This window comes from Qaidamihabitans albus (genome assembly GCF_016464705.1).
GTDB classification, from domain to species: Bacteria; Actinomycetota; Actinomycetes; order Mycobacteriales; family Pseudonocardiaceae; genus Qaidamihabitans; species Qaidamihabitans albus.
In genome coordinates, this window is record NZ_JAEHOB010000003.1 from 447,007 (window position 1) to 504,677 (window position 57,671).

The following is a 57,671-nucleotide window of genomic DNA, read 5'->3' on the forward strand; positions in this document are numbered from 1 at the left end:
AGTTCTGCAAGGTGATGGACGAGCGGCTTCCGCTCTACGACAAGATGTTCACCGGCCAGCCGATCTGGCGTAACCGGCTCAAGGGCGTCGGCTACCTGCCCGTCGACGCCTGCCTCGCGCTCGGCGTGACCGGCCCGGTGCTGCGCTCGGCCGGGATTCCGTGGGACCTGCGCAAGGTCGAGCCCTACTCCTGCTACGACGAGTTCGAGTTCGACGTACCCACCTCCAACGAGGCCGACTGCTGGGCGCGCTACCTGCTCCGCGTCGAGGAGATGCACCAATCGCTGCGGATCATCCGGCAGGTGCTGAAGAAGCTCGAGCCGGGCCCGGTGATGGTGGAGGACAAGAAGATCGCGTGGCCCGCGCAGCTCTCCATCTCCAGCGACGGCATGGGCAACTCGCTCGAACACGTCCGCAAGATCATGGGCCAGTCCATGGAGTCGCTGATCCACCACTTCAAGCTGGTCACCGAGGGTTTCTCGGTGCCGCCCGGCCAGGTCTACGTGCCGGTCGAGTCGCCCCGCGGCGAGCTCGGCTACCACCTCGTCTCCGACGGCGGTACCCGGCCGATGCGCGTGCACGTGCGGGAACCGAGCTTCGTGAACCTGCAGGCGATGCCCGCGATGTCGGAGGGCGGCCTGGTGGCCGACGTCATCGCGGCCATCGCCTCGATCGACCCGGTTATGGGGGGAGTGGACCGATGACGGAGTCTTCGGAGACGCCGCGTCCTGGACCGGACCAGGCGGAGCGGACCTTCGCCCCGGCCGGTGGCGACGTCGACGTCATGGCGATCTCGCCCGTGCGGGAAGAGGGCATGCTCGAGGAGTCCCCGCCCGACACCTCGTTTGGCCCGGACATCGCGGCGAAGGCGCGCGAGCTGGCCGGCCGGTACCCGCAGTCGCGTTCGGCGCTGCTGCCGATGCTGCACCTCGTCCAGTCGGTGCAGGGCTACGTCAGCCAGGAGGGCATCGCGTTCTGCGCCGAGCAGCTCGACCTCAGTGAGGCCGAGGTCAGCGCCGTGGTGACGTTCTACACGATGTACAAGCGCAGGCCCTGCGGTGAGCACCTGGTGAGTGTCTGCACCAACACGCTGTGCGCGGCGCTCGGCGGGGACGCGATCTACAGGACCCTGGGGGAGCACCTCGGGGCGGACGGGAAGCCGCTCGGTCACGAGGAGACCGCGGGCACGCCGGGGGAATCCGGCTCGGTCACGCTGGAGCACGCCGAATGCCTGGCCGCGTGCGACTTCGCGCCGGTGCTGCAGGTCAACTACGAGTACTACGACAACCAGACGCCGGAGCGGGCGGTGGAACTCGTGGACGCGCTGCGGCGCGGCGAGACGCCCGCGCCCAGCCGGGGTGCGCCGCTGTCCGACTTCAAGTCGGTCGAGCTCCAGCTCGCCGGGTTCTTCCCGGAGGACGAGGAGACCTTCCGCGCCGACGTCGACGGGCCGTCACAGGCTACCGAGACCCTGCGCGGAGCCCAGCTGGCCGCGGACCGCGGCTGGACGGCGCCGGCGATGGCGGACGATGTTCCACTGCCGGAGGTAGAAAGCAAATGACCGCGGATCCCATCACTCCGGTACTCACCAAGCGGTGGCTCTTGCCGCAGTCGTGGCGGCTGGCCACCTACGAGAAGCTCGAGGGCTACACCGCGTTCCGCAAGGCCCTCGCGGGCACGCCCGAGCAGCTCGTCCAGCTGGTCAAGGACGCGGGCCTGCGCGGCCGCGGTGGCGCGGGCTTCCCGGCAGGCGTCAAGTGGTCGTTCATGCCGCCCAACGAGGACAAGCCGCACTACCTGGTGATCAACGCCGACGAGGGCGAGCCGGGCACCTGCAAGGACATCCCGCTGATGATGGCGGACCCGCACTCGCTCATCGAGGGCTGCATCATCGCCGCGTACGCGATGCGCTCGCACCACTGCTTCATCTACGTGCGCGGCGAGGTGCCGCACTGCATCCGCAGGCTCAACTCCGCGGTCCGCGAGGCGTACGCCGCGGGCTACCTCGGCAAGGACATCATCGGCTCGGGCTTCGATCTGGACATCACCGTGCACGCCGGGGCGGGCGCCTACATCTGCGGTGAGGAGACGGCGCTGCTCGACTCGCTTGAGGGCAGGCGCGGGCAGCCGCGGCTCAAGCCGCCGTTCCCCGCGGCCTCGGGCCTGTACGCGGCGCCGACCACGGTGAACAACGTCGAGACCATCGCCAGCGTGCCGTTCATCGTCAACGGCGGCGCCGACTGGTTCCGCGAGATGGGCAGCGAGAAGTCGCCAGGGCCGAAGATCTTCTCCATCTCCGGTCACGTCGAACGGCCCGGCCAGTACGAGGCCCCGCTCGGCACCACCCTGCGTGAGCTGCTCGAACTCTGCGGTGGCATGAAGGACGGCATCCCGCTGAAGTTCTGGACGCCGGGCGGCTCGTCGACACCCCTGTTCACGGCCGAGCACCTCGACGTGCCGCTGGACTTCGAGGGCGCGGCCGAGGCGGGCTCGATGCTCGGCACCACGGCCGTGCAGGTCTTCAACGAGACCGTCTCGGTGCCCTGGGCCGTGATGAAGTGGACGCAGTTCTACGAGCACGAGTCGTGTGGCAAGTGCACGCCGTGCCGCGAGGGCACCTACTGGATGGCGCAGATTCTGGAGCGCATGGTCGAGGGCCGGGGCACCGAGGAGGACATCGACACCCTGCTCGACGTCTGTGACAACGTGCTCGGCCGCTCGTTCTGTGCGCTCGGCGACGGCGCGGTCAGCCCGATCACCAGCGGCATCAAGTACTTCCGGGACGAGTTCCTGGCCCTGTGCGAGAAGAACCGGGCCGGCAAGCCCGAATTGGTGGGAGCGCAACGATGACCATCGCACCCGACAAGGCCGCCACCGGCGAGACGCCGGTCCCCGAGGGCTACGTCAAGCTGACCATCGACGGCGAAGAGGTCATCGCACCCAAGGGCGAGCTGCTGATCCGCACCGCCGAGCGGCTCGGCACGGTGATCCCGCGGTTCTGCGACCACCCGCTGCTGGACCCGGCGGGCGCGTGCCGCCAGTGCCTGGTCGAGGTGGAGATGGGCGGCAGGCCGATGCCGAAGCCCCAGGCCTCCTGCACGATGACGGTCGCCGACGGCATGGTGGTCAAGACGCAGCGCACGTCGCCGGTCGCCGACAAGGCGCAGCAGGGCGTGATGGAGCTGCTGCTCATCAACCACCCGCTCGACTGCCCGATCTGCGACAAGGGCGGCGAGTGCCCGCTGCAGAACCAGGCGATGGCGCACGGCAGGCCGGACTCCCGCTTCCGGGACACCAAGCGGACGTTCCCCAAGCCGCTGCCGATCTCCAGCCAGGTGTTGCTGGACCGGGAGCGCTGCGTGCTCTGCCAGCGCTGCACGCGGTTCTCCGACCAGATCGCCGGTGATCCCTTCATCGAGCTGCTCGAGCGCGGGGTGCACCAGCAGATCGGTACCGCGGAGACGGCCGATGTGCTGGACATGGCGTCGCGGACGAGCGGCGGCAAGCCGTTCCACTCATACTACTCGGGCAACACCATCCAGATCTGTCCGGTCGGCGCGCTGACCAGCGCGCAGTACCGGTTCCGGTCCCGGCCGTTCGACCTGGTGTCCTCGCCGAACGTGTGCGAGCACTGCGCGTCCGGCTGCGCGGGCCGTACCGACTTCCGCCGTGGCCGGGTGATGCGCAGGCTCGCCGGTGACGATCCCGAGGTCAACGAGGAATGGCTCTGCGACAAGGGGCGCTTCGCGTTCCGCTACGCGCAGGCCGCCGACCGGTTGCGCAGGCCGATGGTGCGCGACCGCGAGAGCGGCGAGCTGGTGGAGGTGCCGTGGACGGAGGCGCTGCGGGCGGCCTCCGAGGGGCTCACGAAGGCAAGGGACGGCAGGGGCGCGGCGGTGCTGCCCGGTGGCAGGCTGACCGTCGAGGACGCCTACGCCTACAGCAAGTTCGCGCGGATCGCCCTGCGCACCAACGACATCGACTTCCGGGCAAGGGCGCACTCGCCCGAGGAGCTCGACTTCCTCGCCTCCCGCGTGGTGGGCACGACACCGGAGAACGGCGTCACCTACTCCGCGCTGGAGCAGGCGCCGCTGGTGCTGTGCGTGGCCTTCGAGCCGGAGGAGGAGTCGCCGATCGTGTTCCTGCGGCTGCGCAAGGCGGCCAGGGACAAGGACACGAGGGTCGTCCACCTCGGACAGTGGACGACGGCTGCGGTGCGCAAGACCTTCGGCGAGCTGCTCGCGTGCGTGCCTGGTGGTGAGGCGGCCGCGATCGAGGGGATCGCGCAGCACGCCACCGACCTCGACGAGCAGCTCAAGGCGGACGGCGCCGTGGTGCTCGTCGGCGAGCGTGCCGCCGAGATCCCGGGCCTGTTCTCCGCGCTGCACCGGCTGTCCGAGCGCACCGGAGCGCGGCTGGCGTGGATCCCGCGGCGCGCGGGCGAGCGCGGCGCCGTCGAGGCGGGGGCGCTGCCGACGCTGCTGCCCGGCGGCCGGGCGGTCGCCGACGCGGCCGCCCGCGCCGAGGTCGAGCGGAGCTGGGGCATCGAGGCCGGTGCCCTGCCGGGCCGGGAGGGCCGGGACACCAGCGGCATCGTCGCGGCCGCGGCGGCCGGTGAGCTCGACGGACTGCTCGTCGGCGGCCTCGATCCGGACGACCTGCCCGATCCGGCGCTGGCCCGCCGGGCACTGGCGGCGGACTGCTTCGTCGTCAGCCTGGAGATGCGGCCCAGCGCGGTCACCGAGCACGCCGATGTGGTGCTCCCGATCGCGCCGGTCGATGAGAAGTCCGGCAGCTTCCTCAACTGGGAGGGGCGCCGCCGGGAGTTCTCGGTGACGCTGGAGGGCACCGGCGCGCTGCCCGACTGCCGCGTACTCGACACGCTCGGCGTCGAGATGGACGCCGACCTGTTCACCCAGACCCCGGCCGCGGCCGCGGGAGACCTGGAGCGGCTCGCCGTGCGGGCGCCCAACGCGGGCGCGCCGGACGTGCCGCACGCGCAGCCGGTGACGCCGGGCGAGGGGCAGGCCGTGCTCGCGACCTGGCGCCAGCTGCTCGACGACGGCTCCCTGCAGATCGACGAGCCGCACCTCGCAGGCACCGCCCGGCCCGTGCTGGCCAGGATGTCGAAGGCCACCGCCGCGGGGCTGGGCGGGCAGGTCACCGTCTCGACCGACCGTGGCTCGGTCACGCTGCCGGTCGAGGTGGCCGACCTGCCGGACGGCGTGGTGTGGCTGCCGGCCAACTCGGACGGATCGAAGGTCCGCGCGTCGCTCGGCGCCGGACATGGCGCCGTGGTCTCGATCGCGGCGGGAGGTGCGCGGTGACGCCGTTGCTTGCTCAGGTGCAGGAGCCGATGAACAGGGTCGAGCTGCTCGCGGACGACCCGCTGTGGCTGGTTCTGCTCAAGGTCGTGGTGATCCTGCTCATCGGGCCGATCCTGACGATCTTCCTGATCGTCTGGGAGCGCAAGGCGGTCGGCCGGATGCAGAACCGGCCCGGCCCCAACCGCGTCGGTCCCGGCGGCTACCTGCAGTCCCTCGCGGACGCGATCAAGCTGCCGTTCAAGGAACAGGTCATCCCGGACACGGCCGACCGCAAGCTCTACTTCCTGGCCCCGGTGATCGCCGTTGTGCCCGCGCTGATCGGGCTGGCGGCGATCCCGTTCGGACCCGAGGTGTCGATCTTCGGCGAGCGCACCGTGCTCCAGCTCGTCGAGCTGCCGGTCGGTGTGCTGCTGGTCCTCGCCGGTGCCTCGGTCGGGGTCTACGGCATCGTGCTGGCCGGCTGGTCCTCGGGCTCGCCGTACCCGCTGCTCGGCGGCCTGCGCTCGGCGGCGCAGGTGATCTCGTACGAGATCGCGATGGGACTCGCGATCATCGGTGTCGCGCTGTACGCGCAGTCGCTGTCCACCGGCGAGATCGTCGACGCGCAGCAGGGCGGCTGGTTCTTCTACCTGCTGCTGCCCAGCTTCGTCATCTACATGATCTCGATGGTCGGCGAGACCAACCGCGCGCCGTTCGACCTGCCCGAGGCGGAGTCCGAACTGGTCGGCGGTTTCCACACCGAGTACAGCTCGATGAAGTTCGCGATGTTCTTCCTCGCCGAGTACGTCAACATGGTGATCGTCTCGGCGTTCGCGACCACGCTGTTCCTCGGCGGCTACATGTTCCCGTTCGTGGGCGCCGACTCGGCGCTCAACCAGGGCTGGCTGCCGGTGATCTGGTTCTTCGCCAAGACGTTCCTCCTGCTGTTCGGCTTCATCTGGCTGCGGGGCACGCTGCCCCGCTTCCGTTACGACCAGTTCATGAAGCTGGGCTGGAAGGTGCTCGTTCCGGTCGGCCTGATCTGGATCGTGGTCATCTCCGCGATCCGTGCGGTCCGCAACGACGCCGAGATCTCGACCGGTCAGATCCTGGTCGTCGGCGGCATCGTCATCGCGGTCATCGTGCTGCTGACGCTGCTGCTGCCGGAGCGGGAGATCCCGGACGAGGACGCGGTTCCGACCACCGGCGGCGACTACCCGGTGCCGCCGCTGGACCTGAAGGTGCCGAAGACGACCCCGCGCCGCAAGGCGCTCAAGGCCAAGGCGAGGTCCAGCGCGAAGGAACCGGCCGCGGTCACCCCAGCTAAGGAGGGTTCCGATGGGGATGTTTGATCCCATCAAGGGCTTCGGCGTCACTTTCTCCAACATGTTCAAGAAGGTGGCCACCGAGGAGTATCCGGAGATCGGTGCGCCCGCCGCGCCCCGCTACCACGGCCGGCACCAGCTCAACCGGCATCCGGACGGGCTGGAGAAGTGCGTCGGCTGCGAGCTGTGCGCGTGGGCGTGCCCGGCCGACGCGATCTTCGTCGAGGGTGGCGACAACACCGAGGAGGAGCGTTACTCCCCTGGTGAGCGCTACGGCATGGACTACCAGATCAACTACCTCCGCTGCATCGGCTGCGGCCTGTGCGTGGAGGCGTGTCCGACCCGATCGCTGACCATGATCAACTTCTACGAGATCGCCGACGACGACCGGCAGAAGCTGATCTACACGAAGGAGGACCTGCTCGCCCCGCTGCTGCCCGGAATGGAGCAGCCACCGCACCCCATGCGGCTCGGCGACAACGAGCAGGACTACTACGTCAACGGCCCCGACCTCGCTCGCGGACGGGGAGTGCCGGCCGGGGAGACGGTCGAGACGTCGGAAGAGAGGGCGATGCAGTGATCCGGATACGCGTTCGCCGGCCGCGCGACGAGGAGACACAGCAGTGATGGTGCCCGTTCTCGCGCAGGCCACCGCCGAGGCGACGGTGTCGACGGGTGAGGCCATCGCGTTCTGGATACTCGCCCCGCTGGCCGTCGCAGGCGCGCTGGGCATGATCTTCGCGCGCAACGCGGTGCACTCGGCGCTGTGGCTGGTGGTCACCATGCTCACGCTCGGCATCCTCTACCTGGTGCAGCAGGCGCAGTTCCTCGGCTTCACGCAGATCATCGTCTACACCGGCGCGATCATGATGCTGTTCCTGTTCGTGCTGATGCTCGCCGGGCGGGACTCGTCGGACTCGGTGGTGGAGGTGCTACGTGGCCAGCGGCTCGCCGCCACCGTGCTCGGGATCGGCATGGCCGGGCTGTTCGCCGGTGCGCTGACCCGGGCGTTCGCCGACGTGACCCCGGCCGCGCCGCTGGACCCGTGGAGCCCGGAGGGCGGCGGAGCAGGCGGCCTCGGCCGGATCATCTTCAGCGACTACCTCTTCCCGTTCGAGCTCACCTCGGCACTGCTGATCACCGCGGCGATGGGCGGGATGGTGCTCTCGTTCACCAGCCGGCAGGGCCCCGGTGGCAGGCGGTCGCAGCGCGAGCTCGTGGAGGCCCGCTTCCGCGGTGAGTACGAGCGGCCGTCGCCGAAGCCGGGACCCGGCGTGTTCGCCACGGCCAACTCGGTGGCCACACCGGCGCTGCTGCCGGACGGTACGGTCGCGCCCGAGTCGCTGTCCGCGCTGATCGAGAACACCTCGGCCGCGCAGTTCGAGCGCCAGCGCAAGGAGGTGGCAGGCGAGGTGCCGAAGCCGGACGCGCACGCGCTGGTTCCTCCGGAGGACACCGCAGAGGAAGGCGATCGTTCGTGACCCCGACCTACTACCTGCTGCTGTCGGCGTTGCTGTTCTCGATCGGAGCCGTCGGCGTCCTGGTGCGGCGCAACGCGATCGTCGTGTTCATGTGCGTCGAGCTGATGCTCAACGCGGTGAACCTCTCGCTGGTCACGTTCGGGCGCATCAACGGTTCCATCGAGGGGCAGGTGATGGCGTTCTTCGTGATGGTCGTGGCCGCGGCGGAGGTCGTGGTCGGGCTGGCGATCATCATGTCGATCTTCCGCACGCGCCGCTCGGCTTCGGTCGATGACACCAACTTGCTCAAGTACTGAGAGGGCCCGGTAAGTGATCGCATCATCGTGGCTGCTGGTCGCGTTTCCCGCGCTCGGCGCCCTCATCCTGCTGGTCGGCGGCAAGCGGACCAACGGGTGGGGACACCTGCTCGGTTGCGCGACGGTCATCGCCTCCTTCGTCTACGGCGCGGCAATGTTCTTCGGCAGCTCGTTCGAGAACGCCGAGGACACCACGCTGTACTCGTGGATTCCCGTCGAGGCGCTGCAGGTGGACTTCGGGCTGCGGATCGACGCGCTCTCGATGATCTTCGTGCTGCTGATCACCGGCGTCGGCTCGCTGATCCACATCTACTCGATCGGCTACATGTCCGACGATGCCGCCGACGGAGTCGGCAATTCGGCTCGAGCGCGGCGCCGTTTCTTTGCCTTTCTCAACCTGTTCGTCGCCTCGATGCTGGTCCTGGTGCTCGGCAACAGCTTCGTCACGTTGTACCTGGGCTGGGAGGGTGTCGGCCTCGCGTCCTACCTGCTGATCGGGTGGTACCAGGACCGGCCGGCCGCGGCGAGCGCCGCGAAGAAGGCGTTCATCATGAACCGCGTCGGTGACGTGGGACTGGCGCTGGCGATCTTCCTGATGTTCAAGTACATCGGCAGCACCGGCTACAGCGAGGTGTTCGCGGGCATCGGGGACCTCTCGCCCGCCGTGGTCACCGCCATCGGGCTGCTGCTCCTGCTCGGCGCGTGCGGCAAGTCGGGCCAGTTCCCGCTGCAGGCGTGGTTGCCGGACGCGATGGAAGGCCCGACCCCGGTGTCGGCGCTGATCCACGCGGCGACGATGGTCACCGCGGGCGTGTACCTCATCGCCCGCTGCGCCCCGATCTACAACCTGACCGAGACCGGCCGCCTCGCGGTCACGATCGTCGGTGCGCTGACGCTGCTGATCGGCGCGATCATCGGCTGTGCCTACGACGACATCAAGAAGGTGCTCGCGTACTCCACGGTCAGCCAGATCGGCTACATGATGCTCGCCGTCGGGCTGGGGCCGTTCGGCTACGCGCTCGGCCTGATGCACCTGCTGACCCACGGCTTCTTCAAGGCCGGGCTGTTCCTCGGCGCCGGATCGATCATGCACGGCATGAACGACGAGGTCGACATGCGCAAGTTCGGCGGGCTCTACAAGCGGATGCCGATCACGTTCGTCACCTTCGGCCTCGGCTACCTGGCGTTGATCGGGTTCCCGTTCTTCTCCGGCTACTTCTCGAAGGACGCGATCATCGAGGCCGCGTTCGGCGGGGAGGGCTGGCAGGCCTGGGTGTTCGGCGGTGCCGCGCTGCTCGGTGCCGGGCTCACCGGCTTCTACATGACGCGCCTGGTGCTGCTGACCTTCTTCGGCAAGGAGCGCTGGCGGGAGATCAGGTCGGCGGACGGCCGGGAGTTCCATCCGCACGAGTCGCCACCGGTGATGACGGTGCCGATGATGGTGCTGGCGGTCGGCTCGGTCGGCGCCGGATTCCTGTTCACCTTCGGCGACCGGCTCGTGGAGTTCCTGGCTCCCTCCGTCGGCTCGCTCGCGGAGGCCGAGCACGGAGTCGTGCCGCACGCGCTGATCCCGTGGCTGACGGTCGGGATGTCGGCGCTCGGCGTGCTGATCGCGTGGCTGATCTTCGGCAGGCGCGACATCCCGGTCGAGCGGCCCCGCAACGTCTCCGCCGTCGTCCGCGCCGCCCGTAACGACCTGTACGGCAACGCGCTGAACGAGACGCTGGTGGCCACGCCTGGCCTGTGGGCGACCCGCTTCGCCGTCTACCTGGACAACAAGGGAGTCGACGGCGCGGTCAACGGGCTGGCGGCCGGGCTCGGCGGCGGCTCCGGCCGGTTGCGCAGGTTGCAGACCGGTTTCGTCCGCTCTTACGCGCTTTCGATGCTCGGCGGTTCGTTCCTGATCGTCGCGGCCCTGCTGTTGGTGAGGTTCGCATGACCTGGTTGCTAGTTCTGATCCTGCTGCCGCTGGCCGGTGCGCTCGCCGTCGCCGGCCTGCGCGGGAACGACCGGCTGGCGATGCTCACCGCACTCGCCGTGTCGCTCGTCGAGCTGCTGCTGATCGTTCCACTGTGGCTGACCTACGATCCGGCGGGCGACCGGATCCAGCAGGCCTCGTCGATGGACTGGATCCCGGCGTTCGGCATCCACATCTCCTTCGGTATCGACGGCATCGCGCTGGTCATGATCGCGGTGATCGCGTTGCTGGTGCCGATCGTCATCGGTGCGCTCGGCTCGGCGGACAAGCTGCCCGAGGGGCGCGGCGCCGGCGGCTTCCTCTCGCTGATCCTCGTGCAGCAGTCGCTCACGATCGGGGTGTTCGCGGCCACCGACGTGTTCCTGTTCTACGTGCTGTTCGAGCTCATGCTGATCCCGATGTACTTCCTGATCGGCTACTACGGCGGGCCGAGGCGGCAGTACGCGGCGGTCAAGTTCTTCCTGTACTCCTTCCTCGGCGGCCTGATCATGCTGGCGTCGGCGATCGGCGCGTACTCGCTGGCCTCCGACGAACTCGGCCAGGGCACGTTCGACTGGGCCACGCTGGTCACGGTGGTGCGCGACGCACCGGCGAGCACGCAGATCTGGCTGTTCCTCGGCTTCTTCCTCGCCTTCGCGATCAAGGCGCCGCTGGTGCCGTTCCACACCTGGCTGCCGGACGCGGCGGGACAGGCCCCGATCGGCGTCGCCGTGCTGCTGGTGGGCGTGCTGGACAAGGTCGGCACGTTCGGCTTCCTGCGCTACTGCCTGCCGATGTTCCCGGAGGCGAGTACCCAGCTCGCGCCGCTGGTACTCGGGCTCGCCGTGGCCGGGGTGATCTACGGCTCGGTGCTCGCCGCCGGGCAGCAGGACATGAAGCGGTTCGTCGCCTACGTCTCGATCGCCCACTTCGGCTTCATCGCGCTCGGCATCTTCGCCTTCACCATGCAGGCCGAGGTCGGCGCGGTGACGTACATGCTCAACCACAGCCTCGCCACGGGCATGCTGATCCTGGTGATCGGGCTGGTCGTGGCACGCGGTGGATCGACGCGGATCTCCGACTACGGCGGCATGGCCAAGATCACGCCGGTGCTCGGTGCGATGCTGCTGATCGCCGGTCTGTCCACACTGTCCCTGCCCGGCACGAACTCGTTCATCAGCGAGTTCCTCGTGCTGCTCGGCGCGTTCGACGCCAGGCCGGTCTACGCGATCGTCGCCACGGTGGGCATGGTGCTCGCCGCGGTGTACGTGCTCTGGCTCTACCAGCGCATCATGACCGGGCCCGTGCGCGGGGACGCACTGGTGGGCGCCGGTGGCGGGCCGGGGACGGCGATCGCCCCCGAGGCGGGAGCCAAGAAGGCCGTCCGTGATCTCTCGCCGAAGGAAATCGCACTCCTCGCGCCGCTGGTGGTCCTGATCATCGGGCTCGGCTTCTACCCGAAGCCGGTGCTCGACACGGTCACGCCCTCGGTCGAAGCGACACTCTCTGCGGTGCAGGAAGGTAACTGAGCCGTGTTGAACGTTTTTCTCGCCCAGCAGCCGACGAACCTGGACGCGCCCGGCATCGACTACGCCGCGATCCTGCCGATCCTGATCATCCTCGGCGCGGCGTGCCTGGGGGTGTTGCTGGAGGCCTTCCTGCCCAAGCACCAGCGGTGGTCCGGTCAGGTCGCGCTGAGCCTGCTGGCCCTCGCGGGCGCCGGGGTGGCACTGGGTGCCTATGTCGGAGGCTCGCCCGCCGCCGGGACGACCACGCTGAGCGGCACGGTCGCGGTGGATCGCCCGGCGCTGTTCCTGTGGGGCACGCTGCTTGCGCTGGCGCTGGGCGCGGTGCTGCTCATCGCCGACCGGTCGGTGGAGCCGGGCGGGTCGTTCGTCGCGCAGGCCGGGATCAGCCCGGGCACCGTGCAGGACCGTGCGCAGGTGGGCTCCACCGGCATGCAGACCGAGGTGTTCCCGCTGACGCTGTTCGCGCTCGGCGGGATGATGACGTTCACCGCGGCCAACGACCTGCTGACGATGTTCATCGCGCTCGAGGTGCTGAGCCTGCCGCTGTACCTGATGTGCGGGCTCGCGCGCAGGCGGCGGCTGATCTCGCAGGAGGCCGCGGTCAAGTACTTCCTGCTCGGGGCGTTCGCCAGCGCGATCTTCCTGTACGGCATCGCGCTGCTCTACGGCTACGCGGGCTCGGTGCGGCTGGCGGACATCGCCTCCGCGACCGCGGGCACCGACCGTTCGGACACGCTGCTGTTCGCCGGCTTCGGGCTCCTCATGGTCGGCCTGCTGTTCAAGGGCTCGGTCGGCCCGTTCCACACCTGGACGCCGGACGTGTACCAGGGCGCGCCGACCCCGATCACCGCGTTCATGGCGGCATGCACGAAGGTCGCCGCGTTCGGCGGCATTCTGCGGGTGCTGACGGTCGCCTTCGAGTCGACGAGCTGGGAGTGGCGCGGCGTGCTGTGGGCCGTCGCGATCATCTCGATGGCCATCGGTGCGGTGCTCGGCCTGACGCAGACCGACGTCAAGCGGATGATCGCCTACTCCTCGATCGCCCATGCCGGCTTCCTGCTGATCGGCGCGATGGCGCTGACCGAGGAGGGCCTTTCGAGCACGATGTTCTACCTGCTCGCCTACGGTTTCACCACGATCGCGGCGTTCGGCGTGGTCTCGCTGGTCCGGGACGCCTCCGGCGAGGCGACGCATCTGTCCGCCTGGGCGGGCCTGGCGAAGCGCTCGCCGCTGCTGGCGGCCGTGTTCACGTTCCTGCTGCTCGCGCTCGCCGGGATCCCGGCGACCAGTGGTTTCGTCGGCAAGTTCGCGGTGTTCTCGGCGGCGCTGTCCGACGGCATGGCGCCGCTCGTGGTGATCGCGCTCGTTTTCAGCGCGGTCGCGGCGTTCTTCTACCTGCGGGTGGTCGTGCTGATGTACTTCTCCGAGCCCGCACCCGAGGGGCCGACGGTGAGCGTCCCCGGGGCGTTCACCACGGCGGCGATCACCCTCGGTGTGGTGGTCACCCTGCTGCTCGGCCTGGCCCCGGCGTTCGCTCTCGACTGGGCGAGCGCGGGCAGCTTCGCGATGCCCTCCTGAGCCCGGCGCCCTCGTGAGTGGCTACACGAGTTAGAACGCGCGTAGCCACTCACGAGGCCGGGGGGGTGTCGCGTTCGTCACGTAAGCGCTTGACCAGCGGGTCGTCGGGGTCGACGGCCCTGGCATTAGGCTGATGGGGACCGTGACCCCAGTGCCGAGAGGGCGGAGCCGACGTGTCAGTGCGTGAAGGCACCATGGATGAGTTGCGCGCTGCAGTCGGCCTGCAGATAGCCGACGAGCAGCTACTGCGCACGCTCGCCAGTGGCCTGAACGAGGTCGAGGACATCCTGCGTGATGTCGTGCGCAGTGACGTGCAGGCGGTCAACGAGGCGGCGACCCACCTGGTCGAGGCCGGGGGCAAACGCTTTCGTCCGCTGTTCACCCTGCTGGCCTCCCAGTTCGGCGACGGCGGCCGCGCGGCGGTGGTGACGGCCGCGGCATCGGTCGAGCTGGTGCATCTCGCGACGCTCTACCACGACGACGTGATGGACGAGGCGACGATGCGCCGGGGAGCACAGAGCGTGAACGCCCGCTGGGACAACACGATCGCGATCCTCACCGGCGACTTCCTGTTCGCGCACGCCTCCAGGCTGGTGGCCGACCTCGGCACGGACGCCGCACGGATCATCGCCGAGACCTTCGGTGAGCTGGTGACCGGGCAGATGCGGGAGACCGTCGGCCCCGGCGCAGGGGAGGACCCGGTCGAGCACTACCTCTCGGTGATCGCGCAGAAGACCGGGTCGCTCATCGCCACCGCGGGCCGCTTCGGCGGCATGCTCTCCGGCGCGAAACCCGAGCACGTCGAGGCCCTGTGCCGCTTCGGCGAGATCATCGGTGCGGCCTTCCAGATCTCCGACGACGTCATCGATATCGCCTCGCCTTCCGACGAGTCGGGCAAGTCGCAGGGCACCGACCTGCGCGAGGGTGTGCGCACCCTGCCGATGCTCTACGAGCTGTCGGCCGACCGGCCCGACCCGCGGCTGGCCGAGCTGCTGGCTGGCCCGCTCACCGACGACGAGCTGGTAGCCGAGGCCCTCGGCCTGCTGCGCAAGTCGAGCGGACTCGAACGCGCGCGCGTCACCCTTTCCGACTACGCTCAGCGCGCGAGGACGGAGCTGGCGTCGCTTGCGCCATCACCGGCGCGGGACGCCTGCGAGTCGGTCGCCGACTACCTCGTCGCACGGACCTACTGAGGAGGACAGCGCGGGTATGTCCATTTTCGGGCAGGTTTGGCTGTTCAGTGCGGCCGCGTTCGTGCTCGGCGCGCTGCTCGCCTGGCTGTTCCTGGTACTGCCGGCGCGCAGCCGCATCCGGGACCTCGAACGCAGGCTGGAGACGGCCCGCGAGTCCGCGGCCGCCGCCCAGCGCCGCGAGTCGGCGGGGAACGCCCGCCCGGCCGAGGAGGATGGGGAGCCGTTCGCGCCGGTGCCGTCCACCAGGCAGTTCGTGCCCGCGGCGGAGCAGGATGACGAGTTCGCGCAGGCGGAGCCGACGGAGCGGCTCGCCCCGGCACCCGGCTGGCACGAACAGAACAGCCTTGAGGGCTACGAACACCGGCCCGCCCACGATGCCGATTCCTCGGCCGCCTCCGACGTGACGTCCGTGCTCGACGCAGCCGACCGCGAGTACGAGGACCAGGGCTACGACGGCCAGGGCTACGAGGACCAGGGCGAGGGCCTGGACCACGAGGAAACCGGGTACGACGAGCCCCGCCACGACGAGCCCCGCCACGAGGAGCCCCGGTACGGGGAGTACGAGACCTACGGGGAGGAGCCGGCCCCCGCGCCGCAGCCCGAGCCGGAGCGGAGGCCGGCGAGTCTCTTCGAGCCCGCCCAGTACGAGCCCGCGCCGGACGAGCACCCGCGATACGAGCAGGAGCCGATGGAGCCCGAGACCACCGAGCAACCTCCCGCGTACGCCTTCGGCGGGGGTCCCGGTGCGGACGGGGAGCCGGACGAGCCCGCCGTGGAGCAGACGCAGTTGCTGCCCAAACGGCAGCCACGCCAGTCACCGAGGGGCGGCTTCGACCCACCGCAGCCGATCCGGCCGTCGATGCGGGCCGTCACCCGCCGCGAACCCGAGGACGCCGACGTGCACAGCGGCTCGCTGTTCGAGCCGGCGAACGGCAGCGAGCCCGCCGAGGCCCCGCCCGCACGGGATCACGGGGCCTACGGCTCCGATCTTCCGCCGGGCCCGTTCGGCCCCGGTTCGGCGATGCCGCAGCCGGGCGGCGGCAGGCCCTCGGAGGAGTACACGGTCAAGGCCAGTGTCACGGCGCTGCGCTACTGCACCGAGGAGTCGGCCCAGTTCCCGAACATGGTCGCCGAGGTCTGGTTCCGCACACCGGCCGACGCCGAGCGTGTCGGCTTCCGCCCGCTGGCCTGAGGCCGTCCGGGAAAACGCGCGGCCGCTCCGGTCAGGTGACGGTCCAGGTATCCTTGCCGCGCAGCAGTGCGTGCAGGTCCGGTGTTTTGGCTTCCGCGGCCTGCTGGACCTGGGCACGGGCCTGGTCGTCGTAGGTGGGCCTGCTGACCTGGCGGAAGATGCCGGTGGGGGTCTGCTGGAGGTCCTGCCCGCCGAGGCGGGACAGCGCGAAGGCGTAGGCGGTGTCCTCGATGGTGGGGTCGTGCACGACGAGGTTGTCCTCGCCGATCTCGGAGACCTTGCCGGCCTCGAGCCCGCCCCACGCACTCCGGGTGACACCGTAGTCACCGTCCGGGCCGAAGCGGATCGGCTCACCGGCCTTGAGCGGGATGAGCCTGCGTTCGGCCTCGTCCTTGTCCTTGAGGACGTCGAAGGCACCGTCGTTGAAGATCGGGCAGTTCTGGTAGATCTCCACCAGGGCGGAGCCACGGTGGGCGGCGGCGGCTCCGAGCACCTCGGTCAGCCCCTTCTTGTCGCTGTCGAGGGCGCGGCCGACGAAGGAGGCCTCGGCGCCGAGCGCCAGCGAGATCGGGTTGAACGGGGTGTCCACCGAGCCCATCGGCGTCGACTTCGTGACCATGCCCTGGTCCGACGTCGGTGAGTACTGGCCCTTGGTCAACCCGTAAATCCGGTTGTTGAACAGCAGGATCTTGAGGTTGACGTTGCGGCGCAGGCTGTGGATGAGGTGGTTGCCGCCGATGGACAGCGCGTCGCCGTCGCCGGTGACGACCCACACCGACAGGTCGGGCCGGGTGGTGGCCAGGCCGGTGGCGATGGCGGGAGCGCGGCCGTGGATGGAGTGCATCCCGTAGGTGTTCATGTAGTACGGGAAGCGGCTGGAGCAGCCGATCCCGGAGACGAACACGATGTTCTCGCGGCGCAGCCCGAGGGTGGGCAGGAAGGACTGGATGGTGTTGAGCACGATGTAGTCACCGCACCCGGGGCACCAGCGCACCTCCTGGTCGGACTTGTACTCCTTGGACTTCTGGGGTTCGTCGCTGGTGGGGACCAGATCCAGCCCACCGAGGGTGGGCAGTCCCAGATCAGTCGCGGTCATGATGTCGCCTCCGCGGGGAGGAGTACGTCGGCGGGCATGTTTTCCGCCTCCGCGGGAGTGAGTACGTCGGCGGGCATGTTTTCCGCCTCCGCGGGAGTGAGTACGTCGGCGGTCACAGTGTGGCCTCCTTGCGGGCAGCCGTGATGGTGTCGGTGAAGACGCCCTCGAGCTCTTCGGCCTTGAAGGGGAGCCCGGCGACCTTGGTGTAGGACTGAACGTCGATGAGGTACTTGGCGCGCAGCAGCATGGCGAGCTGGCCCATGTTCATCTCCGGCACCACCACGGTGTCGTAGGCGCGCAGCAGGTCGCCGAGGTTGCCCGGCAGCGGGTTGAGGTGACGCAGGTGCGCCTGCGCGATCGGTAGCCCGTTCTTGCGGACCCGGCGGCACGCGGCGCCGATCGGGCCGAAGCTGGAACCCCAGCCCAGTGCTAGCACGCGGGCCTTGCCCCCGCTGGGGTCGTCCACGGTCACGTCCGGCACGTCGATGCCGTCGATCTTGGCCTGCCGGATGCGGACCATGGCCTCGTGGTTGTCCGGGTCGTAGGAGATGCTGCCCTTGCCGTCCTGTTTCTCCAGGCCGCCGATGCGGTGCTGCAGGCCGGGGGTGCCGGGCACCGCCCACTCGCGGGCCAGGGTCTCCGGGTCGCGCACGTAGGGCCAGAACTCGCCGGAGCCGTCGGTGGCGTTGGGCTCGGAGGCGAACGTGACCCGCAGGTCGGGCAGGTCCTCGACGTCCGGGATCAGCCACGGCTCCGAGCCGTTGGCCACCGCGCCGTCGGAGAGCAGCAGCACCGGGGTGCGGTAGGTGAGCGCGATGCGAGTGGCCTCGAGTGCGATGTCGAAGCAGTCCGCAGGCGTGCACGGCGCCACGATGGGCACCGGCGACTCGCCGTTGCGGCCGAACATCGCCTGCAGCAGGTCGGCCTGCTCGGTCTTGGTCGGCAGCCCGGTGGACGGGCCGCCGCGCTGCACGTCGATCACGACCAGCGGCAGCTCGGTCATCACGCCGAGCCCGATCGTCTCGCTCTTCAGCGCCACCCCCGGCCCGGAGGTCGAGGTGATGCCCAGCGCGCCGCCGTAGCTGGCGCCCAGCGCGGCTCCGATCCCGGCGATCTCGTCCTCGGCCTGGAAGGTGGTGATGCCGAAGTTCTTGTGCTTGGACAGCTCGTGCAGGACGTCGGAGGCCGGGGTGATCGGGTAGGTGCCGAGCAGGATCGGCAGCCCGGACCGTTGCCCGGCGGCCACGATCCCGTAGGCCAGCGCGGTGTTGCCGGTGATCTGCCGGTAGGTGCCGGGCGCAAGCTTGGCGGGCGCGACCTCGAAGGTCGTGGCGAAGGACTCGGTGGTCTCGCCGTAGTACCAGCCCGCGCGAAACGCCAGCAGGTTCGCCTCGGCGATGTCCGGCTTCTTCGCGAACTTCTCCTGCAGGAACCGCTCGGTGCCCTCGGTGGGCCGGTGATACATCCACGACAGCAGGCCGAGCGCGAACATGTTCTTGCACCGCTCGGCGTCCTTCTTGCCCAGGCCCGTCTCCGCCAGCGCGCCCTGTGTCAGCGTCGACATCGCCACCCGGTGCACCTCGAACGCCGACAGCGAGTCGTCCTCGAGCGGGTCGCTGTCGTAGCCGACCTTCGAGAGGTTGCGCTTGTTGAACTCGTCGATGTTGACGATGATCGTTCCGCCCCGCGGGACATCGGCCAGGTTCGCCTTCAGCGCCGCCGGGTTCATCGCCACGAGCACGTCCGGGCGGTCGCCCGGCGTGAGAATGTCGTAGTCGGCGAAATGCACCTGAAACGAGGAGACGCCCGGGATCGTGCCCTGCGGCGCGCGGATCTCCGCCGGGAAGTTCGGCAGGGTCGCCAGGTCGTTGCCGAAGGCCGCCGCCTCCGAGGTGAACCGGTCACCCGTCAGCTGCATGCCGTCGCCCGAGTCACCCGCGAAACGGATCACGACCCGATCCAGCCGGCTGATCTCCGTCGGGCGTGTCGCCGACAGCGGCTCGGTGCCAGTTCCGTTCGGACTCGTGCTCATGAGCCAGCGGATCCCTCTCTCCCGACTTGGCGCTCGCGACGCCGTAATACTTCGAGATTACTTGTTGTTTTCGACGGCCGTACGGGGGTGTGATCCGGCTTACCTGTGACCAGCGGTAACAACGCTCTGCCTTCTCAGTCTCTGGGATCATCGGCCGGCGATCCGGGAACGTAACGCTTCCAGCCGGGCCGCGAATTCCGGTGACTCGAGTGACGTGACCTGAGGGCTGAGCTCGGCTTCGACGGCGGCCGCGTGGTCGTCGAGGTCCCGCGTGTGGCGCATCGTCCGCTTGGCGGTGACCAGCAGTTCGCGCGGCGCCTCGACGGCGGGGCGGGCCAGTGCACTGGCGGCGTCGAGCAACTGCTCGTGCCCGCCCTCCACCGTGCGCAGGACGAGCCCGGCGCGGGTGGCGGCCTCCGCGTCGAGGACCTCGCCGAACAGGGTCATCGCGGTGGCCTGCTGCGTGCCGACGGCGCGCTGCGCCATCCAGGTCATCCCGCCACCCGGATGCAGGCCGAGTTGCAGGAACCGCGCGTCGAAGCGGGCCCTGGGCCCGGCCAGCCGGAGATCCGCGGCGAGCGCCAGGTTCAGCCCGGCGCCCACCGCGGCGCCACCGACCGCAGCGATGGTCGGCAGCGCGCACCTGGCGACGGCGAGGAAACCGGCGTAGATCTCGCGAAGGCCGTCCTCGGCGGCCTCGCCGAGCGCGGACAGGTCGGCGCCCGCGCAGAAGGCCGGTGGCGTGCCGGTGACGATCACGGCGTGCACGTTCTCGTCCCGCTCGGCGGCGCTGACCGCCTTGACCAGCTCGCGGGACAGGTCGAGCGTGAGCGCGTTGCGGGTGTCCGGGGCGTCCACCGTGATGACGGCCAGCCCGTCGGTGTGCTCGGCGAGAATCCGTTCGGTCATATCCGGCATGGTCCCAGTCTCGGGCGAACCGGGCTTCTGCCCGCGTGCGCTGGGCGGCCGGGATCGTCACTGCTGCGGGTTCGGCGGGCGTTCGAGCAGCCTGGACAGCACGACGGTGGACTCGGTGCGGTCCACGATCTCCAGTCCCCGGAGGCGTTCCAGCGCGCTTTCCAGGTGGTGGATGTCGGCGGCGCGCAGGTGCACGATCGCATCGGCGGCGCCGGAAACGGTGTAGGCGGCGACCACTTCGGGCAGCGGCTCGAGGCGCGCCCGGATGCGGGCAGGCGAGATGTTGCCCCTGCAGTGCACCTCGACGAAGGCCTCGGTGCCCCAGCCAAGCGCCTCCGGGTCGACGACGGCCGTGAAGCCGCGCAGCACACCCGAGTCGAGCAGCCGGTCGACGCGGCGTTTGACCGCGGGCGCGGAAAGGCCCACCACCTTTCCGATCTCCGCGAAGCTCGACCTCGCGTTGGCGACCAGGCACGAAACGATCCGCTGATCCAAGGTATTCACACGCAACGTTTAGCACACCTGTGCGCAATCTCCGTTGATTGCTTGCACTATGCCATGCCCATACATTCGAAGTATGATGGTCGCTGCTTCCCTGCCCGCGCGCGTGCCCACGCCACGCCACTATCTGATGTGCGCGCCCCGGTACTTCGCGGTCGAGTACGCGATCAACCCGTGGATGGACCCGAGCCTGCCGGTCGACACCGACCGGGCGCTGGCGCAGTGGACCGCGCTGCGCGACGCCTACCTGCGCTTCGGGCACGAGGTCGACGAGGTTCCGCCCCAGCGCGGTCTGCCGGACATGGTCTTCGCCGCGAACTCGGCGACGGTGATCGACGGGCGGGTGCTCGGCGCGCGCTTCCGGGCCCCCGAGCGGGCGGCCGAGGCGGAGCACTTCCGTCGCTGGTTCGTCGAGAACGGCTACCGCGAGGTCACCATGCCGACGAAGATCAACGAGGCGGAGGGCGACTTCGCGTGGACCGGGCGGGTGCTGCTCGCCGGCTCGGGTTTCCGCACCGATCCCGACGCGCACGCGGAGGCGCAGGAGGCGCTCGGCGTGCCGGTCGTGTCGCTCCGGCTGACGGACCCGCGCTACTACCATCTCGACACCGCGCTGTTCGTGCTCGCCGAGGCGACCGACTCGGCGCCGGCACAGGTCGTGTACTACCCGCAAGCGTTCTCGGCCGGGTCTCGCCGGGTGCTCGAGCGGATGTTCCCCGAGGCGGTCCTGGCCACCGAGGCCGACGCGGCGAGTTTCGGCTGCAACGGCGTCTCCGACGGGCACAACGTGGTCCTGCCGCTGGAGGCGACCGGGCTCGCCGACCGCCTCGCCGAGCGCGGCTACGAGCCGCTGCTGCTCGACATCTCCGAGCTCCGCAAGGCCGGTGGCGGCCCGAAGTGCTGCACCCTGGAGATCCGCAAGTAGCCCTCGTGAGTGCCTACGCGAGTTAGAACTCGTCTGCACACTCACGAGGCTGGGCGGGTTTGCGGGCCAGTAGGAAGCCCTGCGGCGAGTTCTCCGGGAACCTCGCGTCGTCGCCGTCGGGCTCGCGCACCAGGCGGGCGTGCTCGGCCAGCCCGGCTTCGCGCAACAGCTCGGCGACCTGGTCCGGCCGCCGCTGGTGGAAGTCGAGCGAGACCTCGTGACCGCCCGCTTCGGTGCGGTGCAGCGGCCCGTCGCCGATCTGGAACGCGAGCTGCACGTACCCGCCAGGGGCCAGCACCCGGTGAAATTCGCCGAAAACCCCGGGCAGCTGCTCCTCGGGTACGTGGATGATCGAGTACCAGGCCACGATGCCGCCGAGCGAACAGTCCTTCAGTTCCAGGGCCGTCATCGACCCGACGTCGAACCGCAGGTCCGGATACGTCCGGCGGGCCTGAACGACCATCTGCGGCGACAGGTCGATGCCGGACACGGACACCCCGAGGCCGTGCAGGTGGGCGGCGATGCGGCCGGGACCGCAGCCGATGTCGGCGACCGGCCCGTTGCCCGCCGTCCGGACCAGCTCGGCGAAGCCACCGAGCACCGCCCGGTCCAGCGGCTTGGCGGCGAGCTCGTCGCGGAAGTACTCGGCGTAGTCGGCGGCCAGGGTGTCGTACGAGGTACGGGTGCGGGCCAGGAAGCCGGGTTCGATCACGAGCGATCACCGTACTCGGCTGGCTTCGAGCGCCGCGGCCGTTTCCCCAATGTGGCATCCGTTGCGTTCGACGCAACGAACGCCACATTGGGGCGCGCACCGACTGACAGGAGTGTTCCGTACGGGCTATTGCAATGGGACCTCCAATTGACGGACAGAACCTCGTGCCCATGTCTGCATCGATGGCTTACGACCTGCAATGAAATGGCCGGTTAAGGGGCAGTCGGGCTAGTTGAACTTGGTCCATCCGGCCCTAGCGCCAACATCGGCTATGGTGACAGTATGTGACCAATCCAGTACGCAGCGCTGGAGTCGTGCTTATGGGGGAAAGATTGAGAACGCAGTGCTACCCGGGGCTGTGCTGGGTCTATTCGATGTTGGTCTAGCGGTGCAGCTGTCCAGTTTGCGATTCCGTTGAATTTCGATCCTTGCAAGGTCGACCTAAATGTAGAACTATGAGAAAGAAAATAATCAGCATTCTTGGCGTTGCCATTATGCTGCTCTCGGCGCTACATCCTTCTGTCGCGGCAGCAAAGCCGGCGGGATCTACGGCGAATTTGATGGAACATCGAGTACCCAATGATGGGGACAAGAAGAGGATGATCTATCAGTTCACCGAAAGGATCCAAGAAAGGTGCGGATTGAAGCTGCGGCCGGAGAACTACGAAGTTGCAGTCGACCGCAGTGGAATCACTGTTAAGCCACATGGGTCGAGCGTTAGTATTGAACATAAGAGTACTGGCGAGTACGGTGGTTGGCTGGATATGGCCGTTCGAGTTCCATATCCAGATAAGTATCGTCTAAGCGTGGCGGCCGCGCCCCAAGAGCCAACCTGGTAGGAACCCGGATGTTACGCGCGCCAGCATATCGAGCACAATCTTGACGGAACTCAATTGGAAGTGGGTTGGATTGACGCGTGCGGGCAATTTGGTCTGATGAACTACGTGGACGGTGGCAACAGTATCAATGCTGTGTGGCGAGCATGGTCGACCTGCAAGACGACAAATTCGGTGTTTGGTTTCGCTGAATGCAGGCTTTTCACGACGCCGAATCGCTCCAATATATCTTGGAATGACTGGAATCCCAGGTCTGACAGGAATGTGGGCCCCTGCGAGGAAACTACGCTGTCGATTGGTGTGGGACCTTTTACGGCGTCGCATGCGTACAACGCGTGTGATCTGATGGGTATGACTAAGGGAGAAGCGCCTGGTGATTTCGCCAACGCCTGGGTGGGCTGGGCGAGTCAAACGGAACGAGAAACCGCACTTCTAGTCGCGTTGAAGACGCCGATAGAGGAAACGCCACCCATTGATGTAAATGCACTAGTGCGATACGACAGATGCAGAATTCTTCCAACGAATCCCTGTGCGCAACCGTGAGCGTAGTTTCCTCGCTCGTCCCACGTCGCATGGTATCGTCGGCACGGTTGTTCGAGCCTCGATGGGACGAGTTGTTGGCCGAGGAACGCTCGCAGTGGCTTCGTGCGTCGATGATGGTGGTTGTGCTCCTGTTCGGGTTCGGGTGTACCCGGGACAGCGCAACGTCGACGGAGCCGGAGACCGCGGTCCAACGAGCGGACGCCGAGCTTCTGCTCGCACAGGCCGTGGGACTGGCACAGGCCGGCAAGTTCGCCGACCTGTGCCAGTCCGTGGCGGCAGCCGAGGGCACTTGTGCGGGGCAGTCGCAGAGCGCCCGAGCCGCCGGATACTCGCCCGGATCCGGGGAACCGACGGTCGTGGGCAACATCTTCCATCATCCGCGAGGGTCCGTGCCCACCATGGTCTTGCATCTCCGGGGCGTCCGCGCGGATGGCGAGGAGTACACAAGTGACTTCGCCGTGATTCGAGAAAAGGGCCGAGAAGAGGGCACTGAGAGCTCGTTTCGCAGCCTTACGGCGGTGTACTGGTCCGGAGTGAAGTTCCATCCCACTGCCGTCGTGAGTGCGTACCCGAGTTGGAACTCGCGTGGCCACTCACGAGCGGGCACGCCGGAGGGTGCGCACGAGCAGGCCGCGGCGTGGCGCGAACAGCAGCGCGAGCAGGAACAGCGCGCCGCTGGTGAGTCCGATCGTGCCCGCGATGGACGTGTCGAACGCGACCGCCGCCCGGTGCCCCGCCAGCGAGCTCAGCCAGCCCACCGCGACGGCGGCGACGAGCATCGTGCCCACCCGGTTCGCCAGCAGCCGGGCGGTGGACGCGGGCACCACGAAGAAGGTGATCACCAGGATGGCGCCCACGCTGTCGAAGGCGACCACGGCGAGACCGGCGACCGCGACCAGCAGTACTTGCCCCACCGCGCGCCCGCGCAGGCCGCCGAGCTCGGCGAACTCCGGATCGAACGTGCTCGCGTGCAGCGGCCGCCACAGCAGCGCCACGAGCAGCACGGTCAGCACCGTCGCGATGCCGGTGATCACCAGTGACGTCGGCACGACCACGCCGGCCAACCGCATGGTCCGCAGCGGCGCGAACGTGATGTCGCCGTAGATCGCGGAGTCGAGGTCGATGTGCGCCCCGGACGCGAACTGCCCGATACCGAGGATCCCGAGCGAGAACAGCGCGGGAAAGACCAGCGCCAGCGCCGCGTCCGAACCGACGATCCGCGTGCGGCGCAGCCATTCGTAACCGGCCACGCAGGCGACCCCGAACGCCGTCGCACCGAGCACCGTCGGCAGCGAGGCGCGCTCGCCGGTGAGCAGGAAGACCAGCACGATCCCGGGCAGCACCGCGTGGCTGACCGCGTCCGGCAGCAGTGCCTGCCGCCGCAGCACCAGGAAGCTGCCCAGCAGCGCGCAGGCCGTCGAAAGCAGGCCCGCGATGAGCACGATCATCAGATCGTCGGCGGTGGTCACCTCGTCGCCACCCCCGGCCTCGACCGGCGCCGGATCCGGGCGAGCACCCCGCGCCGGGGCGCGAACAGCACCGAGAGCACCGCCGCCGCGGTGGCCAGCAGCACGATCACCGGCCCGGCGGGCAGCTCGGCCCTGCCGGAGACGACCCCGCCGACCGCTCCGCACGCCGCGCCGATCGCGCCGGAAAGCGGTACGAGCCCGGACAGCCTGGTGGTGAGCTGGCGGGCCGCGACCACCGGGGCGACCAGCAGCGCGACCATGAGGATGGCGCCGACCGTGCGGACCCCGAGAACGACGGCCAGCGCGAGCAGCGCGGTGCTCGCCGCGTCGACGGCCCAGGTCGGCACCCCGGCGACGGCGCTGAAGCCCGGGTCGAACGTCGCCGAGCGCAGCACCCGGAAGCCGATCGTCACCACGGTGAGCGCGACCGCGCCGAGCAGCAGGGCGATCGCGATGTCCCGCTCGACCATCCCGGCCGCCTGGCCGAGCAGGTAGGCGTTGAGCCCCGACTGCTCGCTGTTGCCGCTGCCCGCGATGTAGGTGAGCAGGACGATTCCCAGCGCCAGCGAGATCGACAGCACGGTCCCGATCGCCGCGTCCGGCCGCATCCGGCCGACCCGTTCCAGCCCGATCATCGCGAACGCGGCAAGCGCCGCCGACAGCGCCGCGCCCAGCAGCAGCGGCTCGGGTGCCTTGGTGCCCGTCACGATGAACGCGACGGCCACGCCCGGCAGAGTGCCGTGACTCATGGCGTCGCCGAACATGCTGCGCCTGCGCAGCACCGCGAGCGGACCGAGCGCGCCCGCGACGAAGCCGACGACGGCCGTGCCGACGACCACCACCGCGTCCGGGTACGGCAGCGGCAGCGCGGTGAGGAACCAGTCGATCATGCTGTTCCGGCGGTGAGCGGCGCGAGCCCGTACGCCCGTTCCAGGTTCTCGGCGGTCAGCACCGACCTGGCCGGGCCCGCCGCGACCACGTCGCCGGACAGCAGCACGGCGTGGTCGAAGCGTTCGCGCACCGTGCGCAGGTCGTGGTGCACGGCGATCACCGAGCGGCCGTCCCGGCACAGCTCGCCCAGCACGTCCAGCAGCGCGGCCTCGGTGCGCGCGTCCACGGCCGTGAACGGCTCGTCGAGGATCACCAGATCGGCCTGCTGGGCGAGCGCACGGGCCAGGAACACCCGCTGCCGCTGCCCGCCGGATAGCTCGTCCAGCGGCTGCCCGGCCAGGTCGAGCACGCCGACCTGGTCCATCGCCGCCGCCACCAGCTCGTCGTCGCGCGGCGTGAGGCGGCGCAGCCAGCCGCGGTGCGGATACCGGCCCATCTCCACGACCTGCACGGCGGTGATCGGGAAGTCCTGGGCGACCGTGTCCTGCTGCGGCACGTACGCCACCCGGCTGCGGACCCGCTTGAGCGGTTCGCCGAGCAGGCGGACCTCGCCGCGGACGGCGGGAACGAGCCCGAGCGCGGCCTTGACCAGGGTCGACTTTCCCGCGCCGTTGGGGCCGACCACCGCGCTGAGCAGGCCGGCCGGGATTCGCACGGTGACGTTGTCCAGCACCGTGCGGCCCCCGTACGAGGCGGTGACCTCGTGCAGGCTCAGCGCGGCGGGGTGGGGGGTCGCGGTCGCGGTGCCGGTCATGCCAGCCCCGCGACGAGCCGGTCGGCGTTCGCCCGAATCATGCCGAGGTACGTCCCTTCTGGTGTGCCGTCGTCTCCCGCGGAGTCGGAGTACAGCTCGCCGCCGATCCGGATCTGCCTGCCCTGCTGCCGGACCGCCGCGAGCACCGAGTCGAGCGTCTGCCGCGGCACGCTGGTCTCGACGAACACCGAGCGCACGCCGCTGTCCGCGATCCGCCGGGCGACCCTGCCGATGTCCGCGGTGGTCGCCTCCTCCTCGGTGGAGATGCCCTGGATCGCGACAACGCGCATGCCGAAGGCCCGGCCGAAGTAGCGGAAGGCGTCGTGCGAGGTGACGATCTGCCGCCGCTCGGGCGGGATCCGCTCGATCACCGAACGGATCTCGCCGGTGAGGCCGAGCACCTCGGCGCGGTACTCGGCGCCGCGGCGCCGGTAGTCGGCGGCGTGCTCCGGGTCGATCTCGGCGAGCTGCGTGGTGATGGCGTCCACGACGTGCGCCCACAGCCGGGGGTCGAACCACACGTGCGGGTCGTACTCCTCCTCGGGCGCGGCATCCGCGGGCGGGCTGAGCAGCTCCTCGCGCGGGATCGCCTCACCGGCGAACAGCACCGGCTTCGTGCGGGAGATCTCGCCGAGCGTCCGTTGCAGCGAGCCCTCCAGGTAGAGGCCGACCGCCACGACCGCATCCGCCCTTCGCATCTCGCGCAGGTCGCTGGCCTTGGCCTGGTACAGATGCGGGTCCACGCCGGGCGCCATCAGCCGCACGGTGTCGATGTGCGGGCCACCGATCCGGCGCACGGTGCCGTCCAGGAAGTTCGTCGTGGTGACGATCCGGGGCCTGCCGCCTGCCGCGGCCGCGGTGTCGCCCGCCGATCGCACCGCGTAACCGATCACCACGGAAAGCAGGAGTACCGAAACCACGCCGAGCGTGGTCATGGCGAGCACGTCGCGCCGCCGCGCACGACGGCGGTCGCGCGCGGCCGACCGGGTGCCCGTGGTGTCCATCGACCGCCTTCCGCCGGATTTCGGCTCGCCGAAATACATCATACGGGCAGGCGAAGATCCGCGCGCAAGTCCTTCCGGGCCAGCTCACACCAGTGTCTCAATTCAGAATCAGTGCCGCCCGGCGTCACCTGACCGTGTAACGACCTCCCGGCGTCCAGCGAATCAGGGGTGACACGCATGCCGCGTTCGGGAGCCGAGGAGCCAGTAATGACCGCATGCCGACTCTGTGGCTCGACGAACCTGGCAAGCGTCGTCGACCTCGGGGCGACTCCGCCCTGTGAGCGTTTCCTCACCGCGGAGCAGCTCGACGAGCCGGAGACGACCTATCCGCTGCACCTGAAGGTGTGCGCCGAATGCTGGCTCGCCCAGCTCCCGCCGTTGATCACCCCGGAGGACACGTTCACCGAGTACGCCTACTTCTCGTCCTACTCCACATCCTGGGTCGAGCACGCGCGCGACTTCGTGCACGGCGCCGTCGGCCGTCTCGGCCTCGACGGCGACTCGTTCGTGGTCGAGGTCGCCAGCAACGACGGGTACCTGCTGCGTCACGTCGTGTCGCAACGGATCCGCTGTCTCGGCGTGGAGCCGTCGGTGAACGTCGGCCAGGTGGCCCGCGAGGCCGGGGTGCCGACCATGACGGCGTTCCTGGACCCCGGGACCGGCGCCGCGGTGCGCGCCGAGCACGGCCCCGCCGACCTCGTGGTGGCCAACAACGTGTACGCGCACATCCCGGACGTCCCCGGGTTCACCCGCGGTCTGCGCGCCCTCGTCGCCGATGACGGCTGGGTCTCGATCGAGGTGCAGCACCTGCTCACGCTGATCGAGAAGACCCAGTACGACACGATCTACCACGAGCATTTCCAGTACTACACGGTGGAGTCGGCGCGGCGGGCACTTGCCACCGGCGGTCTGTCCGTTGTGGACGTCGAGCTGCTGCCGACGCACGGCGGCTCCATCCGGCTGTGGGCCCGGCCCGCCGAGGTGGCCGGCGAGCCGAGCGGCCGCATGACGGACGTGCTGGCGCGGGAGAAGGCGGCCGGCCTGCACGAGCTCTCCGGGTACACGGAGTTCGCCGCCCGCGTGGGCAGGGTGCGCCGGGACCTGCTGCGGTTCCTCGCCGAGGCCGCCGAGCGCGGTGAGACCGTGGTCGGCTACGGCGCGCCGGGCAAGGGCAATACCCTGCTCAACCACTGCGGAATCCGGCCGGACCTGCTGGCCTACACGGTCGACCGCAACCCGTACAAGCACGGCCGGTTCACGCCGGGCACCCGGATCCCGATCCTGCCGCCGGAGCGGATCGCACTCGACCGGCCCGACTACGTGCTCGTCCTCCCGTGGAACCTGCGGGCCGAGCTGACCGAGCAACTGTCCTTTGTGCACGACTGGGGCGGCAGGCTCGTCTTTCCCATTCCGGTTCTGGACATTCTCGAGGTGAAGTCGTGAAGGTCGTTCTGTTCTGCGGCGGATACGGCATGCGGATGCGCAACGGCACCGCCGGGGACGTCCCCAAGCCGATGCAGATGGTCGGGCCACGGCCGCTGATCTGGCACGTGATGCGCTACTACGCGCACTTCGGGCACACCGAGTTCATCCTCTGCCTCGGCTACGGCGCCCATCACATCAAGGACTTCTTCCTCAACTACCAGGAGACGGCTTCCAACGACTTCGTGCTCCGCGGCGGCCGGACCGAGCTGCTCTCCACCGACATCTCGGACTGGTCCATCTCGTTCGTGCAGACCGGGATCGAGTCGCCCATCGGGGAGCGGCTGCGGCGGGTGCGTGGCCACCTCGGCGGCGACGAGATGTTCCTCGCCAACTACGCCGACGTGCTCACCGACGCCCCGCTGCCGGAGATGATCGAGCGGTTCGCCGCCTCCGACGCGGGCGCGTCGATGATGGTCGTGCCGCCACAGTCGTCGTTCCACTGCGTCGAGATGGACGAGGGCGGCATGGTCGGCGCCATCACCGCCGTCAGCGAGATGCCGCTGTGGGAGAACGGCGGCTACTTCGTGCTGCGCCAGGAGGTCTTCGACCACATCCCGGAGAACGGCGATCTCGTCGCCGACGGCTGCGCCGAGCTCGCCAAGCGCGGCAGGCTGCTGGCCTACCCGTACCGCGGTTTCTGGCGGCCGACCGACACCGTCAAGGAGCGGCACGCGCTCGACGACGGCTACGCCAAGGGCGAGCGGCCGTGGGCGCTGTGGGAAGGCGACCGTAGGCCCGCGAGCCCCGCGAGAACCGCATGATCCCGTTGCGAACCGGCCGGAAAGGCCGTGTCGTGGCACTGGCCGCGCACTGCGACGACATCGCGATCGGTGCGGGCGGCACCCTGCTGGCGATGTGCGCCGCCCGCCCCGGCCTGCGGGTGGACGCGCTCGTGCTCTCCGGCGGTGGTACCGAGCGGGAGGACGAGGAGCGTGCCGCGCTGGCCGCCTTCTGCCCGGGAGCCGAGCTGGACCTGACCGTGCTCAAGCTGCCCGACGGACGGCTGCCCGCGCACTGGGACGAGGCGAAGGACGCGGTCGAACGCCTGCGGGCGCACGCCGACCCGGACGTGGTTCTCGCCCCGCGGGCCGGCGACGCGCACCAGGACCACCGCGGGCTCGCGCGGCTGGTGCCCACGGCGTTCCGCGACCATCTGGTCCTCGGCTACGAGATCGTCAAGTGGGACGGCGACCTCGGCCGTCCTTCCGCGTACCAGCCGCTCTCCGCCGAGATCGCGGAGGCGAAGGTGCGGCTGCTGCAGGAGCACTACCCCTCGCAGCGGCACCGGCCCTGGTACGACCGGGAGGCCTTTCTCGGGCTGGCCCGTATCCGCGGCATCGAGTGCCACGCGCGCTACGCCGAGGCGTTCGACGTCACGAAGCTCGTTCTGGATCTGGAGGGCTGAACCATGCGCGTGCTGCTGACCGGGCACAAGGGCTACCTGGGCACGGTGCTGGCGCCCGTGCTGACCGCCGCAGGGCACGAGGTCACCGGCCTCGACTCCGGGCTGTTCGCCGACTGCGTGCTGGGCCCCGCACCCGACGACCCGCCGGGCCACGAGGTCGACCTGCGCGACGTCACCGAGGAGCACGTGGCCGGTTTCGACGCGGTGATCCACCTCGCCGCGCTGTCCAACGATCCGCTCGGCGCGCTCGCACCGGAGCTCACCTACGACATCAACCATCACGCCGCGGTCCGGCTGGCCCGGCTCGCCCGCGACGCGGGAGTGCGCCGCTTCCTCTACGCCTCGACCTGCTCGGTGTACGGCGCGTCCGGCGACGACGGCCTTGTCGACGAGGACGCGCCGCTGCGCCCGGTGACGCCGTACGCCGAGTCGAAGGTCCGCGTCGAGGACGACCTGCACGAGCTGGCCGGGGCCGAGTTCAGCCCGGTGTTCCTGCGCAACGCCACCGCGTTCGGCTTCTCGCCGCGGCTGCGCGCCGACATCGTGCTGAACAACCTGGTGGGGCACGCCTGCCTCTCCGGCGAGGTGCTGGTGCTCTCGGACGGCACCCCGTGGCGGCCGCTCGTGCACGCCAGGGACATCGCGCACGCGTTCGCCGCCGCGCTGGTGGCGCCGCGCGAGGCCGTGCACGACAGGGCCTTCAACATCGGCACCGAGCGCAACAACGTCACGGTCGCGGAGATCGCGGCCGAGGTCGTCGAGGCCGTGCCCGGCTCGCGGCTGCGCATCACCGGCGAGGCCGGTGCCGACCCGCGCTCCTACCGGGTGGACTTCTCCCGCTTCCGGGCGGCGATCCCCGGTTTCGCATGCGAGTGGACCGTGAAGGCGGGTGCGCTGGAGCTGATCGACGCCTACCAGCGGTTCGGCCTCACCAAGCGCGCGTTCGACAACCGGTTCACCCGGCTGGCCTGGCTACGGGGCTCCTCCGAGGCCGGTGCGGTCGACGACACCCTGCGGAAGCGGTGATGTCCGGCCGGGAGATGCACGCGCTCGTGGAGCGCCTGTATCCGTTGTGCCGCAGCATCACCGGTGAGGGCGTGCGGCGCACGCTGGAGATCGTCACCGAGTACGTCCCGCTGGAGACGCACGAGGTACCGACCGGGACCCAGGTCCTCGACTGGACGGTGCCGCAGGAGTGGAACATCCGGGACGCCTACATCGCCGACGCCTCCGGCACGCGGGTGGTGGACTTCCAGGAGTCGAACCTGCACGTCGTCGGCTACAGCGTTCCGGTGGCCGCCACGATGAGCCTCGCCGAGCTGCGCGGGCACCTGCACACCCTGCCCGAGCGGCCCTCCTGGGTGCCCTACCGCACCAGCTACTACGCGCCGGACTGGGGCTTCTGCCTGGCCCAGCGGGCCCTCGACCGGCTCCCCGAAGGGGACTACGAGGTCCGCATCGACTCCACGCTGGCCGACGGGCACCTGACCTACGGCGAGCACGTGGTGCCGGGCCAGGTCACCGACGAGGTGCTCGTGTCCTGCCACGTGTGCCACCCGTCGCTGGCCAACGACAACCTGGCGGGCATCGCTGTGGCGGCCTTCCTCGCCAGGGCGCTCGCCGCGGCGAGGCCGTACTACACCTACCGGTTCCTGTTCGCCCCCGGCACGATCGGCTCGATCACCTGGCTGGCCCGCAACGCGGAACGGGTGCGCCGGGTCAAGCACGGGCTGGTGCTGGCCTGTGCGGGCGACGCCGGCCCGCTGACCTACAAGCGGAGCAGGCGCGGTGACGCCGAGATCGACCGCGTGCTGCGGCACGTGCTGCGCACCTCCGGCCGGGAGCACGGGATCGTGGACTTCTCGCCGTACGGCTACGACGAGCGGCAGTTCTGTTCCCCCGGGTTCAACCTGGCGGTCGGCTCGCTCACCAGGACCCCGTACGCGGGCTATCCCGAGTACCACACGTCGGCGGACAACCCGGAGTTCGTCAAGGCGGACTCGCTCGCCGACACGCTCGCCGCCTGCCGCGAGGCGTTCTCCGTGCTCGACCGCAACCGGAGCTACGTCAACCTGAGCCCCTACGGCGAACCGCAGCTGGGCAGGCGCGGGCTGTACGACTCGCTCGGCGGCCGCAGCGACGCGAAGCAGGCGCAGCTCGCGATGCTCTGGGTGCTCAACCTCTCCGACGGCGAGCACACCCTGCTCGACATCGCCGAGCGGGCCGATCTCGCGTTCGACACCGTCGCCGCCGCCGCCGACGCGCTGCGCAACGCCGGACTGATCAAGGAGTGAGCGGCATGGTCACCGGCAGGCATCGTGCGGCCCCGCGCTCGGGGGCGGTACGGGCATCGGCCGGGCGGCTCAGCTGGGGGCTCGCCGACCAGGCCGTCTCCAGCATGACCAACTTCGCCGTCGGGATCTACGTCGCGCGTTCGCTCGGCGCGACGGCGTTCGGCATCTTCAGCCTCGCCTGGGTGACCTACGGCGTGCTCATCAACGTCTCCAGGGGCCTGGCCACCGACCCGCTCATGGTCCGCTTCAGCGGCCCGCCGACCGACCTCTGGCGCGCCGCGGTGGCCCGCGCGTCGGGGACCGCGCTGGCCGTCGGTACCGCCGCGGGGGCGGCCTGCCTGCTGGCCGGTGTCCTGATCGGTGGTTCCCTCGGCGGAGCGTTCGCCGCACTCGGCGTCGTCCTGCCCGCGCTGCTGCTGCAGGACAGCTGGCGGTTCGCCTTCTTCGCCTCGGGCGAGGGCCGCAAGGCGTTCGGCAACGACCTGGTGTGGGGCGCGGCGCTGGTCCCGTCGATGGTCATCGCGGCGCACTACGGCAGCGTCGTCGCGTTCGTCGTGGCCTGGGGGATGTCCAGCGCTGTCGCGGCAGGCTACGGCTGCGTGCAGACCGGGCTGCTGCCGAGCCTCGGCGGGGTACGCGCGTGGCTGCGGCAGCAGAGCGACCTCGGTCCCCGCTACCTGATCGAGAACGTGGGCAACAGCGGCGGTTCCCAGCTGCGGATGTACGGGCTGGGCGCGATCGCCGGGCTCGCCGACGTGGGCACGGTGCGCGGTGCCGAGCTCCTGCTCGGGCCGTTCCTCGCGGTGCTGATGGGGCTCTCGCTCGTCACCGTCGCCGAGGCGGCACGCGTACTGCGACGCGCCCCGCACCGGCTCCGCGCGTTCTGCCTCCTGCTCGGCGCAGGCCAGGCGGCCGCCGCACTGAGCTGGGGCCTGGTGCTGCTGTTCCTGCTGCCGGACGGTGTCGGTGAATACCTGCTCGGCCCCGTCTGGCAGTCGGCTTCCGAGCTGATCCTGCCTGCCACGCTCGGCGTCGTAGGTGCCAGCTTCTTCACGGGAGCGGCTGCCGGCCTGCGCGCACTCGGCGCCGCCCGCCGGAGCCTGCGAGCGCAGTTGCTCGCCTCCGCCGCATACGTCACGGGCGGGCTCTGCGGGGCCGCTCTCGCCGGGGCGCTCGGCTCGGCGTGGGGCGTTGCCGCGGGCGTGCTGTTCGGCGCCGTTGTGTGGTGGGCGCAGTTCGGCTCCGCGCTGCGCGAGCACGAGCCCGTACCCGAGGTCGACCACGAAGAGATGAGGACGCCATGACGACCGTGCCTCGACTGAGCATCGGCCTGCCCGTCTACAACGGCGAGGAGTACCTGGCCGAGGCCATCGACGCGCTGCTGGGACAGACCTACACCGACTTCGAGCTGATCATCTCCGACAATGCCTCGACCGATGGCACGGCGGACATCTGCCGCCGCTACCTGAGACAGGATTCCCGAATCAGCTACGTGCGGTTGCGGACGAACGTCGGGGCCGCCCCGAACCACAACTTCGTGTTCACGAGGGCCAGGGGGGAGCTGTTCAAGTGGGCTTCGCATGACGACCTGTACGGGCGGGATCTGCTGCGGCGGTGCGTCGAGGCACTCGACGAGCACCCCGAAGCGGTGCTCGCCCACAGTTCGAACGCGATCATCGACGGCTCGGGGCGGGTGACACAGCCGTTCGACTACCGGATCGCCACCGACTCACCGCACGCTCCCGAACGTTTCCGGAGCCTGCTGTTCGAGCCCGGCGGGGACGACTTCTACGGCGTGCTCCGTGCCGACGTGCTCCGTCGCGTGACCCCGCACGACAGCTATCACCACGCCGACCGCACGTTCGTCGCCGAGATCGCGCTGCACGGCCCGTTCCATCAGGTCCCCGAGCTCCTGTACTTCCGCCGCGACCACCCCACCCGTGCCGAACGGGCCAACCCGACCGTCCGCACCCGGTGCGCCAACCTGGACCCGCGCCGTGCCGACCGCCTCCGCCACCCGGTCGCGCGCCTGTTCGGCGACTACGTGCTCGGCTTCGTCCGCGCCGTCCGGCGAGCGCCGCTCACCCCCGGCGAGCGCCGGGAGTGTTATCGCCACCTGGGTGAGTGGCTGGCCAGCCGCGCCCGTCCCCGGGCCGACCAGCGGGTCGAGAACCGTGCTCCCGTACCGCACGCCGAGCTGGACAGCACCGTCGAGACGATCGTCGCCGGCCGGGAGCGGAGGGGCACTTGACCGCGCGCGCACGCCCCCGGCAGGTCGGGCTCTTCGGCCTCCTCGGTTCCGGCAACCTCGGTAACGACGGCTCGTTCGAGGCGGTGCTGGCCTTCCTGCGCACCGAGCATCCGGATGCCCGGCTGGACTGTCTGTGCTCAGGCCCGGAGCGCGTGCGGGCGCGGTACGGTCTCGCCGCGTCGCCGATGAACTGGTACGACGCCGAGTACCAGACCGCGACCGGCCCGCGGTCGATCGCGCTGAAGCTGCTCGGCAAGATCGTCGACGGAGCTCGTACGGCGGCCTGGGTGCGACGGCACGACGTCGTGATCGTGCCCGGCATGGGTGTACTGGAGGCCACGCTTCCCCTGCGGCCGTGGGGTTTCCCGTACTCGCTGCTGCTGCTGTGCGTCGCGGGCAGGCTGTTCGGAACCAAGGTCGCACTGGTCAGCGCGGGGGCCGACGTGATCACCGCGCGCTGCACCCGATCGTTGATCACACGGGCCGCCTCGCTCGTCACGTACCGCTCCTACCGCGACGAGCTGTCCAGGGATGCGATGCGGCGGATGGGAGTGGACGTCCGGAACGACGAGGTTTATCCCGACCTGGCCTTCGCGCTGCCCGCACCGGCAGGCGCCCCGCCCGGCGGAGGGACCGTCGGCGTCGGCGTCATGGCATACCGAGGCGGCAACGACGATCGGGCCGGCGCCGCCGAGATCCATGCCGCCTACGTCGGAAAGATGAAGCGCTTCCTGGGCAGGCTGATCGCGGCCGGCCGCCCGGTACGCCTGTTCATCGGCGACGAGTCCGACGAGGCGGTGGTGGACGAGATCCTCGCCGACACGGACTCGGACCTGGTCGCCGCCGCACCCGTCTCCACGTTGCCCGAACTCCTGCTTGCTATGTCCACTGTGGACACGGTGGTCGCGACGCGGTACCACAACGTGCTGTGCGCGCTGAAGCTCGGCAAGCCGACGCTGTCCGTCGGATACGCGGCGAAGAACGATGCGCTGATGGCGGAGATGGGGCTGGGGGAGTTCTGCCAGTCGATCCGTTCGCTCGACGTCGACCGGCTGCTCGACCGGTTCGCGGTGCTGGAGAGCCGGTCGGCGGAAGTGCGGCGGACGCTGGCCGAGCGGAACGAGGCGGCCCGGCAGCGGCTGGAACGCCAGTTCAAGGACCTGTCCGCCGCGATCTTCCCCGCCACCGCACGCCAGGAGACTCGATGAAGGCCGTTCCGGTTCCGGCGATCGCCGGTGCGTTCCTGTTCGAACCCGCACCACACGCCGACGAGCGCGGCTTCTTCTGCCGCACGTTCGACCGCGAGGTCGTGCGCTCCGTGGGAATCGATCCGGACGGATTCGCCCAGGACAGCGTCTCCCGGTCCGCGAAGGGTGTGGTGCGCGGGATGCACCTGCGCTCGGGGGCGGGGGAGGCCAAGCTCGTCCGCTGCTCGTACGGCGAGGTGTTCGACGTGGTCGTCGATCTCCGGCCCGGTTCCCCGACCTACCGCAACCGCGAGTTCTTCGAACTCTCCGGAAGGACGCAGGTCACCGTGTACGTGCCCGCGGGATGTGCGCACGGCTTCCAGGCGCTGACCGAGCCTGCCGACGTGTCCTACCGGATCGACCGGCCGCACGATCCGGCGGAGGACGTGGCGATCGCGTTCGACGACCCGGAGCTGGCCATCCCCTGGCCGCTGCCACCCACGCTGCTGTCGGAGCGGGACCGGCGGGCGCCGCGGCTCGCCGAGGCCCTGCGGATGTCGAGGTGACGAACGTGGACACGGATCGGCTGGCCCGCTCGCGGCAGGCGAACGAACGGCTGCATGCGCTGATCCCGGGCGGCGCGCACACCTATGCCAAGGGCGACGACCAGTACCCCGAGGGGCTTGCTCCGGTCATCTCGCACGGCCGTGGTGCCCGAGTGTGGGACATCGACGGCAACTCCTACATCGAGTACGGCTCCGGGCTGCGTTCGGTGAGCCTCGGACACGCACATCCCCGGGTCACCGAGGCCGCGCGCCGCGAGCTCGACCGGGGCGCGAACTTCGTCCGGCCCGGCATCATCGAACTCGACGCTGCGGAACGCTTCCTGGCCACCGTGCCCACCGCCGAGATGGTCAAGTTCGCCAAGAACGGATCGGATGTGACCACGGCCGCCGTCCGGCTGGCGCGGGCGGCGACCGGCCGCCCGCTCGTGGCGATCTGCGGCGATCAGCCGTTCTTCTCCACCGACGACTGGTTCATCGGCAGGACGGCGCTGCCTGCGGGTATCCCGGACCGGATCGCCGAGCTCACGGTGTCGTTCCCCTACGGCGACCTGGTGGCCACCGACGAGCTGCTGCGGCGGCACGACGGCCAGGTGGCCTGCCTGGTCCTCGAGGCCGCGGGCCAGCAGGAGCCGCCGCCCGGCTACCTGGCCGGCCTGCGCTCGCTGGCGGACCGGCACGGGTGCGTGCTCGTCTTCGACGAGATGATCACCGGTTTCCGCTGGTCGGAGGCGGGGGCGCAGGGGTTGTACGGGGTGGTGCCGGACCTCTCGACGTTCGGCAAGGCGCTGGGCAACGGGTTCGCCGTCTCCGCACTGGCCGGCCGTCGGGATCTGATGGAACAGGGTGGGCTGCGTGACTCGCGCGACCGCGTGTTCCTGCTCTCCACCACCCACGGTGCGGAGACCCATTCGCTGGCGGCGGCGATGGCGGTTATGGAGACCTATGTCGAGGAAGGCGTCACGGCGCGGCTGCACGCCCTGGGTGAACGGCTCGCCGCCGGGGTGCGTGCGGCCGCCGCCGGGATGGGCGTCGGCGACCATGTCGTCGTCCGTGGCCGGGCGAGCAACCTGGTCTTCGCCACCCTCGACGGGGAGCTGCGGCCCTCGCAGGAGTACCGCACCCTGTTCCTGCGCCAGCTGATCACCCGGGGAGTCCTCGGACCGTCGTTCGTGGTGAGCAGCGCGCTCACCGAGGAGGACATCGACCGGACCGTCGACGTCGTCGCGCAGGCCTGCGCCGTGTACCGCAAGGCGCTCGACGCGGATGACCCCGCCTCCTGGATGGGCGGCCGGCCCGTGCGACCCGTCTTCCGTCGCCGGGCCCCCTCGTGAGTGTTGGCACGAGTTCTGACTCGTCTGCGCACTCACGAGCCGCGGCGGTCGGCGACCCGGTCGATGAGCAGGCCGAGCAGGGGCACGAGCGCCACGGCCGTGCAGAAGCCGCCGATGGTGTCGGTGGCGTAGTGCGCGTTCAGGGCGACCTGCGCCCAGGCCATCTCCAGCCCGGCCAGCACCGCGAAGCCCAGCACCACGAGCACGCTCGCGGCCCGGCCCGCCCGGAACAGGTCCACGGCGAGCAACCCGAAGACCAGCGCCAGCGCGGTGGCCAGCGCGGTGTGCCCGCTGGGATAGGAAAGGAAACCGCCGTTGATCGTGCGGTCGAAGACGGGCTTGAGCGCCGTGGTCGCGGCCGCCGGGACCAGGCAGGCGACGGTGAGCACGGCGAGCCGCCCGCGCCGGAGCGCCAGGCACAGCGCCGTCAGCAGCGCCACGAGCACCGCCGCTCCCACGGGCTCGCCGCCGAAGTCGACCATCAGCGCGACCGTCCGGCTCGATGTCGACGACGCGGCGGCGACCGACCGGGCCGCGGCGTCGAACCCGGACGGCGCCGCCTGGCCTGCGTAGCGCACGCCGACGGCGAGCAGCACGAGCGTGGACAGCAGCGCCGCCACGCCGAGCGGCAGCCGCAGCGGCGCCGGAATCGCGGGTGGAGCGGGTACGACCCCAGTGCCCACTCGTTCCACGCTCACATCCAGATAGTCGGACGCCGGGTGCAGATCGTTTCCGCGGCGGCCGATCGGCGTAACACCCGGCATTCCGTCCGCGAATCCATCGTCGAGCCGCGGGAGCCGCGGAAGACAAGGAAGTCCACCATGCGTCTGCGATCCGCCGACATCTCCGCACGCACCATCGGTGCCGAGACCATCGTCCTCAACCTGCCGACCTCCCGGTACTTCACCGTCACCGGTGTCGGCACCCGCGTGTTCGAGCTGCTGGCCGAGGAGACGACCCTGGACACGCTGGTCGACACGATCGTCGGCGAGTTCGAGGTCGACGCCGCGACCGCACGGCGTGACATCGAGGGCTTCCTCGAACGGCTCCGCGATGCGCAGCTGCTGCACTGAACCGGCCCGGCCGGGCGCCGTGGAACCGGCATGACCGCCCGTACGGCGGCGCGGCTGGCCGTCGAGCTGGCCAGGGCGCTGGCGACGATGACCATGATCGAGGCCGGCCTGCGGACCGGCGACCTGCCCGCGACGTGCCGCAGGCTGCGGCTGCGCTGCGACCTGGCGAGCGTGACCCCGCCCGCGGCGGAGCCCGCGGTGCTGCCCCGCTCCACCCGCACGCCGGTGCTCGCCTGCGCCCTCGTGGTGTCCCGCTGGCCCGCGGGGGACACCTGCCTGCGCCGCTGCCTGCTGGTCGGCCGCAGGCTACGCGGACTGGACCCGGTGCTGAGGATCGGCGTGCGGCGCGAGCCGGACGGGCGCTTCTCCGCCCACTCCTGGCTGGAGATCGGTGGCAGGCCGCTGGACCCGGTGGCGTCGCGCTACGCCGCACTCGGCTCGGCGAACGGGGGACGCGCGTGACGTCGCACTACCGTGCCCACGGCCTGACCATCTCCAGCGAGGTGGAGCTCCCGCTACCGGTGCCGCCCACCGGTGCGGGTGCGGGCATCGCCGACCTGACGATCCGCCTCGGCGCCGACCGGCCCGTTCCGGAAGATGCGCCGCCGGGCACGCGGCTCGCCGGACTCGCCCGCTCAACGGGCGGCGTGTTCTACGTGCTGACCCGGGACGGCGAGCGCGCGCACCTGCGCTATCCGGGCCTGTGCGACTTCACCGGCGATCGCGACCTCTCGGCGGTCACCGCGCACCCGCACCCCGCCGCCGACCGCGAGTTGCTGCCCGTGCTGGTCGCAGGCACCCTGCTCGCGGCCCACCTCATGCTGCGGCACCACCTCGTCCTGCACGCCAGCGCCGTCGAGCTGGACGGGCACGCCGTGGCTTTCGTCGGTGCGTCCGGGATGGGCAAGTCGACGCTCGCCGCCGCGCTGTGCGGCACCGGCTGCGCGCTGGTGGCCGACGACGTACTCCGTGTCGACCGGGTGGATCACGCCGGTCCGGCCGGCATGGTGGTGTACCCGGGCAGCACCGAGAGCAGGCTCCGGCCCAACGCCCGCGGTCTCGCCGACGGTGCGCCGTCCACCGCCGTGCGGCCCACCGCCGACGGCAGGCTGGCGCTAAGCCCGCGCTCGCACGCGGACGGCCCGCTGCCGCTCACCGCCTGCGTGGTGCCCCGGCCGAGCCGGGACATGCTGGACGTGTCGGTGGACCGCCTGCCACCCGCGCTGGCGCTGATGCGCCTGTGCCAGTTCCCGCGCGTGCTCGGCTGGTGCGATCCGCCGTCGATGGACCACGCCTTCCAGGCGCTGGCCGACCTCGTCGAGCGGGTGCCGGTCTTCGACGCGACCGTCCCGTGGGGGCCGCCGTTCCGGCCGGAGGTGCTGTCCGGGCTGCTCGACGCGGTCGCCCGGTAACGCCGCCGGATCAGCGGTACGCGGCCGACTGGAGCCGGTACAGCTCGGCGTACTGCCCGGCGCGGGCGATCAGCTCGTCGTGTGTGCCGCACTCGACCACCCGGCCCGCGTCAAGGACGTAGATGCGGTCGGCCATCCGCGTGCTGGAGAACCGGTGCGAGATCAGCAGCGCGGCGCGGCCACCGAGCATGCTCCGGACGTCGGTGAACAGCTCGTGCTCGGCGCGCGGATCGAGCGCGGCGGCCGGTTCGTCGAGTACCACCAGCCCGGTGTCCCGGTACAGGGAACGGGCCAGTGCCACCCGCTGCCACTGGCCGCCGGAGAGGTCGACGCCCTCGTCCAGGTCGCGGCCCAGCATGGTGTCGAGCCCGTCGCTCAGCCCACCTGCCGTGGGGTGTGCACCGGAGCGCCGGGCCGCCTCGGCGACCTCCTCCGGGGTGCCCGCGCGCGTGCCGTCGCTGATGACGATGTTGTCCCGCAGCGACATCTGGTAGCGCACGAAGTCCTGGAAGATCACCGTGACCGATGCGCGCACGTCGGGTGCGGGCAGCTCGGCGCCGTCCCACCGCCGGGTCCCGCCCTCCGGGTCGTAGAGCCCGGCCACGATCTTCGCGAGGGTGGTCTTACCCGAACCGTTCTCGCCGACCAGAGCCACCACCTCGCCCGCGCGGACCTCGAGGTCCACGGAGTCGACGGCCGGGCGCTCCTGCCCCGGATAGCGGAAGCTGACCGAGTCCAGGACGACGCCGCCGGTGAGTGCGCGCTTGCGGCCCTTCGGCGGCGCCGGCGGCCCCGAGGTCACGAAGCGTTCCAGGTCGGCGAGGAAGGGCGCCGACTCGAGCAACCCGCCGATCGAGGCGAAAAGGGTGTTCAGCTGGCCGGACAGCAGGCGCACGGCGATCGCGGCGGCACCGGCCTCGGCCAGGTCGATCCGGCCCCTGCGGACGAGCTCGACGATCGCCAGCAGCGCCGCGGTGAGCGCGGCGGCGACCCCGATGGTCGTCAGCGCGGCGATGAGCTGCCTGCGCCGGACCTGACCGCGGAGTGCGCTGTTGACCTCGTCGTTGAGCAGCCGGTGCCGCTCCCGCAGTGGGCCCGCCGAGTCGAACGCGCGCAGCTCGGCCGCGTACGGGCGCTGGGTGAGCAGCTGGCGCAGGTAGTTGCGGCGGCGGAAATGGGCGGTGAGCCGGTGGGCGAACGCGAACTCGGTGCGGCTCGCCCAGCGCGAAAGCGCCACGGCGGGCAGCCCGGCCGCGAGCAGCACGGGCACGAGCAACGGCTCCACGCCCACCAGCACGGCGGACAGGGTGACCACACCGAGCATGCCGCCGGAGAGGCCGAGCAGTGCGGCGGTGACGGCGAACGGCCGCGTCAGCGCGTTCTGCTGGATGCGTTCGAGCGTCGTGGCGAAGCCGGACGACTCGTAGGTGACCAGGTCGGCGCGTTCGGTCGTGTCGAGCAGCCGGTCCCACACCCGCTGCGAGACCCGCTCGCCGAGGAGCCGGTGCTGCTGCGTCTGCAGCGGGGAGATCGAGCCGGACAGTGCCGTCGCGGTCGCCAGCAGCAGCAGCGCGGGGGTCAGCCCGAGCGCGGCCTGCCCGGGTTGCAACAGGGCGTCGAAGGTGAGCTTTCCGGCCGCCACGACGCCGAGCGCCGCCGTGGCACCGAGAAGCTGGTAGATGCCCGCGATGACCGTGCCCAGCCGGTCGGCGCGCCAGACCTCCCTGGCCGCGGCGGCGATCAGCCGGGGGTTGGCTGCCGAGGCCTTGGCCATTCGAACCAGACGCACCATCGAATGGTAGCCGCGCGCACGGTGTTCTCGGACCTCGCCGCGATACCCCGCCGGTACCGGTTGCGTCACCTCCTGGACACATTTCCCCGGGGGCCGTAACGGAAAGCCGGTGAACGCGAACTTCTCAGCAGATACCGGACCCCGGATTCGGCGCCTCCCACGCCGAGCTATGTCCACTCGACACGTGTGAGGAGGTGTTACATGCGTCAGCCATACGAAGCTCCCGAGCTCACCACGCTGGGATCGGTGACCGAGTTGACCCAGGCCAACCTGTTCGGCAGCCAGCCGGACAACCTGACCTGGCTGGTGCCCATTGTGGGCGACCGCGACGGCTTCTCCTGACGGACGGCCGCCACGGGGTCGGGAGTGGACACTCACGGCCCCGTGGACCGGTATTTCGCACAGGCGCCGGAGAAGGGAGCGCCGTGGGCGGCCTGTACACGATGGACCCGCTGGAGGTCGCGGGTGGCTGGGTCAACGGCTACGACCTCGCGCCGCTGCCCGCCCCCCTGCCCGGCGGGCCGCAGCAGGCGCTCGACCGGTTACTCGTGCGGCACCTGGTGCGGAGGCCCTGCCTGGTCGCGTTCTCCGGCGGCCGGGACTCCTCGGTGCTCCTCGCCGCCGCGGTGCGGGTGGCGCGCCGGGAAGGGCTGCCGCTGCCGGTGCCGGTCACGCTCACCTACCCGGACGCACCGGACACCGCCGAGGGGGACTGGCAGGACGCGGTGCTGCGGCACCTCGGCATCGGCGAGCGAGTGCTGCTGACCGTCCACGACGAGCACGACCCGGTCGGCCCGATCGCGGGCTCGCTGCTGCCGCGGCACGGAGTCGTGTGGCCACCGAACTTCGCCCCGACCTGGCGGATGCTGGACCAGGCACGCGGCGGAACACTGCTCACCGGAGAGGGCGGCGACGAGCTCTTCGGACTCAAGCGGATCACCCCGGTCACCAAGGTGCTGCGCAATCGGGGCCGGGTCGACCGGCGGATCTACCCGCACGCCGTGCGGGCGCTCGCCCCGGCCAGGGCCCGCTACCGCGCCGCGCTGCGGAACCGGTACCGGCGGCCGTGGCTGCGGGACGACGTCGAGGAACTGCTCGCGCGCCGCGACGCCAGCGACGCCGCGGCCTACGCGCTGCACGCCGGGCGCAACACCTGGCAGTTCGCCGACCGCCGTTGTGCCCGGCGCGGCTACGAGACCATGCGCGCGCTCGGCGCCGAGCTCGATGTCGAGTACGTGCAGACCTTCGCCGAGCCCGGCCTCGTCGCGTCGGTGGCGGCAGCGGCGGGTTACTGGGGCTGGACCGGTCGCACGGCCACGATGGTGCGCCTGTTCGCCGACCTGCTGCCACGCGCGGTGCTCGAACGCCGGACCAAGGCGGTCTTCACCGACGCGGTGTTCACCGAGCACACGCGGGAGTTCGCGCGGCGGTGGACCGGCTCCGGCGTCGACCCGGAGCTCGTCGATCCCGAGGTTCTTCGGGACAACTGGTTGTCGGCGAGTCCGCATGCGCCGTCGATGAACCTGCTGCAGCAGGCATGGCTGGCCGACCGCTCGTGAGTGTTCAGCCGGGTTGGAACTCGTTTTCTCACTCACGACCGGCTGGGACGCGTTGCTCACCGGCCGAGTTGCCTGTCGAGCCAGGTGTGCAGGTCGTCGAGTGCTGCACCGGCCATGGGCGTAGCGTGCCCGGTGAAGCCATGGGGCGCGGCGGGGTAGACCCGCAGGTCGACATCGACGCCGGCTGCGGAAAGCTGCGCGGCCATGGCGACGTTGTCGCGCAACAGGATGTCCTCTTGTCCGACCATGATCAGCACCGGTGGCAGGTTCGCCGGGTCGGCGTAGATCGGGGAGATGTCCGGGTGGGTGCGGTCGGGCGCCAGACCCGCGTAGGCCTCGATGAAGTACTCGTCGGCGATCAGACGTCCGCTGGGCGTCTGCCCGCTGAGGTCGTAGGTGCCGAACTGCAGCGCGGCGGCGCTGAACGCGGCGATGCCGCGATCGCGGAGGCGAACGAGAGTGGTCATCGCGAGGGTGGCGCCCGCGGAGAATCCACCGATGGCGAGGCGACGTATGCCGAACCGGCCGGCCGCGTGCTCTGCGAGCCACAATGCTGCGGTCTCGCAGTCGTCGGGCGCCGCCGGCCACGGATAGTCGGGCGCTAGTCGGTAGTCGACGCTGACGACCACGATGCCGAGCGTGTCCGCCAGTTCACGGTTGCGGACATCGCTTCCTGCCGCAGATCCCAGGTAGAACCCACCGCCATGGATGTCCAGGAACACACCCTTGGCGGCGGTCGACGTCGGGAGGTGAATCCGCACCGGGACCGTGTGGTCGCCGTGGCCGACCACTTCGACGACCGCTGGAGGGCTCGATGGGGTCGGAGGTTTCGCCGCATCGCGGACCGACTTCAGCTCGCTCCAGTCGCTCGGGCCCCGGCCCACGCCGCGCTTCTCGTAGAACTCGCGGGTCGAGTCGGCCAGCGGAATCAGCCGAGGGTCGATCAACTGCGACAGGCCGAGCTTCACAGGCCCACGATAGCGAGCCGCCGTGATCGCAACCCGGTGCCCGGCGCGTGCCAAGACGCGCCGACGCGCCCTGTGCGGTCCTTCGGCAGCACGCCCTAATGCTCGCGGGGGGTGCCACGGCCGCGCCGGATCTCCCGCACCGCGAACCGGAACCGCGCCAGCGGCGACGAGTGCCTGCCCGCCGTGTACCGCCCGTCGGGCAGGGCGAGCGCGCGCAGGTACGCCACCTTGTCCCGCAGCCGCGGCAGCACCGGCACCGTCGCGAGGGCCTGCGCGGCGAACGTCTTCCCGGCATGCGTGTGCAGCGCCAGCCACGACTCCTCCCGCCGGTTCGGCCGGTAGTTCAGTGCCCAGTCAGTGAACGCCCCCGCCGTGGCGAGGCCGAGCAGGCGCCGCGTGTCGGCGACGGCCGCCGACACCACGGCCTGGCCGCCCCACCGCGCGGCGCGGCGGACGAACTCGGCGCCCTCTGCCTCGCTCACCGGCCACAGCTGCGCGACGTCGCGCAGTGAACCCAGCCGCAGCGGCCAGTCGCCGAGCGTGGCGTGATAGCAGGCGTGCAGGAACCGGTTCGGCCGGGACAGTGCACGCAGTGACTTGCCGGCCACCACGAACTCCTCGCCCTCGTCCCATAGCGACTCGAGGTCGACCAGAACGCCCCATGGCCCGAGCACGAACGTCCGGTGGAGGTCCAGCTCGAACCCGGCGGAGTGGCGCAGCGTGGTGCCCTTGTCGAAGCGGCGGTCGAAGCCGGGGCGCGGCTCGGCGAGCGTACGGGCGAACCCGGCATCGGTCAGCACGGCGACCGCCCGGTCGATCTCGGCCGCGCGCACGAGGACGTCCAGATCGATGAACGAGCGCAGGGCCGGCTGCGGGTAGTCCAGGCGCGCGACCGCGCTGCCCTTCAGCAGCCGGATGTCCACACCGGACTCGCGCAGCAGTTGCCCGACCTTGACCAGCTCCTGCTCCAGCGACAGCACGCGCAGCAGGATCCCCCGGTGCGTGGCCCGCGCCTGCGCGGCCTGTTCCCCGGTCGCGGGCAGGCTGCCCTGGTCCACGGCGGCACGTAGCTCGCCGACGACCCGGTGCTTGCGCGCGGCGGCCAGCAGGGCGGACCATGCGTCGCTGCCGAGCGGTTCGGCCGGGAATGGCCGGGTCGCCTCGGCGAGCCCGTGCGCCGCCACCGCGGTCAGCGGAGCGGGATAGCTCTCCTCACCACACAGCCTGCGTGTCATGTCGGGCCCTTCACACCGGTTCGCGGGAGCCGGCGCCGCTGATCGCGGCCTCGTACCCGGCGACGAGCCGGTCGAGCCCCACCGCTGGGATGAAGTCCCGCTCGTACCGGCGCCGCGCCGCCGTGCCCATCTCCCGGTTCCGGCCGGGCGTGGCCGTGACGCGGCGCAGGCAGTCCGCCAGGTCGCCCGCCTCGCCGGGGCGGTGCAGCAGGCCGGTCACGCCTTCGTCGATGAGCTCGACGAAGGCGCCGTGTGCCGCGGCGACCGTGGGCACCCCCGCCGCCATCGCCTCCACCACGACGAGCCCGAACGTCTCCAGCCAGGTCGAAGGCGCCACCACGGCGACGGCGCGTGCGGTCAGCTCCCGGCACTCCTCCTTGTCGCAGAGGCCCAGGTAACGCAAGTCCGGCCGCCCGGCGGCCCATCGCGCCACCTCCTGCTCCAGCGGACCGGTGCCTGCGATCACCAGCGGGACCGCCATGTCTCCGGCGGCGGCCAGCGCGTCCCACGCGGCCATGAGCAGCCGGACCCCCTTCTCGTCGGTGAGCCGGCCGAGGAAGAGCAGGTGCTCGCCAGGCCCGGTGCGCCGGATGCCGGGGTCCGGGACGAAGTTGTGCTTCACCGAAAGGCGCTGCGCGGGCATCCCGGCCTGCACGAGCATCGTCCGCTGCGCCTCGGAGATGCAGAAGAACCGCGCGACGTCCGACCACCAGCGGCGGCGGTTCAGCGCCAGGCCGGCCACTACGGGAACGGTCGCCAGGCGCGAGTCCCGGTAGCAGCCGTGCCGGATCGCGGGCAGTGGCGCCGAGCCCACACAGTCGGTGCACACCGCGCCGTCCCGGTACAGGGTGCCGGGAGCGCACGTCATCGTGTAGTTGTGCAGGGTCGCCACGACGGGCACTGCGGCGTCCGCGCACGCAGCCAGGATCGAGGGCGACAGCAGCGGGAACGTGTTGTGCACGTGCACCAGGTCCGGCCGCTCCTCGCGTAGCCGTGCGGCGAGGTCCGCCCGTGCCGCCCGGTTCCACGGAACGCGCAGCGGCACCATGAGCTTGCCCAGCGGTGACATGCCCGCGATGTCGTCGCTGTGCCGCTCGAACGCGCTGACCCGGTGCCCTGCCCCGGTCAGCAGCGCGGTCTCCTGGTCGACCACGTTGTTCTCGCCGCTCGGCTGGGCGGAGCGGTACCGGTTGTGGGCGACCAGCACTCGCAGCGGCCGCCCGCTCACGTCGCCACCCGCCCCGCGGTGCCGGGTACGTCCGGCGGCGCCTGCGGCCGGGCCAGCAGGGCGGCGGCGAGGGCGAGGTACAGCAGGTAGGGCGAGGCGTCGCCGAGCCCTGCCTCGGTGTAGGAGGTGACCAGGCAGTACGTGACCAGGAATATCGCGCAAGCCCGCGCGGGCGACGGCGGACGCAGCACCGAGGCGACGAGCAGCGTGCCGAGGAACGCGGCGACGATCACGATACCCAGGTAGCCCTGCTCGTGATAGACGGCGAGCCAGCTGCTGTCGATCGGCAGCCCGTCGAACGACTTGTCCGTCAGGCCAACCCCGAAGACCTCCTCGCTGACGGTGCGGGGCTGGTCCAGCAGGGCGTCCCACACCTTCGCCCTGCCGGTGAGGTTGGAGAAGTTCTCATCGGTCTGCCCGCGCTGGAACCAGGCCTGGACGGCCGGCGCGGCGACGACGGCGAGCAGTCCGGTGCCCGCCACGGTCCAGCCGAAGGCCTTCCGCGCGCGGACGCTGGTGAACAGCAGGGAGAGCCCGGCGATCGCGAGAGCGGCGAGCAGTCCGACGGTGGCCGTCCTCGTGTGGCTCAGCACGAGCATGGCAGTAGCCGGCCCGGCCACCAGCAGCGCGCTCCGGCCGTCGGTGCGGCGGCTCAGCCAGAGCACCAGGGTCAGCCCGGCGACAACCGCGGCGTACTGCCCCACCTGGGGCGCGGTGAGCGGCCAGAGCGCGCCGACCAGCCGGCCGCCGTAGCTCTCCGGGAACGCGAGACCGGGGGAGATGACCATGCCGAGCACCACCGAGACGAGCACCACGCCGAGCACCCGGATGTGCTGCCGGACCAGCGTCAGGCTGCCGTCCCACCAGCGGGTCAGCAGCCACAGCGTCGCGATGAACACGGCGAAACGCGCGCAGCGGAACAGGGCGCCGAACCCGGATTCGAGATCCGCGCTGGCGATGACGCTCACCACCAGCAGCAGCGTCAGCAGCAGGAGGTAAGCGCTCGGGCGGACGCGCAGCCGGGGGTTGAGCAATAGCGCCAGCCCGAACGCCGCGACGAGCGCGCCCATGGTCAGCACCTGGGTCACCAGGCGGGGGATGGGGACGACCGTCACCGCGCCGGTGGAGCCGAGGGTGTTCAGGATCAGCAGCGCCCAGATCAGCCCCACCAGCCGGGGCGTGGTGCCCCGCACCGGTGCCCGCTGTTCCGCCGGGGCGGCGGGGCCCGTCCGCACGTCGCGCGCCATGTCAGCCACCGGCCGTCCGCGCGAACGTGCTGCCCGCGTCCTGCCGGTAGGGCCCGACCTGCCACTGCGACGGGTCGAGGATCCGGCTGGTGTCGTACGGCATGAAGGTCCACGGCCCGGTGTAGGTGTTGTCGTGCCAGGTGTTGTCCTGCTCGAAGGTGATCGCCTCCTGAACCGCGTCCCGCTGGTACGGCGACCAGTCCGGGTAGGTGCCGTAGTTGGACAGCAGCGCCATCCGGGCGCACGTCGTCGTGCAGCCGACCGTGCCGGGATCGACGGCGAACCGGTTGTCGTGGATGTCCACGCGCTGCGTCTTCCACCGGCAGTCGTCGTACAGTGGCTTGGCCGCGATGCCCGGATCCGAGCACCGCTGCTGCTCCGGCACGAGCAGCGTGCAGGTGCCGCTGGAGGTGTTGGCCGGGCTGTTGCAGAACCGGTCGGCGTTCTCCCACAGTGTGATTCCGGACCAGTTGTCCTCCAGCACGTTGCCATGGATGTCGATCTTTTCGGTGCGGGCGGGGACGCGGGGCTCGCCACCGGACTCCGAGATGTAGATGGTGGCGACCGGGAAGTTGTCGGCGCGGTCGGCGAAATCCTTGCCCTGGACCCAGTTGTTCCGGCGGATCGTGTTGTCCCGGATGACCGCGTTGTAGCTGGTCTCGTAGAAGATCGCGCTGCCGTCGTTGTCCTCGATGAGGTTGCCCTCGATGAGGAAGTCGTTGTTGTTCGTGTCCGCCCACAGGGCGGTGCCGCGGTTGTCGTGCACCCAGTTGTCCCGGATGTCCGCGCCGTCGACGGCCCAGAACTTGATGCCGCCGGTGCAGCCGCACCCCGGACTGCGGGCCTCCCAGTCGTCGGTGTTGTTGCCGACGATCTCGTTGCCCTCCACGACCAGGCCGGTGATCGTGTTCCCGGCCTGGTAGGCGTTCATGCCGTACTGACCGTTGTCCTTCAGGCAGTTGCCGCGCACCTGCTGCCGGGCACCGGCCATCAGCCCGGCGCCCGCGTTGTCCTTGATCGTGTTGTGCTCGATCACCCAACCGTCACCGGAGTCGTGGTTGACCACGCCCTCGTTCGGCGGTGCGACGAATCCGCGCACCGTCAGGTGTCGGATGGTGACGTCCTCCGCCTCACCGGTGAGCGCGTAGCGATTGACGCCCCTGCCGTCGAACACCGCTCCCGGCGCGCCGAGATAGGTGTCCCCGTCCTTCGGGGACACCTGCTCGTACTCGCCGTCGCCCAGCCGATGCGTTCCCGGGGCCAGCCAGAACGTCGTGCCCGGCGGGTGGCTCTCGGTCTTGGCGGCGACGTCGCCGACGACGGCCGGATCGACGGTGACGGCGCCGACGGGCGCGGCTGCCGGGCCCGGCTCGGTGTTACCGCACACCGGCCCCGGCCCGGTCACCGCCTTCGGCTCGGGAACGGCGTCGGCGCCGGGCTCGGGTGAGCACGCGATCGCCAACAGCGGGGTGAGGGCGCCAAGGAGCACCGCCACGCGGCGGGCACGTCTGCTGGGTCTGGCCTCCACGGCGGAGCACCTCCCGGATCTCCTCAGGTGCCGAACCGCAGCACGGTGGTCAGTGGGTCGATGCCTGCCTGCCCGCTGCCGAGCAGCGTGCACGCGGGGACCTTGCGCCCGAAGCCGGGCGAGTACCAGCCCAGCGGCGGGTCCGTCCGCCCGCGGTGCGCCGTCCAGGACAGCTCCGCGGGAAGCTCCAGCACCGCGCCGCGCTCGGTGCCGCCGTCCGTCCAGGACAGCAGCGCCGTGTGCCCGGTGAGCTCGGCGGTGATCCGGGGGCCGAGGTGGAAGGCGAGGCGGCACGGATGCCTGCCGGGGCCGCGGACCTCGTCCACCACCCGCAGCTCCCGCTCGGCGGGGTCGAGCCGCACCGACCGGCGGTGCACGGCCGCGCGCCGCCTGCGCGAGTAGCCGTCGTGCTCACCGCTCCAGCGGGCGATGCCGTCCTCCGGTGCGTGCGCGACGACGACCCGGCTGCGGGCGTGCCGGGTCCACAGGAACGGTCCGCCCGATGTGGACTGATCGCGGCCGTCGAGTTCGAGAGTGTTGTGCCCAAGTGTCGAGCGGAAGTACGAGCGCCATTCCGGTTCGCCGTGGTAGCAGAAGGTTCCCGGGTCGGCGAGCACGTCGACCCCCTCGTGCCGCACTTCGAGCGAAAGGGCGTCGGCGTGCGCGTGCGCGGCGATCGCGAGGAACCCGTGTGGCCCCCCGTCGCAGCGGCACCAGATCTCCCCGGACGCCTCCTCGCCCGGCGCGCGCAGCACCGTGAGCCCGGCGTCGGCGAAGTGCGCGGGACGCCGCGCCGGGCGGGCCGTGTGCACCCGCAGTCCTTCCGTGGCGAGCGAGGTCAGCAGGGGAGTGCGGACGTCGGTACCGGCCGCCGTGGGCCACCAGCCGGTCCGTCCGAAGAGGACTCCGCCGGTCGCCAGCAGTGAGCCCCAGCGGTCCGTGCCCGTCCCGTCGAGGACCAGGCCGTGCCCGTCGTCGGCGTCGCCCTGGCGCGGTGGCCGCAACCGGGTGTCCACAATGGCGGCGAGCGCGTCGGTCATGCGCAGCAGCGTCAGCCAGGTCGAGTCCGGCACCGGTGCGCCCGCCGCGTCCGCCTCCACGGCGGCGGCGAGCCCCAGTTCGAGCACCAGGCCGTGGTACTCGGTGGCCAGCTCGCGGTTGAGGCCGGAGCCGAACGTGTTGCCGCGCAGGTGCTCGTCCAGTGACCGGGTGGCCTCCGCCCGCCAGCGCGGCGACTCCGGGAACCAGCCGAACGCGCACGCGGCCGCGAGCTGCCCGGCGGCCTCCGCGATCACGTGGTTGTTCGCCGAGGAACCGCGGCTCGGGAAGGCGGCCAGCCACCGCTGGTGGAACCAGATCTGGTGCAGGGCCTCGGGATTGTCCTCGAACAGCGCGGGCGCGTCCGGCCACCGGTCGAGCAGCCTGCGGACCCAGACCCACGACAGCAGCCGGATGCCCAGTTCGATGCCGCTGACCCAGTGCACACCGCGCAGCGGCGGGTTGGCCGCCCACCACGACTTCAGGTGCTCGGCGACCCGGCTCGCGTAGCGCTCGTCACCGCTGAGCGCGAACGCCGCCGCCAGCACGGTGAGGTGCTGGTGCCGGGAGGGCTCCCAGATCTGCTTGACGTCCCCGACCGCCTGCTCGTCCCGGTAGGGGATGTCGAAGGCGTAGGCCTCGGCCGGTGCGCTGCGCCCGGTGCGCGGGTCGTGGCACCAGTCCGGGCTCACCAGGTCGTCCCGCACGACGCCGAAGTACTCGGCGTAGCCGTCCATCAGCCGGTCTGCGGTGGCCAGCACGCGCTTGGCGGCGTCCGGGTCGACCGCCGCGACCGCCTCGTCACCGAGGACCGCCGGGAACTTCCGGTCCGGCAGCCAGGTGGCGGCGGGCGGCTCGTCGAGCAGCCCCCGCCAGCGGCGCTTGCGCACGGTGTCGGTGGCGCGCCCGGCGATCTCCCGCGGTCCCATCCGGGACAGCCGCCGCAGGTACCAGCCCGGGGTCGTCATCGTGGTGTCCGGTTCGGCGAGGCGGTGGGCGCGACGTCGAGCCGCACCGGTGCCCCGGTGCCCAGGCTGGTGTGCACCGCGAGTGTGGCCAGCGTGGTCGCGGCCAGCGAGCCGAGCGGCACCGGCATCGGGCCGCCGGTGCGTACCGCCCGCAGGAACGCGTCCAGCTCGCCCGCCTGGCCCTTGTCCCGGCCGTGCGGCAGGCGTGGGCTCTTCGAACGCCTGCGGCCGTACAGCGTCGCGCGCTGGAAGTCGTCGAACCGCAGCACCTTGCCGTCGGCGACGATGTCGATGGTCTCCTTCGGGAAGCCCTTGGCGCCGCTGGTGACGTAGCTGATCACCGCCGTGGAGCCGTCCGGGTAGCTCAGCATGACCTGCAGGTCGGCCTGGCCCGGCGTGGCGCAGGCGTGGACCGAGACCGGGTCGCCGTCCAGCAGCCAGCTCACCGTGTCGATGAAGTGCCCGCCCTCACCGGCGAAGCGGGTGCCCTCGCTGCCCTGGCGGTCGTACCAGCTTCCGTGCTCCAGCTTTCCCGCGTTGACCAGGTACCGCACGGACGCGGGGCCGACCCGCTGCCCGAAGCGTCCCTTCGCGCGGCGCAGCAGCGGCGCGAACCGGCGGTTGAAACCCACCTGCAGCCGGTCGTTGCCCGACTCCTCGATGGCGGCCAGCACCGCGGCCAGCTCCGCCTCGCTGAGCGCGAGCGGCTTCTCCACGAACACGGCCTTCCCGGCGAGCAGCGCGCGGCGGGTCAGCTCGGCGTGCGAGCTGTGCCTGGTCACCACGAACACGGCGTCGACGGCCGGGTCGGTGAGTACGGCCTCGACATCGGTCGAGGCTTCGGCGAAGCCGAACCTCCGCTTGGCGTTGGCGGCCGACAGCGCCGAGGTGGTGACGACCCGCGACAGCTCGGCGTCGTCCCGTTCGGCCAGGTGCGGCAGCAGCATCGACGACGCGTAGTTGCCCGCGCCGACGAAGGCGATCCGTACCGCCCGGTCGCCTCGTGAGTGCCTACGCGAGTTAGAACTCACGTGGGCACTCACGACCCTCGTGCTGGGTTCCGCCGGGGCGGTGGGCTCCCCGGGCTCCCTCGGGTAGCGGAACAGGACGGCGACCGCCTTCAGCTCGCCCTCGTTCAGCCGCCGGTAGGTGTCGACGGCGGCGGAGAAGTCCGCCACGTGCGAGATCAGCGGCTCCACGGCGATGCGGCCCCGGCCGAGGAGGTCGACGAAGCACTCCAGGTTGCGCCGCTCGGTCCAGCGCACGTAGCCGATCGGGTAGTCCCTGCCCTCCAGCTCGTACTCCGCGTCGTAGCGGCCCGGTCCGTAGGAGCGGGAGAAGCGGACGTCGAGCTCCTTCTCGTAGTAGGCGTTCCACGGAAGGTCGAGGCTGCACTTGCCGATGTCGACGACCCGGCCCCGGTCGCGGCTCAGCCGGGCCGCCAGCTCCACCGGCTCGTTGGTGGCGCCACCGGCGGCCAGATAGACCTGGTCCACGCCGTGGCCGCCGGTCAGCTCAGCGGCCGCCGTGTCCACCACACCCGAGCCGGGATCGCCGCACACCAGCGCGCCGAGCCGCTCGGCCAGCGCGCACCGGCCGGGATCGGGATCGACGCCGAGGACCCGGACCCCGGAGGCCACCAGCAGCTGCACCACGAGCTGCCCGATCAGCCCGAGCCCGATCACCAGCGCCACGTCGCCGAGCTGCGGCTCCCCGCGCCGCACCCCCTGCATGGCGATCGAGCCGACCGTGCCGAACGCCGCGTGCCGCGGGTCGACGCCGGCCGGGACGCGGCAGTACAGGTTCTTGGGCACCCAGTTCAGCTCGGCGTGCAGCGCGTGCTCGTTGCCCGCGCAGGCCACCAGGTCCCCGACGGCGACATCGTCGATGCCTGCGCCGACCTGCTCCACCACGCCGCACAGCGAGTAGCCGAGCGGGGTGTAGGAGTCGAGCCGGTTCGTCACCTTGCGGTAGGTGGCGGCGAGCCCGTTGCCCGCCACGCTCTGCGCGACCTTGGCGACCTGGTCCGGCCGGGCGCGTGCCTTGGCCAGCAACGACATGCTCGCCTCGGAGACCTTCATCAGCTCGGTACCGGTGGAGATCAGCGAGAACGCCGTGCGGACCAGCACACCACCCGGCTTGCACGCGGGCGCCGGTACGTCGAGGAGGGCGAGCTCGCCGCTCTTGTAGTTCTGGACAACCTGTTTCACTGTGTTCCTTCGGTCGCGCTGCGGTACCAGTACTCGAGGGTCAGTACGTGCCAGAGGTGCTTCGAGCGGTCCTCCTGCCCGGAGGCGTCCTCGGCGGCGAGCCGCCGCAACGCGTCGCGCCGCAGGAAGCCGGAGTTCACCAGGGCGCCGTCTTCGATGACCTCGCCCACCAGCGGCGCCAGGTCCCGGCTCATCCAGGCCCGCAGCGGCGCGCTGAACAGTCCCTTCGGCCGGTGCACGATCTCGGCGGGCAGGATCGACTCCGCGGCCTGCTTCAGCGCGGCCTTGCCCTGGCGCCCGGCGATCTTGCGGTGGCCCGGGACGCTGAACGCCGCCTTCACCACCTCGACGTCCACGAACGGCACCCGCACCTCGGTGGAGGCGGCCATGCTCGACCGGTCGGTGTAGGCGAGGTTGAGACCGGGCAGGAACATCCGGGCGTCGGCGAGGCACATGCGGTTGACGGCGTCGCTCAGCGCGTTGTCGTGGTAGGTGTCGGCGTGCTCGGTGAGCACGTCGTCCACGGTGTCCGCCAGGTCGGGACTGATCAGCCCGAGCAGCTCCTGCCGGTCGTACATCGTGTAGCTGCGGCGGAACGCCGTCTCCTCCGGCAGTTCGGCGAAGGAGAGGAATCGCTTGGCGAAGCGCACCGACCGGAACCCGCGGCGCGAGGTGGCCACCGGAAGCCTGCCGACCGCCGAGGCGAGTGGCCGCCGCAGTGCCCGGGGCAGCCGCTGGTAGCGCACCGCCAGCAGGTTCGCCAGGTGCTTGCGGTACCCGGCGAACAGCTCGTCGGCGCCCATGCCGGAGAGCATGACCTTGACCCCGGCCTCCCTGGCGGCCGAGCAGATCAGGAACGTGTTGATCGCCGCCGGGTCGCCGATCGGCTCGTCGAGGTGATAGGCCATCCGCGGCAGCAGGTCCAGCACCCGCGGCGCGATCTCGATCTCGTGCAGGTCTATGCCGAACCGGGCGGCCACCTGCCGGGCGTAGCGCAGGTCGTCGGGCATCGCCTCGAACTTGGCGTCCTCGGCCCGGAACCCGATGGTGTAGGCGGAGATGCCGGGCCGGTGGCGGGCGGCGAGCGCGGTCAGGTAACTGGAGTCCAGCCCGCCGGAGAGGAAGGTGGCCACCGGCACGTCGGAGAGCAGGTGCTTGCGCGTCGACTCGGCGATGATCGCGTCCAGATCCGGCCACAGTGCGGAATCCTGCGCGGCCGCCTCGCCCTCCGCGGCCACCTCGGCCAGTGAGTAGAACCGGCCCTGCTCGGTCCGCCCGTCCGGGCGGAAGCGCAGCCAGCTGCCCGGCGGCAGCTTCTCCGCCTCGCGGAACGCGCAGCGGCCGTCCGGCACCCAGTAGTAGAGCAGCGAGGCCACCAGCGCGGCCTCGTCGACCCGCAGCGTCCCGCCCAGCTCCCCGGCGAGCGCCTTGAGCTCCGAGGCGAACACCACACCACCGCCGCGGCGGACGAGGAACAGCGGCTTGATGCCGAGCTGGTCGCGGACCAGCACCAGCTCGCCGGTGCGCTCGTCGAACACCGCGAACGCGAACATGCCGCGCAGCCGGGGCAGGCAGCCGGTGCCCCAGCGCCGCCACGCCTCCAGCAGCACCTCGGTGTCGGAGGTGCCGCGGAAGCGCACCCCGGCGCCTTCGAGCTCGGCCCGCAGCTCAGGTGCGTTGTAGAGCTCTCCGTTGTAGGCCAGCGCGAGGCCACCGGAGACCATCGGCTGCGCCCCGGTCCCGGACAGGTCGATGATCGACAGCCTGCGGTGTCCGAGGTGGACATCGCCGGGCCCCGCGGGGTGCTCGTAGCGGCCCGCGCCGTCGGGCCCGCGGTGGGCCAGCGTCTTGGTCAACCGCTCGGTCAGCGGGCCGCCGTCCGGCCAGAGGTAGGTGCCTGCGATGCCGCACATGTGCTCAGTCCCCGGCTCTGCCGAGCGGGGCGAACCGCCTCGTCGGAAGGTCGCCGTTGTGCGCGGCAAGGCCCTTGTCGGGCGCGGCGCCGTTGATCGGCGCGAACGTCGTGGTCGGGGCGTCGTGCGCGGCCGTCGCGGCCGCCCGCCCGGCCCGCCCGCGCAGGGCCGTGTGCAGCCCGTCCCAGAGGGTGCCGTCCGAGAAGTCCCTCGGGTCGGGCTCGACCAGCACCACGCCGATCACCGGGATGCGGGCGTCCGCCAGCTGCCGGGCGACGGTGTGCAGCCAAGCGGTGTTCGCGTGCCCGGCGCGCACGACGAGCACGGTCTCGGCGCCGAGGCGCCCGAGGTCGGTCCAGGCGGTACCCGGTGTGGCGGAGCCGACGCCGAGCCGGAACTCCCGGCGCCCGGCCGGCGGCGGCACGGCCGCGCCTCCGCTGTCGAGGACGCGGACGGGTCGTGCGGTGCCCGCGGCCAGTGCGGCCAGATCCTGTCCCGGCAGGTCATCGATGATCACGACCGGCCCGTCGGCGGCCAGGTCCCCGGCCATGTCCACGGCGAGCGCGGCCGTGGTCCGCGGGCAGCCGAGTTCCAGCAGCGACACCGGTGCCGGATCGCCGCGCACCGCTCGCGCGAGCGTCGCCGCCACCCGCCCGCGCTCGGTCGCCTCGCGCGAGCGCCGCCACAGCTTCGCCGGGCCGCGCCGCGGCACCGGCAGCTCGGCGATGACCGAGGCCCCGAGGTGCGCGGAGATCTCCCGCCGCAGCACCGGCCGATCCCGCACCACACTGGAGACGGCGGTCAGTGCCAGCCCGGCGGCGAGCCCGAGCAGCAGGCCGACCGCGGAGTTCAGCGCGGCCGTGCCCAGCAGCGAGCCGGGCAGCGGACGCGGCGCGTCCACGATCTGGGTACCCGCGGCGACCCGGGGCGCACCGATCGCGGCCTCCTTGGCGTTGCGGCCCAGCTCGGAGATCTGTGCCGCGAGCTCGGCGCGCCGGGCATAGAGGGTCTCCAGCTCGGCGGCCGTCCCGGTGTCGTACTGAGCCTCGGTGGAGGCGATCGTCCGGTCCACCCCGCCGAGTTCCTTCTGCAGCTCGGCGCGCTGGTCGAGCAGCGCCTGCGCCTCCGCGTCGGCGGCGGCCTGGATCCGCTGGACGTGGTCGGCGATGAAGACCTCGGCGAGTGCCTCGGCGCGGGCGACCGCGTCCCCGGCGCTGCTGCCCTGCACCTTGAGTTCGAGTACGTTGCTCGTCAGCCCGGTGCCCTCGTAGCTGTTCAGGAACCGCTCGGGCCGTTCGGCGGAGCCGAGGCGCTCCAGCGCGGCCGCCGCGATCCGGGTGGTCTCCAGCAGTGCGATGTCGGTGCGCATCAGGCCGCCGCCGTCCGAAGGCTGGTCGTCCTCGTGGATGATCAGCAGCTGCGTGACCGCGGTCGGCGGTGCCG

At 70.8% G+C, this 57,671-nt stretch carries 49 protein-coding genes (2 of these 49 only partly in view); 29 read left to right on the forward strand and 20 right to left on the reverse strand.

The features are described 5' to 3' along the window. The 13 genes from JAP66_RS08470 to JAP66_RS08530 form a co-directional block, all read left to right on the forward strand. Positions 1 to 704 carry the 3' portion of an NADH-quinone oxidoreductase subunit D gene (locus JAP66_RS08470; RefSeq protein WP_199431030.1) on the forward strand. It extends 670 nt beyond the left edge of the window, so 704 of the gene's 1,374 nt are visible here — the last part of the coding sequence; its start codon lies beyond the left edge, outside the window; its stop codon occupies positions 702 to 704. Further along, entirely contained in the window at positions 701 to 1,561 is an 861-nt protein-coding gene (gene nuoE / locus JAP66_RS08475) for an NADH-quinone oxidoreductase subunit NuoE (RefSeq protein WP_199431031.1), read from the forward strand. Before JAP66_RS08470 ends, nuoE begins: the two co-directional genes overlap by 4 nt. Then, positions 1,558 to 2,850: an NADH-quinone oxidoreductase subunit NuoF gene (gene nuoF, locus JAP66_RS08480; RefSeq protein ID WP_199431032.1), complete on the forward strand. Its 1,293-nt coding sequence runs from the start codon at positions 1,558 to 1,560 to the stop codon at positions 2,848 to 2,850. Before nuoE ends, nuoF begins: the two co-directional genes overlap by 4 nt. Next, positions 2,847 to 5,327, forward strand: coding sequence for an NADH-quinone oxidoreductase subunit G (locus JAP66_RS08485; RefSeq protein WP_199431033.1), 2,481 nt, complete (start codon positions 2,847 to 2,849; stop codon positions 5,325 to 5,327). The genes nuoF and JAP66_RS08485 overlap by 4 nt, the downstream gene beginning before the upstream one ends. Positions 5,328 to 5,356: 29 nt before the next feature. Next, on the forward strand, positions 5,357 to 6,658 hold the full coding sequence (gene nuoH, locus JAP66_RS08490) for an NADH-quinone oxidoreductase subunit NuoH (protein WP_199431034.1): 1,302 nt from the start codon (positions 5,357 to 5,359) through the stop codon (positions 6,656 to 6,658). Then, positions 6,645 to 7,211, forward strand: coding sequence for an NADH-quinone oxidoreductase subunit NuoI (gene nuoI, locus JAP66_RS08495; protein WP_199431035.1), 567 nt, complete (start codon positions 6,645 to 6,647; stop codon positions 7,209 to 7,211). Before nuoH ends, nuoI begins: the two co-directional genes overlap by 14 nt. Before the next feature lie 46 nt (positions 7,212 to 7,257). Beyond that, positions 7,258 to 8,112 carry an NADH-quinone oxidoreductase subunit J gene (locus JAP66_RS08500; protein WP_199431144.1) on the forward strand — a complete coding sequence of 285 codons (855 nt, stop codon included), beginning with the start codon at positions 7,258 to 7,260 and terminating at the stop codon, positions 8,110 to 8,112. Then, positions 8,109 to 8,408 carry an NADH-quinone oxidoreductase subunit NuoK gene (gene nuoK, locus JAP66_RS08505; protein ID WP_199431036.1) on the forward strand — a complete coding sequence of 100 codons (300 nt, stop codon included), beginning with the start codon at positions 8,109 to 8,111 and terminating at the stop codon, positions 8,406 to 8,408. Before JAP66_RS08500 ends, nuoK begins: the two co-directional genes overlap by 4 nt. A 13-nt stretch (positions 8,409 to 8,421) precedes the next feature. Further along, positions 8,422 to 10,347 carry an NADH-quinone oxidoreductase subunit L gene (nuoL, locus tag JAP66_RS08510; RefSeq protein ID WP_199431037.1) on the forward strand — a complete coding sequence of 642 codons (1,926 nt, stop codon included), beginning with the start codon at positions 8,422 to 8,424 and terminating at the stop codon, positions 10,345 to 10,347. Continuing rightward, positions 10,344 to 11,894, forward strand: coding sequence for an NADH-quinone oxidoreductase subunit M (locus JAP66_RS08515; protein ID WP_199431038.1), 1,551 nt, complete (start codon positions 10,344 to 10,346; stop codon positions 11,892 to 11,894). Before nuoL ends, JAP66_RS08515 begins: the two co-directional genes overlap by 4 nt. Positions 11,895 to 11,897: 3 nt before the next feature. After that, entirely contained in the window at positions 11,898 to 13,472 is a 1,575-nt protein-coding gene (nuoN, locus tag JAP66_RS08520; RefSeq protein WP_199431039.1) for an NADH-quinone oxidoreductase subunit NuoN, read from the forward strand. Between the two features lie 194 nt (positions 13,473 to 13,666). Then, entirely contained in the window at positions 13,667 to 14,665 is a 999-nt protein-coding gene (locus tag JAP66_RS08525) for a polyprenyl synthetase family protein (protein ID WP_199431040.1), read from the forward strand. A 16-nt stretch (positions 14,666 to 14,681) separates the two neighbouring features. After that, positions 14,682 to 15,857: a sunset domain-containing protein gene (locus tag JAP66_RS08530; RefSeq protein WP_199431041.1), complete on the forward strand. Its 1,176-nt coding sequence runs from the start codon at positions 14,682 to 14,684 to the stop codon at positions 15,855 to 15,857. Positions 15,858 to 15,888: 31 nt separating this feature from the next. On the opposite strand, the gene JAP66_RS08535 is transcribed toward JAP66_RS08530, so the two are convergent. The 4 genes from JAP66_RS08535 to JAP66_RS08550 form a co-directional block, all read right to left on the reverse strand. Then, a complete protein-coding gene (locus JAP66_RS08535; protein ID WP_199431042.1) occupies positions 15,889 to 16,953 on the reverse strand; it encodes a 2-oxoacid:ferredoxin oxidoreductase subunit beta in 1,065 nt (354 codons plus the stop codon). Positions 16,954 to 17,065: 112 nt separating this feature from the next. Continuing rightward, positions 17,066 to 18,985, reverse strand: coding sequence for a 2-oxoacid:acceptor oxidoreductase subunit alpha (locus JAP66_RS08540; protein ID WP_199431043.1), 1,920 nt, complete (start codon positions 18,983 to 18,985; stop codon positions 17,066 to 17,068). A 147-nt stretch (positions 18,986 to 19,132) separates the two neighbouring features. Continuing rightward, positions 19,133 to 19,894, reverse strand: a complete 762-nt coding sequence (locus JAP66_RS08545; protein ID WP_199431044.1) for an enoyl-CoA hydratase — start codon at positions 19,892 to 19,894, stop codon at positions 19,133 to 19,135. 66 nt (positions 19,895 to 19,960) lie between these two features. Next, a complete protein-coding gene (locus JAP66_RS08550; protein WP_199431045.1) occupies positions 19,961 to 20,407 on the reverse strand; it encodes an Lrp/AsnC family transcriptional regulator in 447 nt (148 codons plus the stop codon). Positions 20,408 to 20,483: 76 nt separating this feature from the next. On the opposite strand from JAP66_RS08550, the gene ddaH reads away from it, so the two are divergent. Then, on the forward strand, positions 20,484 to 21,329 hold the full coding sequence (gene ddaH / locus JAP66_RS08555; RefSeq protein WP_372448950.1) for a dimethylargininase: 846 nt from the start codon (positions 20,484 to 20,486) through the stop codon (positions 21,327 to 21,329). A 22-nt stretch (positions 21,330 to 21,351) separates the two neighbouring features. Here the strand turns inward: ddaH and JAP66_RS08560 are convergent, their stop codons facing one another. The 5 genes from JAP66_RS08560 to JAP66_RS08580 form a co-directional block, all read right to left on the reverse strand. Then, positions 21,352 to 22,041 carry a class I SAM-dependent DNA methyltransferase gene (locus JAP66_RS08560; protein WP_199431046.1) on the reverse strand — a complete coding sequence of 230 codons (690 nt, stop codon included), beginning with the start codon at positions 22,039 to 22,041 and terminating at the stop codon, positions 21,352 to 21,354. Positions 22,042 to 24,013: 1,972 nt separating this feature from the next. Beyond that, positions 24,014 to 24,868, reverse strand: a complete 855-nt coding sequence (locus JAP66_RS08565; protein ID WP_199431146.1) for a metal ABC transporter permease — start codon at positions 24,866 to 24,868, stop codon at positions 24,014 to 24,016. Positions 24,869 to 24,885: 17 nt separating this feature from the next. Beyond that, on the reverse strand, positions 24,886 to 25,779 hold the full coding sequence (locus JAP66_RS08570; protein WP_199431047.1) for a metal ABC transporter permease: 894 nt from the start codon (positions 25,777 to 25,779) through the stop codon (positions 24,886 to 24,888). Next, positions 25,776 to 26,534 (reverse strand): metal ABC transporter ATP-binding protein, encoded by a 759-nt coding sequence (locus tag JAP66_RS08575; protein ID WP_199431048.1) that lies wholly within the window; start codon positions 26,532 to 26,534, stop codon positions 25,776 to 25,778. Before JAP66_RS08575 ends, JAP66_RS08570 begins: the two co-directional genes overlap by 4 nt. Beyond that, a complete protein-coding gene (locus JAP66_RS08580; RefSeq protein WP_199431049.1) occupies positions 26,531 to 27,538 on the reverse strand; it encodes a metal ABC transporter solute-binding protein, Zn/Mn family in 1,008 nt (335 codons plus the stop codon). The genes JAP66_RS08575 and JAP66_RS08580 overlap by 4 nt, the downstream gene beginning before the upstream one ends. A 207-nt stretch (positions 27,539 to 27,745) precedes the next feature. Between JAP66_RS08580 and JAP66_RS08585 the strand changes: the two genes are divergently transcribed. Genes JAP66_RS08585 through JAP66_RS08630 form a run of 10 tightly spaced genes read left to right on the forward strand, consistent with a single transcriptional unit; the run spans position 27,746 to position 38,057 of the window. Then, positions 27,746 to 28,981, forward strand: coding sequence for a class I SAM-dependent methyltransferase (locus JAP66_RS08585; protein ID WP_199431050.1), 1,236 nt, complete (start codon positions 27,746 to 27,748; stop codon positions 28,979 to 28,981). After that, positions 28,978 to 29,784 carry a sugar phosphate nucleotidyltransferase gene (locus tag JAP66_RS08590; protein ID WP_199431051.1) on the forward strand — a complete coding sequence of 269 codons (807 nt, stop codon included), beginning with the start codon at positions 28,978 to 28,980 and terminating at the stop codon, positions 29,782 to 29,784. Before JAP66_RS08585 ends, JAP66_RS08590 begins: the two co-directional genes overlap by 4 nt. Then, complete coding sequence (locus JAP66_RS08595) at positions 29,781 to 30,428, forward strand: PIG-L deacetylase family protein (protein ID WP_199431052.1); 648 nt, start codon at positions 29,781 to 29,783, stop codon at positions 30,426 to 30,428. The genes JAP66_RS08590 and JAP66_RS08595 overlap by 4 nt, the downstream gene beginning before the upstream one ends. 3 nt (positions 30,429 to 30,431) lie before the next feature. After that, a complete protein-coding gene (locus JAP66_RS08600) occupies positions 30,432 to 31,454 on the forward strand; it encodes an NAD-dependent epimerase/dehydratase family protein (RefSeq protein WP_199431053.1) in 1,023 nt (340 codons plus the stop codon). Beyond that, a complete protein-coding gene (locus JAP66_RS08605; RefSeq protein WP_199431054.1) occupies positions 31,454 to 32,722 on the forward strand; it encodes a DUF4910 domain-containing protein in 1,269 nt (422 codons plus the stop codon). Before JAP66_RS08600 ends, JAP66_RS08605 begins: the two co-directional genes overlap by 1 nt. Before the next feature lie 5 nt (positions 32,723 to 32,727). Next, entirely contained in the window at positions 32,728 to 34,026 is a 1,299-nt protein-coding gene (locus tag JAP66_RS08610; protein WP_199431055.1) for an MATE family efflux transporter, read from the forward strand. Continuing rightward, the gene (locus JAP66_RS08615; RefSeq protein WP_199431056.1) at positions 34,023 to 34,973 is read left to right on the forward strand and encodes a glycosyltransferase family 2 protein; all 951 of its coding nucleotides are present in this window, start codon (positions 34,023 to 34,025) and stop codon (positions 34,971 to 34,973) included. Before JAP66_RS08610 ends, JAP66_RS08615 begins: the two co-directional genes overlap by 4 nt. Beyond that, a complete protein-coding gene (locus JAP66_RS08620; protein ID WP_199431057.1) occupies positions 34,970 to 36,181 on the forward strand; it encodes a polysaccharide pyruvyl transferase family protein in 1,212 nt (403 codons plus the stop codon). The genes JAP66_RS08615 and JAP66_RS08620 overlap by 4 nt, the downstream gene beginning before the upstream one ends. Further along, positions 36,178 to 36,726 carry a dTDP-4-dehydrorhamnose 3,5-epimerase family protein gene (locus tag JAP66_RS08625; protein ID WP_199431058.1) on the forward strand — a complete coding sequence of 183 codons (549 nt, stop codon included), beginning with the start codon at positions 36,178 to 36,180 and terminating at the stop codon, positions 36,724 to 36,726. The genes JAP66_RS08620 and JAP66_RS08625 overlap by 4 nt, the downstream gene beginning before the upstream one ends. Before the next feature lie 5 nt (positions 36,727 to 36,731). Further along, positions 36,732 to 38,057: a glutamate-1-semialdehyde 2,1-aminomutase gene (locus tag JAP66_RS08630; RefSeq protein ID WP_199431059.1), complete on the forward strand. Its 1,326-nt coding sequence runs from the start codon at positions 36,732 to 36,734 to the stop codon at positions 38,055 to 38,057. Positions 38,058 to 38,089: 32 nt separating this feature from the next. Here the strand turns inward: JAP66_RS08630 and JAP66_RS08635 are convergent, their stop codons facing one another. Then, a complete protein-coding gene (locus JAP66_RS08635) occupies positions 38,090 to 38,755 on the reverse strand; it encodes a phosphatase PAP2 family protein (protein WP_307849487.1) in 666 nt (221 codons plus the stop codon). 123 nt (positions 38,756 to 38,878) lie between these two features. On the opposite strand from JAP66_RS08635, the gene JAP66_RS08640 reads away from it, so the two are divergent. The 3 genes from JAP66_RS08640 to JAP66_RS08650 are packed head-to-tail and all read left to right on the forward strand — an operon-like array spanning position 38,879 to position 40,542. Next, positions 38,879 to 39,130 (forward strand): PqqD family protein, encoded by a 252-nt coding sequence (locus JAP66_RS08640; protein ID WP_199431061.1) that lies wholly within the window; start codon positions 38,879 to 38,881, stop codon positions 39,128 to 39,130. A gap of 30 nt (positions 39,131 to 39,160) precedes the next feature. After that, positions 39,161 to 39,592, forward strand: coding sequence for a lasso peptide biosynthesis B2 protein (locus tag JAP66_RS08645; protein ID WP_235998838.1), 432 nt, complete (start codon positions 39,161 to 39,163; stop codon positions 39,590 to 39,592). Further along, positions 39,589 to 40,542, forward strand: coding sequence for a hypothetical protein (locus JAP66_RS08650; RefSeq protein WP_199431062.1), 954 nt, complete (start codon positions 39,589 to 39,591; stop codon positions 40,540 to 40,542). The genes JAP66_RS08645 and JAP66_RS08650 overlap by 4 nt, the downstream gene beginning before the upstream one ends. A 10-nt stretch (positions 40,543 to 40,552) precedes the next feature. Here the strand turns inward: JAP66_RS08650 and JAP66_RS08655 are convergent, their stop codons facing one another. Further along, on the reverse strand, positions 40,553 to 42,331 hold the full coding sequence (locus JAP66_RS08655) for an ABC transporter ATP-binding protein (RefSeq protein WP_199431063.1): 1,779 nt from the start codon (positions 42,329 to 42,331) through the stop codon (positions 40,553 to 40,555). 204 nt (positions 42,332 to 42,535) lie between these two features. On the opposite strand from JAP66_RS08655, the gene JAP66_RS08660 reads away from it, so the two are divergent. Together JAP66_RS08660 and JAP66_RS08665 are read left to right on the forward strand one after the other, a co-directional pair. Next, positions 42,536 to 42,676, forward strand: a complete 141-nt coding sequence (locus JAP66_RS08660) for a lasso RiPP family leader peptide-containing protein (RefSeq protein ID WP_199431064.1) — start codon at positions 42,536 to 42,538, stop codon at positions 42,674 to 42,676. Between the two features lie 83 nt (positions 42,677 to 42,759). Further along, entirely contained in the window at positions 42,760 to 43,893 is a 1,134-nt protein-coding gene (locus tag JAP66_RS08665) for an asparagine synthase-related protein (protein WP_307849488.1), read from the forward strand. A 56-nt stretch (positions 43,894 to 43,949) separates the two neighbouring features. Here the strand turns inward: JAP66_RS08665 and JAP66_RS08670 are convergent, their stop codons facing one another. From JAP66_RS08670 to JAP66_RS08710, 9 genes are all read right to left on the reverse strand, one after another. Beyond that, a complete protein-coding gene (locus JAP66_RS08670) occupies positions 43,950 to 44,861 on the reverse strand; it encodes an alpha/beta hydrolase (RefSeq protein ID WP_307849489.1) in 912 nt (303 codons plus the stop codon). A gap of 95 nt (positions 44,862 to 44,956) precedes the next feature. Further along, positions 44,957 to 46,096 (reverse strand): nucleotidyltransferase family protein, encoded by a 1,140-nt coding sequence (locus JAP66_RS08675; protein WP_199431065.1) that lies wholly within the window; start codon positions 46,094 to 46,096, stop codon positions 44,957 to 44,959. A 10-nt stretch (positions 46,097 to 46,106) separates the two neighbouring features. Next, positions 46,107 to 47,309: a glycosyltransferase family 4 protein gene (locus JAP66_RS08680; protein ID WP_199431150.1), complete on the reverse strand. Its 1,203-nt coding sequence runs from the start codon at positions 47,307 to 47,309 to the stop codon at positions 46,107 to 46,109. Positions 47,310 to 47,320: 11 nt separating this feature from the next. Next, complete coding sequence (locus JAP66_RS08685; RefSeq protein WP_235998893.1) at positions 47,321 to 48,571, reverse strand: O-antigen ligase family protein; 1,251 nt, start codon at positions 48,569 to 48,571, stop codon at positions 47,321 to 47,323. Position 48,572: 1 nt separating this feature from the next. Beyond that, positions 48,573 to 50,099 (reverse strand): right-handed parallel beta-helix repeat-containing protein, encoded by a 1,527-nt coding sequence (locus JAP66_RS08690; RefSeq protein WP_199431066.1) that lies wholly within the window; start codon positions 50,097 to 50,099, stop codon positions 48,573 to 48,575. A 23-nt stretch (positions 50,100 to 50,122) separates the two neighbouring features. Then, complete coding sequence (locus tag JAP66_RS08695; RefSeq protein ID WP_199431067.1) at positions 50,123 to 52,105, reverse strand: alginate lyase family protein; 1,983 nt, start codon at positions 52,103 to 52,105, stop codon at positions 50,123 to 50,125. Next, positions 52,102 to 54,315, reverse strand: coding sequence for a bi-domain-containing oxidoreductase (locus JAP66_RS08700; RefSeq protein ID WP_199431068.1), 2,214 nt, complete (start codon positions 54,313 to 54,315; stop codon positions 52,102 to 52,104). Before JAP66_RS08700 ends, JAP66_RS08695 begins: the two co-directional genes overlap by 4 nt. Further along, positions 54,312 to 56,228 carry an asparagine synthase (glutamine-hydrolyzing) gene (asnB, locus tag JAP66_RS08705; protein ID WP_199431069.1) on the reverse strand — a complete coding sequence of 639 codons (1,917 nt, stop codon included), beginning with the start codon at positions 56,226 to 56,228 and terminating at the stop codon, positions 54,312 to 54,314. The genes JAP66_RS08700 and asnB overlap by 4 nt, the downstream gene beginning before the upstream one ends. Positions 56,229 to 56,232: 4 nt before the next feature. Continuing rightward, positions 56,233 to 57,671, reverse strand: the 3' portion of a protein-coding gene (locus tag JAP66_RS08710; RefSeq protein ID WP_199431070.1) for a Wzz/FepE/Etk N-terminal domain-containing protein. The gene runs 145 nt beyond the window's last position; only the last 1,439 of its 1,584 coding nucleotides appear in the window; its start codon lies beyond the right edge, outside the window — the gene reads right to left on this strand; it ends in the stop codon at positions 56,233 to 56,235.

Coding starts and splice junctions, on each gene's coding strand:
- nuoF (WP_199431032.1), top strand. CDS start 1,558: ATGACCGCGGATCCCATCACTCCGGTACTCACCAAGCGGTGGCTCTTG.
- JAP66_RS08545 (WP_199431044.1), bottom strand. CDS start 19,894: ATGACCGAACGGATTCTCGCCGAGCACACCGACGGGCTGGCCGTCATC.
- JAP66_RS08530 (WP_199431041.1), top strand. CDS start 14,682: ATGTCCATTTTCGGGCAGGTTTGGCTGTTCAGTGCGGCCGCGTTCGTG.
- asnB (WP_199431069.1), bottom strand. CDS start 56,228: ATGTGCGGCATCGCAGGCACCTACCTCTGGCCGGACGGCGGCCCGCTG.
- JAP66_RS08570 (WP_199431047.1), bottom strand. CDS start 25,779: ATGATCGACTGGTTCCTCACCGCGCTGCCGCTGCCGTACCCGGACGCG.
- JAP66_RS08640 (WP_199431061.1), top strand. CDS start 38,879: ATGCGTCTGCGATCCGCCGACATCTCCGCACGCACCATCGGTGCCGAG.
- JAP66_RS08540 (WP_199431043.1), bottom strand. CDS start 18,985: ATGAGCACGAGTCCGAACGGAACTGGCACCGAGCCGCTGTCGGCGACA.
- JAP66_RS08525 (WP_199431040.1), top strand. CDS start 13,667: ATGGATGAGTTGCGCGCTGCAGTCGGCCTGCAGATAGCCGACGAGCAG.
- ddaH (WP_372448950.1), top strand. CDS start 20,484: ATGGTCGCTGCTTCCCTGCCCGCGCGCGTGCCCACGCCACGCCACTAT.
- JAP66_RS08580 (WP_199431049.1), bottom strand. CDS start 27,538: ATGGACACCACGGGCACCCGGTCGGCCGCGCGCGACCGCCGTCGTGCG.
- JAP66_RS08585 (WP_199431050.1), top strand. CDS start 27,746: ATGACCGCATGCCGACTCTGTGGCTCGACGAACCTGGCAAGCGTCGTC.
- JAP66_RS08675 (WP_199431065.1), bottom strand. CDS start 46,096: ATGACACGCAGGCTGTGTGGTGAGGAGAGCTATCCCGCTCCGCTGACC.
- JAP66_RS08535 (WP_199431042.1), bottom strand. CDS start 16,953: ATGACCGCGACTGATCTGGGACTGCCCACCCTCGGTGGGCTGGATCTG.
- JAP66_RS08625 (WP_199431058.1), top strand. CDS start 36,178: ATGAAGGCCGTTCCGGTTCCGGCGATCGCCGGTGCGTTCCTGTTCGAA.
- JAP66_RS08515 (WP_199431038.1), top strand. CDS start 10,344: ATGACCTGGTTGCTAGTTCTGATCCTGCTGCCGCTGGCCGGTGCGCTC.
- JAP66_RS08500 (WP_199431144.1), top strand. CDS start 7,258: ATGGTGCCCGTTCTCGCGCAGGCCACCGCCGAGGCGACGGTGTCGACG.
- JAP66_RS08605 (WP_199431054.1), top strand. CDS start 31,454: ATGTCCGGCCGGGAGATGCACGCGCTCGTGGAGCGCCTGTATCCGTTG.
- nuoH (WP_199431034.1), top strand. CDS start 5,357: ATGAACAGGGTCGAGCTGCTCGCGGACGACCCGCTGTGGCTGGTTCTG.
- JAP66_RS08485 (WP_199431033.1), top strand. CDS start 2,847: ATGACCATCGCACCCGACAAGGCCGCCACCGGCGAGACGCCGGTCCCC.
- JAP66_RS08685 (WP_235998893.1), bottom strand. CDS start 48,571: ATGGCGCGCGACGTGCGGACGGGCCCCGCCGCCCCGGCGGAACAGCGG.
- JAP66_RS08595 (WP_199431052.1), top strand. CDS start 29,781: ATGATCCCGTTGCGAACCGGCCGGAAAGGCCGTGTCGTGGCACTGGCC.
- JAP66_RS08610 (WP_199431055.1), top strand. CDS start 32,728: ATGGTCACCGGCAGGCATCGTGCGGCCCCGCGCTCGGGGGCGGTACGG.
- JAP66_RS08645 (WP_235998838.1), top strand. CDS start 39,161: ATGACCGCCCGTACGGCGGCGCGGCTGGCCGTCGAGCTGGCCAGGGCG.
- JAP66_RS08600 (WP_199431053.1), top strand. CDS start 30,432: ATGCGCGTGCTGCTGACCGGGCACAAGGGCTACCTGGGCACGGTGCTG.
- JAP66_RS08695 (WP_199431067.1), bottom strand. CDS start 52,105: ATGACGACCCCGGGCTGGTACCTGCGGCGGCTGTCCCGGATGGGACCG.
- JAP66_RS08565 (WP_199431146.1), bottom strand. CDS start 24,868: ATGATCGTGCTCATCGCGGGCCTGCTTTCGACGGCCTGCGCGCTGCTG.
- nuoI (WP_199431035.1), top strand. CDS start 6,645: ATGGGGATGTTTGATCCCATCAAGGGCTTCGGCGTCACTTTCTCCAAC.
- JAP66_RS08615 (WP_199431056.1), top strand. CDS start 34,023: ATGACGACCGTGCCTCGACTGAGCATCGGCCTGCCCGTCTACAACGGC.
- nuoE (WP_199431031.1), top strand. CDS start 701: ATGACGGAGTCTTCGGAGACGCCGCGTCCTGGACCGGACCAGGCGGAG.
- JAP66_RS08575 (WP_199431048.1), bottom strand. CDS start 26,534: ATGACCGGCACCGCGACCGCGACCCCCCACCCCGCCGCGCTGAGCCTG.
- JAP66_RS08660 (WP_199431064.1), top strand. CDS start 42,536: ATGCGTCAGCCATACGAAGCTCCCGAGCTCACCACGCTGGGATCGGTG.